The organism is Acinetobacter sp. WC-141 (genome assembly GCF_000313935.1).
Lineage (GTDB): Bacteria > Pseudomonadota > Gammaproteobacteria > Pseudomonadales > Moraxellaceae > Acinetobacter.
In genome coordinates this window covers 1-57671 of the sequence record NZ_AMSS01000086.1, presented here as the reverse complement: position 1 = coordinate 57671, position 57671 = coordinate 1, and the positions used below count along the sequence as shown (strand labels likewise).

The 57671-nt window shown below is 39.9% G+C and carries 51 protein-coding genes, 4 tRNA genes and 3 pseudogenes (1 of these 58 running past the window's edge); 15 read left to right on the top strand and 43 right to left on the bottom strand.

Annotated features, from left to right (window positions below):
• The 7 genes from nusA to tpiA all read right to left on the bottom strand — a co-directional run.
• On the bottom strand, positions 1-373 hold the 5' portion of the coding sequence (gene nusA / locus ACINWC141_RS16350) for a transcription termination factor NusA (protein WP_009393117.1). Its footprint begins 1112 nt before the window's first position; 373 of the gene's 1485 nt are visible here — the first part of the coding sequence; its start codon is at positions 371-373; its stop codon lies off the left edge, out of view.
• Between the two features lie 36 nt (positions 374-409).
• Positions 410-934: a ribosome maturation factor RimP gene (gene rimP / locus ACINWC141_RS16345; RefSeq protein ID WP_009392981.1), complete on the bottom strand. Its 525-nt coding sequence runs from the start codon at positions 932-934 to the stop codon at positions 410-412.
• A gap of 215 nt (positions 935-1149) precedes the next feature.
• Positions 1150-1226, bottom strand: a tRNA-Met gene (locus ACINWC141_RS16340).
• An 88-nt stretch (positions 1227-1314) separates the two neighbouring features.
• Positions 1315-1391, bottom strand: a tRNA-Met gene (locus tag ACINWC141_RS16335).
• Positions 1392-1429: 38 nt separating this feature from the next.
• Positions 1430-1514: transfer RNA gene (locus ACINWC141_RS16330), tRNA-Leu, on the bottom strand.
• A gap of 56 nt (positions 1515-1570) precedes the next feature.
• Positions 1571-1900 carry a preprotein translocase subunit SecG gene (secG, locus tag ACINWC141_RS16325; RefSeq protein ID WP_005037186.1) on the bottom strand — a complete coding sequence of 110 codons (330 nt, stop codon included), beginning with the start codon at positions 1898-1900 and terminating at the stop codon, positions 1571-1573.
• Positions 1901-1912: 12 nt separating this feature from the next.
• On the bottom strand, positions 1913-2707 hold the full coding sequence (gene tpiA / locus ACINWC141_RS16320; protein WP_009393253.1) for a triose-phosphate isomerase: 795 nt from the start codon (positions 2705-2707) through the stop codon (positions 1913-1915).
• A gap of 291 nt (positions 2708-2998) precedes the next feature.
• Between tpiA and pilB the strand changes: the two genes are divergently transcribed.
• From pilB to coaE, 4 genes are read left to right on the top strand one after another with little or no spacing between them, the layout of a single operon-like run.
• A complete protein-coding gene (gene pilB / locus ACINWC141_RS16315) occupies positions 2999-4711 on the top strand; it encodes a type IV-A pilus assembly ATPase PilB (protein WP_034678972.1) in 1713 nt (570 codons plus the stop codon).
• Between the two features lie 27 nt (positions 4712-4738).
• Entirely contained in the window at positions 4739-5965 is a 1227-nt protein-coding gene (locus tag ACINWC141_RS16310) for a type II secretion system F family protein (RefSeq protein ID WP_009393255.1), read from the top strand.
• On the top strand, positions 5965-6825 hold the full coding sequence (locus ACINWC141_RS20630) for a prepilin peptidase (protein ID WP_009393101.1): 861 nt from the start codon (positions 5965-5967) through the stop codon (positions 6823-6825). The genes ACINWC141_RS16310 and ACINWC141_RS20630 overlap by 1 nt, the downstream gene beginning before the upstream one ends.
• A gap of 1 nt (position 6826) precedes the next feature.
• Complete coding sequence (gene coaE / locus ACINWC141_RS16300) at positions 6827-7423, top strand: dephospho-CoA kinase (RefSeq protein ID WP_009393107.1); 597 nt, start codon at positions 6827-6829, stop codon at positions 7421-7423.
• Here the strand turns inward: coaE and ACINWC141_RS16295 are convergent.
• From ACINWC141_RS16295 to ACINWC141_RS16280, 4 genes are all read right to left on the bottom strand, one after another.
• Entirely contained in the window at positions 7420-8334 is a 915-nt protein-coding gene (locus tag ACINWC141_RS16295) for a DMT family transporter (protein WP_009393217.1), read from the bottom strand. The two genes, coaE and ACINWC141_RS16295, sit on opposite strands and share 4 nt — an antisense overlap.
• A gap of 32 nt (positions 8335-8366) precedes the next feature.
• Positions 8367-9116: a 23S rRNA (guanosine(2251)-2'-O)-methyltransferase RlmB gene (rlmB, locus tag ACINWC141_RS16290; protein ID WP_009393119.1), complete on the bottom strand. Its 750-nt coding sequence runs from the start codon at positions 9114-9116 to the stop codon at positions 8367-8369.
• Positions 9117-9217: 101 nt separating this feature from the next.
• On the bottom strand, positions 9218-9544 hold the full coding sequence (gene ppnP / locus ACINWC141_RS16285; RefSeq protein WP_009392983.1) for a pyrimidine/purine nucleoside phosphorylase: 327 nt from the start codon (positions 9542-9544) through the stop codon (positions 9218-9220).
• Between the two features lie 76 nt (positions 9545-9620).
• Complete coding sequence (locus ACINWC141_RS16280; RefSeq protein ID WP_009393259.1) at positions 9621-10931, bottom strand: tetratricopeptide repeat protein; 1311 nt, start codon at positions 10929-10931, stop codon at positions 9621-9623.
• A 114-nt stretch (positions 10932-11045) separates the two neighbouring features.
• On the opposite strand from ACINWC141_RS16280, the gene recN reads away from it, so the two are divergent.
• From recN to ruvX, 3 genes are all read left to right on the top strand, one after another.
• Positions 11046-12713 carry a DNA repair protein RecN gene (recN, locus tag ACINWC141_RS16275; RefSeq protein ID WP_009392954.1) on the top strand — a complete coding sequence of 556 codons (1668 nt, stop codon included), beginning with the start codon at positions 11046-11048 and terminating at the stop codon, positions 12711-12713.
• A gap of 125 nt (positions 12714-12838) precedes the next feature.
• Positions 12839-13393, top strand: coding sequence for a YqgE/AlgH family protein (locus ACINWC141_RS16270; RefSeq protein WP_009393099.1), 555 nt, complete (start codon positions 12839-12841; stop codon positions 13391-13393).
• Entirely contained in the window at positions 13393-13833 is a 441-nt protein-coding gene (gene ruvX / locus ACINWC141_RS16265) for a Holliday junction resolvase RuvX (protein ID WP_009393263.1), read from the top strand. The genes ACINWC141_RS16270 and ruvX overlap by 1 nt, the downstream gene beginning before the upstream one ends.
• Before the next feature lie 57 nt (positions 13834-13890).
• On the opposite strand, the gene ACINWC141_RS16260 is transcribed toward ruvX, so the two are convergent.
• From ACINWC141_RS16260 to ACINWC141_RS19890, 4 genes and pseudogenes are all read right to left on the bottom strand, one after another.
• Positions 13891-14892, bottom strand: coding sequence for an HlyD family secretion protein (locus tag ACINWC141_RS16260; RefSeq protein ID WP_009392986.1), 1002 nt, complete (start codon positions 14890-14892; stop codon positions 13891-13893).
• Between the two features lie 39 nt (positions 14893-14931).
• Positions 14932-15138, bottom strand: a complete 207-nt coding sequence (locus tag ACINWC141_RS16255) for a DUF1656 domain-containing protein (RefSeq protein ID WP_004795042.1) — start codon at positions 15136-15138, stop codon at positions 14932-14934.
• Positions 15131-17230 carry an FUSC family protein gene (locus tag ACINWC141_RS16250; RefSeq protein WP_009393211.1) on the bottom strand — a complete coding sequence of 700 codons (2100 nt, stop codon included), beginning with the start codon at positions 17228-17230 and terminating at the stop codon, positions 15131-15133. The genes ACINWC141_RS16255 and ACINWC141_RS16250 overlap by 8 nt, the downstream gene beginning before the upstream one ends.
• Positions 17221-17353: pseudogene (locus ACINWC141_RS19890) on the bottom strand (hypothetical protein). Before ACINWC141_RS19890 ends, ACINWC141_RS16250 begins: the two are co-directional and overlap by 10 nt.
• A gap of 367 nt (positions 17354-17720) precedes the next feature.
• Between ACINWC141_RS19890 and ACINWC141_RS16245 the strand changes: the two are divergent.
• A complete protein-coding gene (locus ACINWC141_RS16245; RefSeq protein WP_009393025.1) occupies positions 17721-18494 on the top strand; it encodes an IclR family transcriptional regulator in 774 nt (257 codons plus the stop codon).
• A 194-nt stretch (positions 18495-18688) separates the two neighbouring features.
• Here the strand turns inward: ACINWC141_RS16245 and ACINWC141_RS16240 are convergent, their stop codons facing one another.
• The 8 genes and pseudogenes from ACINWC141_RS16240 to ACINWC141_RS16205 all read right to left on the bottom strand — a co-directional run bounded on the left by ACINWC141_RS16240 (position 18689) and on the right by ACINWC141_RS16205 (position 26626).
• A complete protein-coding gene (locus tag ACINWC141_RS16240; RefSeq protein ID WP_009393241.1) occupies positions 18689-19300 on the bottom strand; it encodes an alpha-ketoglutarate-dependent dioxygenase AlkB family protein in 612 nt (203 codons plus the stop codon).
• Complete coding sequence (locus tag ACINWC141_RS16235) at positions 19297-20151, bottom strand: methylated-DNA--[protein]-cysteine S-methyltransferase (protein ID WP_009393041.1); 855 nt, start codon at positions 20149-20151, stop codon at positions 19297-19299. The genes ACINWC141_RS16240 and ACINWC141_RS16235 overlap by 4 nt, the downstream gene beginning before the upstream one ends.
• Positions 20152-20276: 125 nt before the next feature.
• Positions 20277-20864: a CDP-diacylglycerol--glycerol-3-phosphate 3-phosphatidyltransferase gene (pgsA, locus tag ACINWC141_RS16230; RefSeq protein WP_009393091.1), complete on the bottom strand. Its 588-nt coding sequence runs from the start codon at positions 20862-20864 to the stop codon at positions 20277-20279.
• A 118-nt stretch (positions 20865-20982) separates the two neighbouring features.
• A pseudogene (locus tag ACINWC141_RS16225) lies at positions 20983-21776 on the bottom strand (thioesterase family protein).
• Positions 21777-21896: 120 nt separating this feature from the next.
• Positions 21897-23696 carry an excinuclease ABC subunit UvrC gene (gene uvrC / locus ACINWC141_RS16220; protein WP_009392970.1) on the bottom strand — a complete coding sequence of 600 codons (1800 nt, stop codon included), beginning with the start codon at positions 23694-23696 and terminating at the stop codon, positions 21897-21899.
• Positions 23697-23829: 133 nt separating this feature from the next.
• Positions 23830-24360, bottom strand: a complete 531-nt coding sequence (locus tag ACINWC141_RS16215; RefSeq protein ID WP_009393133.1) for a CHAP domain-containing protein — start codon at positions 24358-24360, stop codon at positions 23830-23832.
• A 169-nt stretch (positions 24361-24529) separates the two neighbouring features.
• The gene (gene lpxO / locus ACINWC141_RS16210; RefSeq protein WP_009393265.1) at positions 24530-25444 is read right to left on the bottom strand and encodes a lipid A hydroxylase LpxO; all 915 of its coding nucleotides are present in this window, start codon (positions 25442-25444) and stop codon (positions 24530-24532) included.
• A 174-nt stretch (positions 25445-25618) separates the two neighbouring features.
• Entirely contained in the window at positions 25619-26626 is a 1008-nt protein-coding gene (locus tag ACINWC141_RS16205) for a hypothetical protein (RefSeq protein ID WP_009393037.1), read from the bottom strand.
• 389 nt (positions 26627-27015) lie between these two features.
• On the opposite strand from ACINWC141_RS16205, the gene fadB reads away from it, so the two are divergent.
• Positions 27016-29169, top strand: a complete 2154-nt coding sequence (fadB, locus tag ACINWC141_RS16200) for a fatty acid oxidation complex subunit alpha FadB (protein WP_009393257.1) — start codon at positions 27016-27018, stop codon at positions 29167-29169.
• 12 nt (positions 29170-29181) lie between these two features.
• Positions 29182-30354 (top strand): acetyl-CoA C-acyltransferase FadA, encoded by a 1173-nt coding sequence (gene fadA, locus ACINWC141_RS16195; protein WP_009393076.1) that lies wholly within the window; start codon positions 29182-29184, stop codon positions 30352-30354.
• 47 nt (positions 30355-30401) lie between these two features.
• Here fadA and ACINWC141_RS16190 read toward each other — a convergent pair whose 3' ends face one another.
• Entirely contained in the window at positions 30402-30893 is a 492-nt protein-coding gene (locus ACINWC141_RS16190) for a hypothetical protein (RefSeq protein ID WP_009393194.1), read from the bottom strand.
• Between the two features lie 246 nt (positions 30894-31139).
• The gene (locus ACINWC141_RS16185) at positions 31140-31787 is read right to left on the bottom strand and encodes an RBBP9/YdeN family alpha/beta hydrolase (protein WP_009393244.1); all 648 of its coding nucleotides are present in this window, start codon (positions 31785-31787) and stop codon (positions 31140-31142) included.
• A gap of 71 nt (positions 31788-31858) precedes the next feature.
• Here ACINWC141_RS16185 and ACINWC141_RS16180 point away from each other — a divergent pair, with 71 nt between their 5' ends.
• Positions 31859-32224, top strand: coding sequence for a MerR family transcriptional regulator (locus ACINWC141_RS16180; RefSeq protein ID WP_009393197.1), 366 nt, complete (start codon positions 31859-31861; stop codon positions 32222-32224).
• Between the two features lie 22 nt (positions 32225-32246).
• On the opposite strand, the gene ACINWC141_RS16175 is transcribed toward ACINWC141_RS16180, so the two are convergent.
• Complete coding sequence (locus ACINWC141_RS16175; RefSeq protein WP_009392969.1) at positions 32247-33005, bottom strand: hypothetical protein; 759 nt, start codon at positions 33003-33005, stop codon at positions 32247-32249.
• A gap of 177 nt (positions 33006-33182) precedes the next feature.
• On the opposite strand from ACINWC141_RS16175, the gene ACINWC141_RS16170 reads away from it, so the two are divergent.
• The 3 genes from ACINWC141_RS16170 (at position 33183) to ACINWC141_RS16160 (ending at position 36405) form a co-directional block, all read left to right on the top strand.
• Positions 33183-33884: a DsbA family oxidoreductase gene (locus ACINWC141_RS16170; protein WP_009392987.1), complete on the top strand. Its 702-nt coding sequence runs from the start codon at positions 33183-33185 to the stop codon at positions 33882-33884.
• A 359-nt stretch (positions 33885-34243) separates the two neighbouring features.
• The gene (locus ACINWC141_RS16165) at positions 34244-35386 is read left to right on the top strand and encodes a hypothetical protein (RefSeq protein ID WP_009393007.1); all 1143 of its coding nucleotides are present in this window, start codon (positions 34244-34246) and stop codon (positions 35384-35386) included.
• Between the two features lie 122 nt (positions 35387-35508).
• On the top strand, positions 35509-36405 hold the full coding sequence (locus ACINWC141_RS16160; RefSeq protein ID WP_009393088.1) for a hypothetical protein: 897 nt from the start codon (positions 35509-35511) through the stop codon (positions 36403-36405).
• 82 nt (positions 36406-36487) lie between these two features.
• Here the strand turns inward: ACINWC141_RS16160 and htpG are convergent, their stop codons facing one another.
• From htpG to ACINWC141_RS16135, 5 genes are all read right to left on the bottom strand, one after another.
• Positions 36488-38407, bottom strand: a complete 1920-nt coding sequence (htpG, locus tag ACINWC141_RS16155) for a molecular chaperone HtpG (protein WP_009393249.1) — start codon at positions 38405-38407, stop codon at positions 36488-36490.
• 101 nt (positions 38408-38508) lie between these two features.
• The gene (locus tag ACINWC141_RS16150; protein WP_009393082.1) at positions 38509-38862 is read right to left on the bottom strand and encodes a lysozyme inhibitor LprI family protein; all 354 of its coding nucleotides are present in this window, start codon (positions 38860-38862) and stop codon (positions 38509-38511) included.
• A gap of 186 nt (positions 38863-39048) precedes the next feature.
• Positions 39049-39639, bottom strand: a complete 591-nt coding sequence (locus tag ACINWC141_RS16145; RefSeq protein ID WP_009393246.1) for an OmpW/AlkL family protein — start codon at positions 39637-39639, stop codon at positions 39049-39051.
• 329 nt (positions 39640-39968) lie between these two features.
• Entirely contained in the window at positions 39969-41393 is a 1425-nt protein-coding gene (locus tag ACINWC141_RS16140; protein ID WP_009393044.1) for a Na+/H+ antiporter family protein, read from the bottom strand.
• Positions 41394-41494: 101 nt separating this feature from the next.
• The gene (locus tag ACINWC141_RS16135; RefSeq protein WP_081400194.1) at positions 41495-42373 is read right to left on the bottom strand and encodes an alpha/beta fold hydrolase; all 879 of its coding nucleotides are present in this window, start codon (positions 42371-42373) and stop codon (positions 41495-41497) included.
• A gap of 117 nt (positions 42374-42490) precedes the next feature.
• Here ACINWC141_RS16135 and ACINWC141_RS16130 point away from each other — a divergent pair, with 117 nt between their 5' ends.
• Positions 42491-42976 carry a DUF4442 domain-containing protein gene (locus ACINWC141_RS16130; protein WP_034678968.1) on the top strand — a complete coding sequence of 162 codons (486 nt, stop codon included), beginning with the start codon at positions 42491-42493 and terminating at the stop codon, positions 42974-42976.
• A gap of 46 nt (positions 42977-43022) precedes the next feature.
• On the opposite strand, the gene ACINWC141_RS16125 is transcribed toward ACINWC141_RS16130, so the two are convergent.
• From ACINWC141_RS16125 to tuf, 12 genes and pseudogenes are all read right to left on the bottom strand, one after another.
• Positions 43023-43379, bottom strand: a complete 357-nt coding sequence (locus ACINWC141_RS16125) for a hypothetical protein (RefSeq protein WP_034678966.1) — start codon at positions 43377-43379, stop codon at positions 43023-43025.
• A gap of 216 nt (positions 43380-43595) precedes the next feature.
• Positions 43596-43961: a hypothetical protein gene (locus ACINWC141_RS16120; RefSeq protein WP_005301737.1), complete on the bottom strand. Its 366-nt coding sequence runs from the start codon at positions 43959-43961 to the stop codon at positions 43596-43598.
• A 176-nt stretch (positions 43962-44137) separates the two neighbouring features.
• Entirely contained in the window at positions 44138-48331 is a 4194-nt protein-coding gene (gene rpoC / locus ACINWC141_RS16115) for a DNA-directed RNA polymerase subunit beta' (protein ID WP_009393136.1), read from the bottom strand.
• An 86-nt stretch (positions 48332-48417) separates the two neighbouring features.
• Positions 48418-52506: a DNA-directed RNA polymerase subunit beta gene (gene rpoB / locus ACINWC141_RS16110; RefSeq protein ID WP_009392999.1), complete on the bottom strand. Its 4089-nt coding sequence runs from the start codon at positions 52504-52506 to the stop codon at positions 48418-48420.
• Between the two features lie 305 nt (positions 52507-52811).
• Positions 52812-53180: a 50S ribosomal protein L7/L12 gene (gene rplL, locus ACINWC141_RS16105; protein WP_009393209.1), complete on the bottom strand. Its 369-nt coding sequence runs from the start codon at positions 53178-53180 to the stop codon at positions 52812-52814.
• A gap of 48 nt (positions 53181-53228) precedes the next feature.
• A complete protein-coding gene (gene rplJ, locus ACINWC141_RS16100; RefSeq protein WP_009393103.1) occupies positions 53229-53735 on the bottom strand; it encodes a 50S ribosomal protein L10 in 507 nt (168 codons plus the stop codon).
• A 314-nt stretch (positions 53736-54049) separates the two neighbouring features.
• Positions 54050-54745 (bottom strand): 50S ribosomal protein L1, encoded by a 696-nt coding sequence (gene rplA / locus ACINWC141_RS16095; RefSeq protein ID WP_004795104.1) that lies wholly within the window; start codon positions 54743-54745, stop codon positions 54050-54052.
• A 3-nt stretch (positions 54746-54748) separates the two neighbouring features.
• On the bottom strand, positions 54749-55177 hold the full coding sequence (gene rplK / locus ACINWC141_RS16090; protein ID WP_001074682.1) for a 50S ribosomal protein L11: 429 nt from the start codon (positions 55175-55177) through the stop codon (positions 54749-54751).
• 109 nt (positions 55178-55286) lie between these two features.
• Positions 55287-55820, bottom strand: coding sequence for a transcription termination/antitermination protein NusG (nusG, locus tag ACINWC141_RS16085; RefSeq protein ID WP_003654499.1), 534 nt, complete (start codon positions 55818-55820; stop codon positions 55287-55289).
• A 7-nt stretch (positions 55821-55827) separates the two neighbouring features.
• Complete coding sequence (gene secE, locus ACINWC141_RS16080) at positions 55828-56268, bottom strand: preprotein translocase subunit SecE (RefSeq protein ID WP_009393035.1); 441 nt, start codon at positions 56266-56268, stop codon at positions 55828-55830.
• Between the two features lie 76 nt (positions 56269-56344).
• Positions 56345-56420: transfer RNA gene (locus ACINWC141_RS16075), tRNA-Trp, on the bottom strand.
• 60 nt (positions 56421-56480) lie between these two features.
• Positions 56481-57670 (bottom strand): annotated as a pseudogene (tuf, locus tag ACINWC141_RS16070) (elongation factor Tu).
• Position 57671 lies beyond the last annotated feature (1 nt).

The following is a 57671-nucleotide window of genomic DNA, read 5'->3' as shown; positions in this document are numbered from 1 at the left end:
CACGAATTTTTTGTACAATAACTTGTTTTGCAATTTGTGCAGCGATACGACCGAACTCAATAGATTCCACTTCGAGTTCACGCACATCACCAATTGACCATTTAGATGGGTCAAGGTCAGAAATCGCATCTTGGCAAGCTGGCATTTCATGATCTTCATCTGCCACAACAGTCCATTGACGGAATGTGCGGTAATCACCAGTTTTGCGATCGATTTCTACACGAAGCTGAGCTTCTTCAGCATGCGTACCTTCGTAAAATCTTTTCTTCGTTGCAGCAACTAGAGCTTGTTCTAAAGCCTCGAAGATCGCTTCACGACTAACACCTTTTTCATTACTAACCGTTTCAACAACGGTAAGAATTTCGCGGCCCATAAGTCACCTACCGATTTCTTATAAAATTTAATAAATTTAATCTTGATAGATCAAGTTTGCTTTATCGATATTGTTGCTGTCGATCTCAAGCACGTGCTTCCCATCAACTTCAACCTGAATTTCTTCATTTTCAAGATCTACTGCGATAAGTTTTGCTTGAAATTTACGACGGTTTTCTACTGCTGCAATCAAACGTAAAGCTATTTGTTGTCCAATGTAGCCTTGTAACTGTTCTAGTTGAAAAAATGGACGATCCCAGCCCGGTGAAGAAACTTCTAATGAATACTCACCTGAAATTGGATCATGGACATCCAGCATTGCGCCAACTTGTTGTGTTACACGCACACAATCTTGTACACCAATACCACGGCCTTGTTCTACTTCGCCATCTTCATTAAGTACAGGCTCAGCATCTTCACTTACCGCTTTATCGATATAAATACGCAATAATGAACGTTTGCCTTGTGGGAGAAACTCGATTCCCCAAAGGTCGACACCACATGCTTGTACTGCAGGAACAATTAAGTCATGCAATGCTTGGGATTTATTTGATAATTTCATTTACTCTCGTCATTCTCGTGCGATTCAATCGGTTGTTTTAACCGACACAGACCTACTATAGTGAAGCATGACTATTTGACCAATTGATGTCGAAACTACACGATAGCGATACGATAACCAATAAAAAAGGGCGTTAATCGCCCCTATCTTGCACAGAAAACAATAGTCCACTGTGCAAAAAGGCCCACTTGTCTGTGAGCCTCTTTTAAGAAACTTGGTAGCGGGAGCTGGATTTGAACCAACGACCTTCGGGTTATGAGCCCGACGAGCTACCAGACTGCTCCATCCCGCATCAACGTGCAAAAATTATATACAAATATCAAATAAAGTCAATGTAAACTTTCTCGATACTGTCTGATTAAGTTGCACCTTAATCAATTTGGTAGCGGGAGCTGGATTTGAACCAACGACCTTCGGGTTATGAGCCCGACGAGCTACCAGACTGCTCCATCCCGCATCAAAAAACTGCTTGCACTCAACTTTCTGGTTCAAAGTTGGTGCGGAAGGGGGGACTTGAACCCCCACGCCCGAAGGCACTACCACCTCAAGGTAGCGTGTCTACCAATTCCACCACCACCGCAGCTTGTGGGACGCATTCTAGTGCTTCCAACTGCAAAAGGAAAGCCTTATTTCGAATTATTGACTCGTTTTTGGTGCATTTGGTGAAGTTTCAGGCGATGTTGTTTGAATTGGTGCTGTTGTTTGTACGGTTTTCAAACTATATGCCTCAGTAGTCTGTTTTTTCGCAAAAACAGCTAAGGTTAAACTCGTCACAAAAAACAGTGCTGTTAAAACAGCAGTAAGGCGAGTAAGGAAATTAGCTGAACCTGATGCACCAAATACAGTTGCTGCTCCGCCACCACCGAAAGAGGCACCAGCGTCCGCACCTTTACCGTGTTGCACTAGAATCAAGCCAATCATCAGTACCGCTAAAATAATATGTACGATCAGTACAAAAGAGTGCATACCCTATCCTCGTTATTTACTTTGTGCAAAGGCTTCTACGATTTGATAGAAAGAGGCTGCATTTAACGAAGCTCCTCCTACCAACGCGCCATTAATATCTGGACATGCTGCCAACTCGACTGCATTTTCAGCTTTTACACTACCGCCATATAAAATCGCAATGTCTGGACCCGCAGAGGTAATCTGACTTAAACCTTCACGGATTTTAGCATGCATTGCCTGTGCATCTTCTGGTGAAGCAGTTTTACCTGTACCAATTGCCCAGATTGGCTCATAAGCAATTACAATTTGCTTTTGCCACTGCTCTGCGGTCACTACAGGAGCTATATCACAGATTTGTTGCAATACAACCTGCTCTGCCGAACCTTGTTCACGCTGTTCGAGGCTTTCACCTACACAATAAATGACAGTTAAGCCTGCATTTAAAGAGTTTTGGAGTTTAGCCTTCAAAATTTCAACGTTATCACCTAATAAATCACGGCGTTCAGAATGACCCACCAATACAAAATTAATTTGGCTATCTTTTAATAATTCTGCACTGACTTCACCCGTATAGGCGCCCGTACCTGCTACACGAGAAACATCTTGTGCAACTGTATATACTGTTCTTGCAGCATCTTGCAATTGTGTTTGTACCATTGCAAGTGCAATAGAAACCGGAGCAACCCCGACATGACAGCTTTCATCTGTAATTTCGTTTTGTTGCAATAGTTGTTTAAATTCTTCTATAAGTTGTTTGGCATTGGCACGCATTGGGTTCATTTTCCAGTTGCCAACTACCCAAGGCGTAATCGTCGAACCCGACATACGGCTCACCTTTCATCAAAAATGCAGCACATTCTACACGCATTTCTACAAATTTCAGATACTTTTCTTTAACGGCTTTGCTCATATCTTTTCTACTATTTGAAAACAGTAATAAAACTTTATTGAACCAAAAGCCGCACCTTTTAAAAATTAATGAATAAAAACTTCGACTGGTTCAAGCTTTAACAATCGGATCAAGACGAGAGCATCATTTTCTCAGGTAGTAATTTTAGATAACAAAAGTATAATTTTTTATATACCAATTATAAACATATGAGCACAGGTAGGCAGATGTCAGTCATACATACATCTCCAAAATTTTCGGGGTTTTTTCGACGATTAGTCGAAGAAAAACATGTGTCGGCAGCGACCATGCAAACAGTATTAGATGCAGCAAAAAGAGCTAAACGGGATACGGTTGCGTACCTGATTGAAGAGATTCATCTATCTCCTTCTTTATTAGCTGAAACAATTTCTATTGAATTTGCTGAACCATATTTTGATCTGGACGTTTACGATCCCAGCCAAATTCCCAAAGATTTGGTCGACCAGAAACTGATTTTAAAACATCGGGTCTTACCTCTTATACAAAGAGGACAGATTTTATATGTTGCGACCAGTAATCCCAGTAATATTGAGGCTATTGATGCTATTCGCTTCAACAGCAAGCTAATGGTTGAGCCAGTTATTGTCGAGCATCATAAACTTGAGAAAATTCTGGCGCAGCAATTTACTGAAGAAAGCAATTTCGAGTTTAGTGATGAAGAATTTGATCTTGATGTAGATCTTGATAATTCAACTGCTCCAGAAGAGGATGAAGATACTCCGCAGGGCGATGAAGCACCTATTGTTAAATATATTAACAAGTTATTAATTGATGCGATTCGTATGGGAGCTTCTGATTTACATTTTGAACCCTATGAAAAATCGTATCGAGTCCGTTATCGGGTCGATGGCGTTTTGCGTCAAATTGCCAATCCGCCTTTGCAACTGGCTAATCGTTTAGCTTCACGTTTAAAAGTAATGTCTCAAATGGACATTTCCGAAAAGCGTGTCCCTCAAGATGGTCGTATCAAACTTAAGTTATCGAAATCTAAAGCAATTGATTTTCGTGTGAATTCACTTCCGACCTTATTTGGTGAAAAGCTAGTTCTGCGTATCCTCGACCCATCGAGTGCCATGCTGGGAATTGATGCTCTAGGATATGAAGAAGAGCAAAAAGCGCTCTTTATGGAAGCATTAGATAAGCCACAAGGTATGCTTTTAATCACAGGTCCGACGGGTTCCGGTAAAACAGTATCTTTATATACAGGGCTCAATATTTTAAACACTGAAAGTTCCAATATTTCGACTGCTGAAGATCCAGTCGAAATTAACCTTGAAGGTATTAATCAGGTGAACGTGAACTCTAAGGTAGGCCTTACTTTTTCGGCTGCGCTTAAATCATTTTTACGTCAGGATCCTGACATTATTATGGTTGGTGAGATTCGTGATTTAGAAACAGCTGAAATCGCGATTAAGGCGGCTCAGACGGGGCATATGGTCATGTCTACGCTCCATACCAACAGTGCCCCTGAAACACTTACTCGCCTACGTAATATGGGAGTTCCCTCTTTTAATATTGCGACATCGGTCAATCTGGTGATTGCTCAGCGTTTGGCGCGTCGATTATGTCCACAATGTAAAATAGCTGCGGATATTCCTAAACAGAGCCTATTAGAAATGGGTTTTACTGAACATGATCTCACACATCCCGATTTTCAAGTTTTTCAGCCAGTCGGTTGTCCAGAATGTCGGGAGGGTTACAAAGGTCGAGTTGGTATTTATGAAGTAATGAAAGTCACACCTGAGATTTCCAAGATTATTATGGAAGATGGCAACGCTTTAGAAATCGCTGCTGCTTCTGAAAAATTGGGGTTTAGTAATCTGCGTCGCTCAGGTTTAAAGAAAGTCATGCAAGGTGTTACTTCTTTACAAGAAGTCAATCGCGTGACCAGTGAATAAAAGACAATTTAAAATAAGGATAATGTCATGACTGTCAAAAAGGCACAATTGATGCCGACTTTTGCTTATGAAGGGGTTGACCGTAAAGGCGTAAAAATTAAGGGAGAACTTCCGGCTAAAAATATGGCTTTAGCCAAAGTCACTCTACGCAAACAAGGGGTAACTGTCCGTAATATTCGGGAAAAGCGTAAAAATATTCTTGAGGGTTTATTCAAGAAAAAAGTATCAACGCTCGATATCACGATTTTTACCCGACAACTTGCAACCATGATGAAAGCTGGTGTTCCATTGGTACAAGGCTTTGAAATTGTAGCGGAGGGTTTAGAAAACCCAGCTATGCGCGAGGTAGTGCTTGGTATTAAAGGTGAAGTTGAAGGTGGTAGTACTTTTGCCTCTGCTTTAAGAAAGTATCCTCAGCACTTCGATAAACTGTTTTGCTCGCTTGTAGAATCGGGCGAACAATCGGGTGCGCTTGAAACTATGTTGGACCGCGTGGCAATTTACAAAGAAAAAAGTGAATTACTCAAGCAGAAAATTAAGAAGGCCATGAAATACCCGGCCACAGTTGTTGTGGTAGCCATAATCGTTACTATTATTTTGATGGTTAAAGTCGTTCCCGTTTTCCAAGACTTGTTTTCTTCCTTTGGTGCAGATTTGCCTGCTTTTACACAAATGGTTGTCAACATGTCGAAATGGATGCAGGAATACTGGTTCATTATGATTATTGTGATTGGTGCAATTATTGCCGCATTTCTGGAAGCTAAAAAGCGCAGTAAAAAATTCCGTGATGGTTTAGATAAGCTCACTCTTAAATTACCCATCTTTGGTGATCTGGTTTACAAGGCAATTATTGCCCGCTACAGCCGTACTTTAGCCACCACGTTTGCCGCTGGTGTTCCGCTCATTGATGCGCTTGAATCAACGGCTGGTGCAACCAACAATGTTATTTATGAAAAAGCTGTAATGAAAATTCGTGAAGATGTTGCTACAGGTCAACAACTCCAATTTGCAATGCGTGTATCAAATCGTTTTCCATCTATGGCTATACAAATGGTCGCAATTGGTGAAGAATCTGGTGCACTAGACAGCATGCTCGATAAAGTTGCCACTTACTATGAAAATGAAGTTGATAATGCCGTCGATGGCTTAACTTCAATGATGGAACCTTTAATCATGGCAATTTTAGGGGTACTCGTAGGCGGTCTGGTTATTGCTATGTATCTTCCAATTTTCCAAATGGGCTCAGTCGTATAATGCAAGAAATGATTGCTTATTTTATTCAAAACTTAACTGCACTTTATATTGCAGTTGCATTATTGAGCCTGTGTATTGGTAGCTTTCTAAATGTGGTGATTTACCGCACCCCAAAAATGATGGAGCAAGATTGGCATCAAGAATGTCAAATGTTGCTCGATCCTGAGCAGCCCATTATTGACCATGGAAAACTGACATTAAGTAAACCTGCTTCCTCATGCCCAGCGTGTCACCAGCCCATTCGCTGGTACCAAAATATTCCTGTCATAAGCTGGTTGGTTTTAAAAGGAAAATGTGGGCATTGTCAGCACCCTATCAGTATGCGCTACCCAGCCATTGAACTACTCACCATGGCATGTTCACTGATTGTGGTCATGGTATTTGGCCCAACCATACAAATGCTTTTTGGATTAATCCTTACTTGGATTTTAATTGCTTTAACCTTTATTGATTTCGATACGCAGTTATTACCTGATCGCTTTACCCTGCCTTTGGCCGCACTTGGTTTAGGCATTAATACCTTTAGCATTTACACCAGCCCAACTTCAGCCATTTGGGGTTACTTAATCGGTTTTTTATGCCTGTGGATTGTGTATTACCTGTTTAAAGTCATTACAGGCAAAGAAGGCATGGGCTACGGCGACTTTAAATTGCTTGCCGCATTAGGCGCTTGGATGGGGCCATTGATGCTGCCATTAATTGTGCTATTGTCATCTTTACTAGGTGCAATTATTGGCATCATTTTACTAAAATTACGCAATGACAATCAGCCCTTTGCCTTTGGGCCCTACATTGCCATTGCAGGTTGGGTTGCCTTTTTATGGGGTGACCAGATTATGAAAATCTATTTGGGAGGTTAAGATGGCTTTTATTCTGGGAGTCACAGGTGGAATTGGTAGCGGAAAATCTGCTGCAACACAATGGTTTGAGTCCCAAGGAATACAAGTCGTCGATGCCGACATCGTTGCTCGCGAAGTGGTTGAAAAAGGCCAACCTGCCCTGCAAAAAATCCAACAAACTTTTGGAGATTGGGTGCTTCAACCTGATGGAAGCCTAGACCGTCGTGCTCTACGCGAGTATATATTTCAAAATCCTGAAGCAAGACAAACACTTGAGAAAATTACTCACCCTGCAATTCGTCAGTCTATTATTCAACAGCTACAAAACCCCAAAAGTCCATATGTGATTTTGGTTTCACCGCTACTTTTCGAAACCAACCAGCATGAATTGGTTAACCACACTTTATTAGTTGATGCGAGTGAACAAACTCAAATTCAGCGTGCCAGCCAGCGCGATGGACAAAACCAAGAACAAATTCAGAAAATTATTGCCGCACAAATGCCACGTGAGCGTAAACGCGAACTTGCTAATGACATTGTGTTTAATGACGGATTACTCGAGCATTTATATCAGCAATTAGAGCCCTTACATCAAAGCTATTTGAAGCGCATAAACTAATCTTGTTTATTTTGCTGCTGAATTTTTTGTGCCAAGCTGTCTTGTCGAAACCAGCGCCAAGGTTGTAAGGTACCGATTCCCATTCCAACCAAGCCCACAACAATCGATGGGCTTAATGTTTCACCAAGTAAAGGTACAGCTAAAATGGCAGCAATAAACGGCGCCAAAGTTACAATACTTCCTGTTTTAAAAGCACCAAGTCGCTGAATCGCTGCTACATAAGTCAGAGTCGCAATAATAACCACAAACACACCATGGAAAATGCCCTGTATCGCTAAATGGACAGGACTGACTTGCATGAAATGTTTAGGCAAAAATAAAAGATAAATGGGCAAATAAATAATTGCAGACCAAATCGCAACACTTGCCATAGAGTGCCATGCAGAAAGTTTCCACTGTTTAAGTAACACAGTAAAAATGCCCCACCAAATCGCACTAATAAAAAGGAGTAAATCACCTACTCCAAAAGCAGAAGCATTACTTTGCAGCATCAAAGCGCTCATAAGGGCCAAAGCGGCTATCATGATTGCGAGACTCACCCATGTATGTTTATCAAAGGGCTGCCTAAATAAAATGTATGCTGCAAACGCAGTACAAATTGGAATACAGCCATTTAAGAAAATTGCAGCGTGCGCCGCGGGAGCATAGAGAAAAGCAGTATAGACGGTAAGACAATAGATGACACCGCCAATGAGTGCCAAAATAACCGCATGCTTACTCCATAAAAAAGCGAGATCTTTCTTATAGATCAGAATAGGCATTAAAATCAGGAAGGCTAAAGCGAAGCGCAGTGCGGCAATGTCCCAAGCACTGATGTGCCACTGTGCATTTAAACGGGCAAAAAGTGTAAACCCGCCCCAAATGCACATGGTCACCAATACAAAGAAATAACCTTGCTTACGGGGAGACATATCAAGACTTAAAAACTAGAAAGGCAGCTAAATTATACCTCAGAACGCTGACGGCAAGCCTCATAAAGTGCCATACCAGTCGCTACACTGACATTTAGACTTTGTAGATTTCCAGACATCGGAATATAAACTTTATGATCACACTGTGCCTGTGTAATAGGGCGCAAACCTGTATCTTCGGCTCCCATCACAATCACAACTGGGCCAGAAAAATCACATTTTTGAAGTGGTAACGCGCTTTCATCAAGCATGGTACCAATCACACGTACATGCGTAGTTTCTTTAAGATGAGCTAATGTACGGGCTAAATTTGTGACTTGAATGAATTTAACTTTCTCGGCTCCACCAGCTGCAACTTTACGAGCAGTCGGGGTCAAACTTGCTGAGCGATCACGAGGTACGATGACTGCTTGCACGCCCATCGCAGCAGCGGTACGGATACAAGCCCCTAAGTTATGCGGGTCTGTCACCTGATCTAACGCCAACAACAAGGCATCTGGAGTTTCACTTAAGATTTTATCAAGATCTTGTTCATTTAAGACAGGATGCGGACGCACTGCTGCAACTACACCTTGATGAAATGGTAGACCTGCAAGTTTTTCAAGACTATCGCGGCTTGCTTTTTGTACACTGATTCCAAAAGGTTCTGCCAATTGCAAAATCTTTTGCAAACGCTGATCATCCCGTCCTTTTAAAGTAAACAGGGTTAGCACACGCTCCGGCTCAAGCTCTAACAATGACTCCACTGAATGAACGCCATAATAATATTCCTGTTTTGCCATGCATGACCTCTAACAACGTTTGAGCAAAAAAATAAAATCCTGCAAAGCCAACTTCGCAGGATTTCTTTGGGCATAGTGTACCCGATTTGAACAGGAATTTCTTAGCCTTCTAAATGGCACACGTAATCGAGCACTTCATCAGTTTCGATTTTGAAAACACTATTTCCAGGCACATAAAAAGATTGGCCTGCACGAAACAATTCGCTTTCATTACTGTCTGCAATTTTTACGCGGCATTCACCTGAAATAATTTCCATACGCTCAGGAACATGCGTTTCAAAAGTTAAAGGTTGCTCAGTCGGCAAAATAACACCTAGTGTTTTTTTCGTTCCATCTTCAAATTGCACAGTATGGCTGATACATGCTCCACCAAAATAAACGTTTGATTTTTTGATGACCGTTACATGATCAAATTGGTTTGTACTCATGCACACTCTCCAGATAATGCCGTATTTATATAAATTATGATGAATGTAGTTTAATTGTGCCTAAATAACTAATCAATCAGTTTTCATACGGATAGACTTGTAATTTCCACTGCTCGGCCTGAATTTTTTTGGCAAAAGCATGAGGTAAGTTAATCTCGATATTTCGACTATTCGACACAATTGCATCGTATCTGCAAACTTCGACCTGATTTTCATCGAGGAGCACCCAACACACTCTTTGAGCTGTTGGATGGGCAACTGCTGTAGCAATTACTGGTGAACCGTCATTCATTCCTACATGAAAATTTTCACTGTCGCTTTGCATTAACGCCAGATCATAAGCTGGAAAATCGATACTATCTGAATCAAATTGTTGGCTATCGTGTATAAGCACGCTCTGTTTTAAAGTCGGCCAAATACAATAACGCAGATAATGTTGATCCATCACCCGATTATCCAGATAACGTCCGGTGGCAACATAATCCCTGATATGTGCTTCAATATTATGAAAAATCCCCGTACATCCGCCCCACATTCCAGCCAGAATTAGCTCAGTATGAGAATAGTTATCTCGCATTAAGTGAAACCACTTATCACTTTTGAGCCATGCATCTACAGCAGCCTTTTCACGATGCGACACAATAGAGTCGGCATCACGTATCAGAAAACGCTTAATTGTCGGATCATCCATCACAAAAAAACGCCAAAATAGCCCTGATAATTGTTTTTGAGAGTCCGTCACTTGTACCACTTGCGCGCCCTTCTCTTTTAAGCGCTGTTGAATAGATACTGGCACGGTATCATCAACATAAAATCGGCATGTCCACTCTGGATAAATCTGTTTAGCTAACTCAGTATTTAAAATAGAGGTTTCACAATAACGTGGGTTTGCTCCAAACAATGAAAAAGCAATAATATTTTCTTGAGGGTTTGAACTAAACTCGGGTGGTGCATGATTTGGAATCGGCAAAACAGGCTCACTCTTAGCAAGTTCTTTTTTTGTTGTAATTGCCAAGCGTCCAAATTTGATTGTTTCTTCTTTTTTATTTAAATGATGACAAACTTCTGTAAGTCCATCATATAAATTTGTATTTACAGCAGGACCGCTGGCCTGAATCGCTTGTAAATAATGTTGATAAGCATCGTTATAACGGCCTAAGCGTAGTTCGGTATAAGCCAAGTCAGCTAAAGCTCCCGGATGTTTAGGAACTAAACTAACAGCTTGTTTAACATGTTGATAAGCTTTGGCATAATCGCCTTGTGCGGCAGCTTGTTTAAATGCATTAAAATGTTGATTTAAAATTTTATTCATTTCCGCAGGATTGTTTTTTTTGTGACGGTTGATCATCCCTATGGGCGGTTTCGGTAAGCTTAATGTTTTTTTCATTGTAAATATCCGCAATCTTGCTGTTCTATAATTTCAGTTAGAATAATAGATCACTTGTAGCAAATTCAAAACTTCTCTATCTTTAACCCATAATTTGGCGCGTTGGATGCGTTTATGCTCACACATTTAACTTTAATTAATTTTGCATTAGCTGATCATTTAGCTATTGATATAGAACAGGGATTTAATGTTCTAACAGGTGAAACAGGTGCCGGAAAATCATTATTACTGGATGCACTTTCTGCCTGTCTAGGGGAACGTACCGATACGAATTATGTCCGCTATGGTTCGGACAAAGCGGATATCACCGCCGTTTTTACCTATCAAAATAATAGCCCTGAAGCAAAATGGCTACAAGAACACGAGCTAGATGATGATTCTGGGGAAATTCATTTACGTCGTGTTATTTTTGCAACTGGCCGTAGTAAAGCATGGGTCAATGGCCGCCCGAGCAGTTTATCTGAACTTAAAGAGTTAGGTCGTTTGCTCGTTCAGCTCTATAGTCAGCACAGCCAGCAGCAACTTCTTGAACCGCCTTATCCAAAGCATTGGTTAGATCGTTATAACAATTTTTATGTTGAAGCGAATGATGTACGTGAAGCCTATAGCACATGGCAACGCACGATTCGTTTGCACCAAGCAGCTTTAGATGCGCAAGCAACCCGTTTACAACGCATTGGCACTTTAGAACATCAAATTGAAGAACTCGAAGAGGTCATTCAAACTGACTATAAAGAAATTGAGCAAGAGTTTGATCGTCTTAGTCATCATGAACATATCATGCAAGACTGTAGCTATAGCTTAAATGTTTTAGATGAAGCCGAGCAAAATATTACTCAAGAAATGTCTTCGATTATTCGCCGACTAGAGTCCCATGCGGGACGTAGCGAACACCTTTCTGAGATTTATAATTCTTTATTGAATGCTCAAAGTGAAATAGATGATGCAACAGCAAACTTGCGTCAATTTATTGATCGTCAAAGTTTTGATCCAGAGCGAATGGAAGAGCTCAACTCTAAACTTGAGGTTTTTCATCGTCTGGCACGCAAATATCGAACTCAACCAGAAACGCTCAAAGAGGAATATGAAGCTTGGCAACTTGAGCTTGAGCAGTTACATCAACTTGAAGACCCAGAAACTCTGGCAGAGCAAGTTGAAAAATCGCATGAGGAGTTTTTAGAAAAAGCTCAGCATTTAGACAATATACGTCGTGAAGCTGCCGCTCCGCTTGCTAAGCAACTAACGGAACAAGTGAAACCTTTAGCGCTACCAGAGGCACACTTCGAGTTTAAGTTCGAACCATTAGAGCAACCAGGTGCAGAGGGTTTAAGCTTTATCCAACTTTTATTTACTGCCAATAAAGGTATTCCTCCACAACCATTGGCACGTGTGGCTTCAGGTGGTGAGCTTTCTCGTATTGCACTCGTGATGCAAGTCATGAATGCAGAAAAAACTGAAGCCGAAGTATTAGTGTTTGATGAAATTGATGTCGGGATTAGTGGTGGCACTGCAGAAGTTGTAGGACGTTTACTTGCCGATTTAGCACAACATGTTCAGCTCTTATGTATTACTCACCAAGCACAAGTTGCTGCACAATCTGATCAGCATTTATTAGTGAAAAAACAACAAACTGACCCAGCCAGCAGTACAATTGTGGAACTTGATGAAAATCAAATCATTTTCGAGTTAGCTCGCATGTCAGGTGGTGTGGAAATTAATGAAACAACCTTGCAGCACGCAAAACAATTACGCCAACTTAAATTTCAGGCTTCTTCAAATTAATAAAGAAAATGAGAGAAAAAGATTGGCGAAATCCGATTAACTCTTGTATGTTGATAAAAAGAACCTATATAGATAAAAGGGTCGAGAGGCCCTCTAGTGACATTTTTTGAGGGAGAACCGCTTAGGTGACCAAACAATATCTGACTCACCGTTGTCTGATTGCCCCGCCAGAAATGGCAGATGACTTTTTCGCAAACACTGTAATTTATCTTGCCCGTCATGATGAAGAAGGTGCCCAAGGCATTATTATTAATCGTCCTTCTGGTATTCAAATTAAAGAATTACTCAATGATCTCGACATTGAAGCAGACAATGTAAATCCACATGCGGTTTTACAAGGTGGCCCTTTACGTCCTGAAGCTGGATTTGTTCTTCATACTGGGCAACCGACATGGCATTCATCTATTGCTGTGGGTGAAAATGTTTGTATTACCACCAGTAAAGATATTCTTGATGCGATTGCCCATAATGAAGGTGTAGGTCGATATCAGATTGCTCTAGGCTATGCGAGCTGGAGCAAAAATCAGTTAGAAGACGAAATTACGCGTGGTGACTGGCTCATTTGCGATGCCGATATGGACCTGATTTTTAACCTGCCTTATGACGACCGTTGGGATGCAGCTTATAAAAAAATCGGTGTAGATCGTGCGTGGTTAGCATCTGAAATCGGACACACTTAATGACCGATACACCATCAAAATCGATTATGGCTTTTGACTTTGGCACTCAAAAAATGGGAATGGCGATTGGCCAATCTTCAATTGAAAGTGCCAACCCTCTCCCTCTATTTATCATGAAAGACGGTATCCCGAACTGGGATCAGCTCTTAAAAATCGTGAAAGAATGGCAACCTGATTTATTTTTGGTTGGCCTACCATTAAATATGGACGATAGCGAGTCAGAACTTTCTACACGTGCTCGCAAATTTGCTAGACGTTTACGTCATCAAACCAACATAGAAACATTGATGGTGGATGAGCGTTTAACTACACGTGAAGCGAGAGAAGAGCTCGGTTTTTACCAAGAGCAAGGTCGAGCGAAAAAACTATCAGCAGATAGTTTTGCCGCGGCACTACTTATTCAAAGTTGGTACAGAAATCCTGTAGGTCTAACGCCATAAGACAAAAAAGCATGTAGTTTTAACTACATGCTTTTTTTAAATTAAATCACTTCGATTTTATTTTTCAACGATATGTACAGTCGCTGTTCGTCCAGAAACAAAAGCAAGCTGATTTTTCGGTGTTTCATCTAACACAATCTTCACAGGTACACGCTGCGCTAAACGAACCCAACTAAAAGTTGGATTTACATTAGCAAGAAGCTTAGAGCTACTTGAACGCTCACGGTCTTCAATACCCGATGCAATACCTTGTACATGGCCTTTAATTTTCTGGTTATCACCCATTAATTGCACAGTAGCCTGATCGCCTACATGAATACGGTTTAACTTCGTCTCTTCAAAATAGCCCACCACATAGAGCTGTTTACGATCAAGCAATGCTGCAACAGCCTGCCCCACTTGAACATAGTTGCCTGGACGCATATCAAAGTTAGATAAAGTCCCATCAGCGGGAGCAATGACTGCGGCACGATGCATATTAAGTTCGGCTAAATGTAAATTGCTTGTTGCAACCTCAATGAGAGCCTGTTGTTGCTTAACCGTTGCTTCAGCCTGCTGAATTGCTGCTTCTAGCTGCTCATGCTCTGCATGGGATTGATCACGTGTTGCAAACACTTGGTCTTGTTCTTGTTTAGAGATAGCCCCATCCATTAAGTTTGAATAACGACTGGCATTTTTCTCGGCCAATTTGATATTGCTGGCCGATTTAATTAAGTTTGCTTTTGCTTGAGCTAAGCCTGCTTCTGCTTGAGCAAATGCTGCTTTCGCTTTTGCTAAATCAGATTTTGCTTGCTCTACATCTAAAGCTCGGCGAGAAACATCAATTTTAAAGAGTACCTGACCTTTTTTCACAGTCTGGTTATCTTGCACTAATACTTCTGTGACAAGACCCGCTACATCTGAAGATACTTGAATCACGTCACCACGCACTCGTCCATCACGTGTCCACGGCGCTGCATTATAGTAGTTCCACAAATGCACAATGGTATAGACCGCGACCATTAATGCGACAATCAAAATTACTGGACGGATGACCTTTTTCAAATCCACCTGATTCATTTCACTCACCTAACTCAATCTTTAATTTCGCATTCATCTCTATGCACCCACCCCAACAAAAATTTGATGTATGACCAAAAGCAATAAAAGGTAAAAACACAAATTAAAAATACTAGGTAATGCAATCCAGCCTTGTGCAATCCACTTATTGGTCAAAGGACTTAACCCACGAAAACATATATATGCCAAGAGCGCTTGAACGAGCAAAGAAGGCACGTAAATACCATAAACATTAAACTCACCCATTTGCTGTGGCTCCTCTTAAGGTACTGTTTTCATTCATTTGATCTGATGAAACATGACACATGCTATAAGCAATATTGTTAAGTGAAATGAGTAATCTTTGTCGCATGGTCATATCTTCAATATTTGAAGCAAGCTGTTTTAATTCAAATAAAGCGCGATGGATTTGCTCGACCAAAGCCGCCGTATTCTCTACATCATTTTCTTTGGCTCTAAACAGTTCATCTAGATTTTGTTGCAGATTTCCGATGTGATGAGCCAGTTCTGAATTTTGAGGAGACTGATTTGCCAGTTCTTGTAATCTACTTAAATCGACAATACTGCTCGATTCAATCAATGCCTGATGAATTGAGGTTTTAATCTCGTTAGATTGCACCACCTTACTGTTAAGAATACCAATTCGGTCCAGCATGCTGCGTAAGTGAACTTTAAAATCAAGGCCATAAGGCAAATAGATCGCCTGTCTCATTGCACGATAATGCAAGGCCAAAATACGGCTCGCGCTCGTGTCCGGAGACATTGCCCGAACAACGTCAATAACAACCAACGACACTAAAACGCCCAAGATCATGGCAAAAGAACCATCAAGATAAGACACTGCATCCATGCTATAAGCATTATGTAGATTTAGGCCCATCATGGTGTTAATCCCCAAAACCATACCCACTGGCATCAGCATCTGGTTGGCCATCATGGACACTGCAAACAGGAACATCGGTAATAAAACCAGTCCAAGTTCCCAGAATGTGGTGACATGAGGAAAAATACCAAATGCATAAACGAAGACTAAAACTGCTGAAGCAATACTGCCCCAGATAAAAATACGCAAAACTGGAACAGGGTTATCTAAGGCCGTTAAAATACAGGCAGTTACTGCACCCATTTGCGCCATCATAAATCCAGCTTTCCACCCCGAAATAATCCAGCCGCCAGTCACAATAAATGTAATGAGGACTGCACTAATACCACCTCGTATAGCTACCCCATGGTCACGGTGTAAACTTGGATATTTGGTGGTCATCGGAGTAATGTTGTCAGGGATTTCTTTATTACCTTGCTGAATTCGTTGCCACAAAACTTTAACTGCTAAAACATTACTAATAAAATGCCGCACGTCCATTTTCATGGCTGCCACCAAAACTTGCTGATGTGTAGAAGCAGATTCCATTAAACTCAAGAAATCACTTTCAAACTCATCTGGTAACTGCAAAATATTTTCATCAATAATCAGATCTTTTTGCTCCAGAAAATGTACAACATGCGCTGAAAGCTGTTGCAGTTTTTCTGAATGAGTTTCGATAAACCGAAGTTCTTGAAGCTGCTTAATACGCTCAGATAAAGCGACCAGATTCGCAACGACCATTGAAATTTGATGAAGCATTTCCTGCAAAGGTTTGGTCATGCCATGTAACTCACCCTTTTCATAACTCAAATGTACTGCCAAAGCATGAATATCGGTGGTGTCGCGAGTAATGGTCGCTAAAAGTTGAGTATTGTTCTGCTGCGGATCAGCAGTTAATAAATTAGCAAACAGATTCTCTGTATCTTTAAGCGTTTTGATGACGCGCTGTTTAATCGCAGAACCAATATGCATTGGAAGAACGGTGGCAGAAACCACAGCGCTTGAAATCACCCCAATCGAAATCTCAATGACCCGAGCTAAAGCAATATCAAAAATATTGTATTGATCAATATACGTAATCGCATTGAAGACAATCATGGCTGTCGAGTAACCCGCCAGCATAAAAGCATAACTACGTGGAGTCCGGTCGAGTAAAGACACATAAAGTGCAAAACCCACCCACAACGACAACACCACGGTAAATAACCAAGGTGTATTAATGAGATGTGGCGTTAGCGTTAAGGCAACCACTGCCCCCCCCATCGTTCCTATAACACGATAGACACACTTAGAGGACACCATTCCTGAATAAGGGTTGGCAATAATCAGGACTGTACCAATCGACCACATTGGATTAATCAGATCTAATTCAAATGAAACAAATAACGCCAGCATTCCGGCAATAAATGTTTTGATTGCAAAGATCAGATCAAGCCTACTCGGGCGAAACGCCAGTATTTGCTTTAATAACATGAACTCATCTCAAATACAGATTTGAACTGATGAGCATGCTCGTCAATGTTAAATTGTCTTTTCTAAAGACAACAAAACTTTGTCATTTGCCTAAAAGCAAATGAGATGAGGAGCATCCTTCAATACAATGATTTTTCCACATCCTGCCTGATTGGCCCAGATGATTTCAGTTGGGACGTTATTTAAACGGCCAAACTTTGGAAAGAAGAGGTATCAAGAAATTCGCCTAGAACCGACTAATTTCTCAATTAGATATTTTGTTTGGCAATTTTTTCAAAATAAAGCGATTTAGTCAACTAAAATATCTCTATTTGATAATTTGATATGTTTTTTAATAATCGTATATGATGTATGAGCCAAGAGAAGTTTTCTCTTTGTCAGAGTAAAATACTCAAATCAGGCATTTATTTTAGAATTGAGACAAATTTTCTTTTTTTCTGTTATAAAAACTCAAAGATGACTCGTTGTTAAAGGATACGAACAAGACACTATGGCAATTTCAAGTTTTGGCAAAATTTTAACCGTACTGGACCTATTTTCAGTTTCGCGTCCAGTGATTAATGTCGATATTATTTGCGAAGAACTTGGCTTGTCTAAACCAACCAGTTACCGTTATTTAAAAGAACTGGTGTCTACCGACCTATTAAAACGCATTAATGGGACCTCTGGCGATTATACCTTAGGCTCAAAAATTGCAGTTCTTGACTATGTATCAAGAACAACAGACCCATTGGTTCAGATCAGCACACCATTTATGCGCAATATTGTAGAGCGTACTGAACTGTGTTGCTTGCTCACCTATTTAAATGATGACTATTGCATTGACATTCATCATGAAATATTTAAAGACACCGAATTACTTTCATATGGCCGAGGCTGCCCAAGACCTATTTACGTTGGCTCATCTCCAAAAACGATGGTTTCGCATTTAAGTAAACAACGGATGCAGGACTACTATCATCGTTACCAGCAAGAATTAAAACAATCTGGTTTTGCAGAAGATGAACCGAGCTTTATTCAGCGTATGCGTAAAATTAAAAAACAAGGATTCTATTTCTCACAAGGTGAGATTGATCCGAATGTTTCTGGCCTTGCCGTTCCAGTTCGTTTTTCGAACAAAGAGGTGCCTTTAGCTTTAACTTTAGTGGCTTCTAAAAATCGGTTTGATTTTTTAAATATTGAAAAGCTCATCGAAATTTTACAAGAAAATGCAGCACTTATTGAACAACGTTTTATGGAGTTATCTGAAAAAGGTGAAATCTAAAACCCTACCTTATGATAATTTAAACTTTTCTTACACTTTAAAACATTGAATATCTCACAATATTCTCATATTATGATTTTAGCTCCTATTGATGATTCTTTTCATCAGCAGCTCATCAATAGAAGCATCCCCCTCAGAGGAATAAGCTCATGTTGCCACCATGGGCTTTTTTCTTGCCCAATTTTTAATAAAACTCATGAAAACTGAAACTGCCTGAAAGTAAGATTGATACGCGGCTGTAAAATCTTGGTTGAGCGATTTAAATGATGTTGCCAATGTTGTTGCGTCTCGCCGCGCATCACGATAAGTTGACCTGGTTGTAGCCATAATTCAACTTTCTCTTTACTCCGAATGTGTCTAAAAGAAAATTTACGAGTAGCTCCAAAACTTAAAGATGCAATCGTTGTGGTTTTTGCTAAAGACACATCTGAGTCGCTATGCCAACCCATACCTTGAGTCCCATCTTCATAAAGGTTTGCCAAGCAAGAATTAAATTTTTCTGAAAGTATTTGCTCTACTTGTTGTTTTAGTTGGGCAAGTGCTTTATCCCAAGGCAAAGAATCACGTGCGACACCAGAATATTTATATTGATAATAATTATCTCCATACCATGCAACTTTTCTGGGGGTAATAAAGTGCTTGCCATATAACTTAGCCTCGTCATGTTTCCATGCGAGGTGCTGGTAAAGATAGTGAAAATATTGTTCAGCTTCTTCAGGGCTTAAAATACAACCATAGTCCTGAACTTCACCATCGTAGGGTAATAAATTCTCACAAGGTTCTGGAGAAAATAAATCCAAAGTCATACGGTCTCTCCATGTTGCTTTGACATCTCCCAAGCTAACAATGCCAATTTACGCCCCTTTTGCCAATGATATTCTCCGACCATTCCTGTTGCGCGGATCACTCGATGGCAGGGAATCAAATATGCAATCGGATTTTGTCCAATTGCGGTAGCAACAGCTCGAACAGCTTTAGGTTTGCCAATTTGCTCAGCAATATCTTGATAGGTCCGCAATTGCCCTTCTGGAATGGTGAGCAAGGCTTCCCATACTTGCAGTTGAAATGGGGTTCCAGCCAAATTAAGAGGAAGTTTTTGCTGTAAGTGTTCTGAAAAGTCTTGTTCGAACCACTCTGCAACTTGTTGATGCCAAATCGGCGAGTGATTTATCAATTGAGCCTTTGGAAAATACTGCTTAATTAAATCTTCAATATTCTCACGAGTCTCGACAAAACGAATCGAACATATGCCCTTTTCACTACTTACAACCAAGAGCTCACCAAATGGGCTTGTCTCAACTGAATAATTAAGTGTGACCCCATCGCCTTGCTGTTTATATTCACCAGGCGTCATCCCTTCGAGCTGAATAAACAGATCATGTAAACGGCCAGTACCCGACAAACCCGTGTTTAAAGCAGTTTCTAATAAGCTTCGCTTTTGCAACAGATAATATTTAGCCTGTTGCAAACTCATATATTGAACAAATTTTTTCGGGCTAATACCCACCCATTCTTGAAACTGACGTTGGATATAACCTGAACTTAAATTCATATGACTTGCTACATCGTCCAGACTGGGTTGCTGGTCAAGATGTTCATATAAATATTCAATTACATTGGCAATTACAGCAAATTGCCGAGAAGAAAGCATTTGCATGTGTCACCTCCTTAGCACTTATATCTTACATTAAAGTAGCCAAAGCTCGGTGACGACCCGATTCTTGCACTTTTGAAAATAAAAAAGCCTTTCATGATAGAAAGGCTTAATCATTCAATATGTGCTTAAGGTTGCTTTAAATAAGGCCAAGCTGCTTTTAGGTAAATAAACATAGACCATAAAGTTAAAATGACGGCGGTATACAACAACGCATAAGCCAACATTTCTAAAGGCTGCCAATTGAGTAAAAACACACTAATGGCAATCATTTGAAAAGCTGTTTTATATTTGCCTACTGTCGATACAGCCACACTGGTTCTTGCGCCAAGTTCTGCCATCCACTCACGTAAAGCAGAAACTGTAATTTCTCGTGAAATGATAACAATAGCCGCAAAAGCCATGGATATTGTTGGATTCCATTGCACTAAAACAATAAGTGCTGCCGCCACCATGAGCTTATCTGCAACTGGATCTAAAAAACGGCCAAATGCTGAAGTCTGGTTTAAAGTTCGTGCCAAATAGCCATCAAACCAATCGGTAATAGCAGCCAACACAAAAATAGCAGTCAAGATAATATGACGACTCATATTTCCTGCTTGCTCACCAATACCCATTGCAGGCGGCCAATACACAATCACCAAAAATACAGGAATAAGCGCGATACGCGCCAATGTTAGGATATTTGGGATATTCAGGATTCGCCCTGTGGTCATAAACACCGCCAATTTAGTCTTCATGCATCTTGTAACAGACAAAAATACATTCTTCAATATTGTATCTATCTGTAACAGCCACTTTATACGAAATATATGAATCGAGGAAGTAGACTGCTTAGGTAAATACCGTAACAGTTTGCCGTAAAATTGCAATTAAATGATCATTTTGGTCCCAAAGATGGGCATATTCTGTGGAATAACCTTCACCGGCATATTCAGTCACCACTTTATATTTAAACCAGTCACACAATTGATGTCGAAACGGGTGAACATAGGTAATGTGCCACGTTAAAGAACTTGCAGGAGCAACTTGTTTAAACATCGGCAATACACCAGGCGGCCAAATATCCATCAAAACAATTAAATCTGGCAATGTCATTTGACGATTTTCATGCTTCTCTGGAGAGAACCTTGCTCATCCTCCAAAGTCAGCATACTGACTTCCTGTAACAGGATAATGACCTTCTGCCAGCATACATCAAAATGTTGATAGCATTCTGGCATTTGTCTAGCAAAAGGAATCGGCTGTAAATCTTCAGGTGGTGCATAAACTGGCACAATAGGTTCTTGCCGTACTTCAATATTCGACGCACGAGGTACACCAAAGCTTGCGACCAAAATAGTTTGTACCGCACCATCTTGCCATAAACGGGTTTCAAGTGTAGTGACCGACTTCCCTTCCCTTAAAATTTCAACAGTCAATTGAGCAGGCCCCTGCTGTACAGGTCCCACAAAAGTAACACTACAACTTAATAATCTCTTATTGGCGTCTTGAATATTGCAGCACGCTTTTTGCATCAGCAATCCCGCAACAAGACCGCCAAACACTGTCCGTCCTTGCAACCACCCTTCAGGTATTTCAATCCATTCCTTTTGTTTTATTTCTTCAAACAATTGCAGCAAAGACATTCCTTTCCCTAAAACAAAAGTGTTATTAGGGACGATCTTTCATCATTTTGTTTTGAAAGTGAATGGTCAATCCTTTAGTAATTGGCGAGCTATTTTGTCACTCCGCCTTTAAAATGATGCTTATTCATGCAGAATTTTATAAATCGTTCTTGCCATCATTTCACCAAAACCAGGCACAAGCGTGAGCTCTTTTTCAGATGCCTTCAAGACACCTTGAATCCCACCAAAATGGGTTAATAAATCTCGACGGCGCTTTGGACCCAATCCTGGAATCGCTTCTAAAACTGAGGTACTACGGCGTTTATCACGTTTAGCTCGGTGTTTAGTAATAGCGAAGCGATGGGCTTCATCACGCACCTGTTGAATTAAGTGCAATGCTTTATTGTCTTCTGGTAATTGAATTTTTGTGCCATCTGTAAAATGGAGTGTTTCAAGACCCGGTTTACGACCTTCACCTTTAGATACACCCACCATAAAAGCATCGAGACCAAGTTCTTGCATGACTTCCATCGCCATGTGAAGCTGACCTTTACCACCATCAATCAACAATAAATCAGGCAATATGGCTTTTTTATAACGTCGTGTTAAGGCTTGGCGCATAGCAGCGTAATCATCACCACCAGTAATATCTTGAATGGCAAATTGGCGGTAGTCACGCTTACGAGCACCACCTTGGTCAAACACCACGCATGACGCAATTGGAGCTTCACCCATGGTGTGACTAATATCAAAACATTCGATACGATCGACGGGTCTTCCAATCACTTGTTCTAACTGATGGAAACGCTCATTGAGTTCTAAATGGTTACTCAACTGCCCTTTAATCGCATGTTGAACATTCATTTCGGCGAGCTCTAGCCACTCGGCACGAGTTTCTCGCACACTACTCTTAATTTGAACTTTCTTACCAAACTGCTGTACCAATGCTTCTTCTAATTCTTTACGGTCAGGCAATGCAATATTCACGATGAGTTCATTTGGTACTTCATCGGCAACCTGAAAGTAAAAGTTAGCCATAAAGTCACTAAGCATTTGACCAAGATCATCACCAAGCATGTCTGGGAAATAACTTTTGCCACCTAACATTCGTCCATTGCGAACATACATAATCTGCACGCATGTCACGCCTGCTTGATATGCAATTGCCAGAATATCAGCTTCACCTTTGACTTTAAAAACAGCTTGTTGCGCTTGAACTTCACGAAGTAAAGATAATCGGTCACGGTAAAAAACAGCTTTTTCAAATTCTAGTTCAGCTGCCGCTTGCTCCATTTTGGCAATTAACTCTTGATTGAGTTCCTTCGTATCACCTTGTAGGAAACGGATACTGTTATTCACGTCTTCTTTATAATCTTCGGGTGAAATCAGGCCGACACAAGGTGCAGAACAACGCTTAATCTGATATTGCAAACACGGACGCTTGCGCTGTGCGAAGTAGCTATTTTCGCACTGCCGTACATTAAAAAGTTTTTGCAGAACCAGTAAAGTATCACGAGCACTATAGGCGCTTGGATAAGGACCAAAGAACTTTCCAATTTGATGCTTCCCTTTACCACGACCACTAGCAAGCCGAGGATAAGGTTTATCTGCTGAAATAAAAATATAGACATATGACTTATCGTCCCGCAGCATGATGTTATAAGGCGGACGATGTTGTTTAATTAAGTTTTGCTCGAGGAGTAGTGCTTCAGTTTCTGAACGAGTGACTAACGTTTCAATATTATAAATTCGTGCAACTAAAGCCTGAGTTTTAGGATGTTCAATCGTTTTAGCAAAATAACTCGTTACCCGATTTTTTAGGTTTTTTGCTTTGCCCACATATAACAATTCACCCTCTTTACCTAGCATTTTATAAACGCCTGGAAGTTGGGTCATGTTGGCTAAAATTTTTTCAATATGGGGACGAGCGTTTTGATTCACTATTGGCATACATGGCTTAATACTGAATACCTAATGTGATGTTTTCAACCCTACTTTTCAAGTGCGTTACTGTGCCAGAACCTAAATTTGGACAGAGATTTTGACAGGCTCCGACAAACTATGTCGTACTCGCTTAAGAATCGAGACGATAATAGCTATATTTCACGTCTTTGTCTTTATACACCGCATAGGTTTTTTGGCGAAAATCTGAGAACCATCCATTCCCTGTATATCCCGCAATATGACCATATGTGTGACCACTTGTCCGCTCAATAATATAAATATCGCCTTCTTGAGGACGATTAAAAGCAGGTTTAATTTTCTTATAGCCATTCTTCTCAAGCGTATGCCCCCAGTCTGAGGCAGCGACTGGATGCTTAGACACATCGGCGCCTGCGGCTTGTAAAGCAATGCGAATATTTTTGGCGCATTTCTCTTTACTATGGTTGGCAGATATACTTTCAAGTTTACTTGAGAACTTATGCAAATTAATATTTTGATCTTCAGATTGATGTTTTTTCGCATCGGATTTTTTATGTTTTTCAGGCGTCGAAGCTGCTTGTCTTAACATCACTTTCATTTTTAAATCATCTTGAGAGCTTTCTTCTTTTCTCTCTTCGATATGATGAACATGTGCATGAACTGTGTGATGAGCATGAGCCATTTTAAAACCTACTTCCGCTAACCAGTCTTCGAAAAAACCGCGCCATTGTAGAATCAAAATTGCTTATTGGTTTTTAATAGTTGTAACAAATTGCCAGCACTGTGAAGTGAGTCACAAAATCTATTAAGTACTGTATAGCATAAAAAAAACGCCCTTTCGGGCGCTTTAATTAAAATACGTATGGTCGAATAAAAATCAGGAAGAAAATTCCCAACATCAGGAACCATTTTAAGAAGTAATATAATTTACGGTTTTTAGCTTTTAAAGCTTTAGCTTTAATGCGAATTTGATAAACATAACCAAACGCTTTATTTAAACCACCTGTTTGATCACCTGTTTCATTCGGTGAACTTGCAGCAGTCATGACACTACGTCCAAACCAATGATTGAAACGTTCCATCCATTTCACTTTCATTGGACGTTCAACGTCTGCAAAGAAAATGATACGGTTTTGATCAGTCTTATTTTCAGCATAGTGAATATACGTTTCATCAAACACGACACTTTGACCATCTCGCCACGAGTATCTTTCACCATCGACATCAATAAAACAACGGTCATCATTTGGTGTAATCAAACCCAAGTGATAACGGAGTGATCCTGCATATGGGTCACGGTGTCTAACTAAACGGCTGTCAGGTGCAAGTTCAGTAAACATTGCTGCCTTAATCGTCGGCAATGTTTTAAGAAGTGCAGTAGTTTTCGGACAAAGCTCAGCAGCCGATGGATGGCTTGACTCGTACCATTTTAAATAAAAACGCTTCCAACCTGTTTTAAAGAATGAGTTAAAACCTAAGTCATTATAAGTACTCGAGGCTTTAATCCCACCTTGGTCATATAATGCCTTCGCTTCATCACGAATCATTTCCCAATTTTCATCCAACACTTTTAAATCTTTAAAATGCTGCGTGTCGATATAAGGTTGATTTGGCACCTTTGAAAAGATGTACATTAAAAAGTTAATCGGTGCGAGCAAGGTTGAATGGTCAAAAAATTGACGATAAAACGAGTGACGCACTTTGCCGCGATGCTGGATATACAATGCTGATATCACAAAAATCGCTAATATGATCCACTTAATCATATAGTTACTCGCATTTAAGCATCTTTAAAGATACTTCGAAGGAATTTGAAATTGAGGGAATAATAACAAAGTCTCAAAGAAAATTCAGACCTAGATCAGCAAGTATTATTTTTTGACTAAATTGAAATCTCAAAAATAACCATTTTTGAGATTTCTCAAACTCAATATTCAAAGTTAGTCTTGATATGGTTTCCAATCTAATCCAGACAGAGAAACGAGTGCTTTTGCAGCGGTTTCATTATAGGCATAACAACCAGATTTCAATTGAGCAATTGTTAATTGGGCAAAACGGAGCTCTTCAGGATCATCTGTATTTTTTAAATATATTTCCCAATGCTTAATCTCTTGATCAGCAGTCCAAGCAATGTTACTCGTATAATTTGCTGTATAGAGCTTATCTTGATATTGCACGGCAACACCATCACCAATAGCAAAACCTAAAGTAGTATCATAAATCGTTGTCCATAGAACATTTTGCCATGATCCCTTAACTGCTTTATAAGTGAAACCAAATGGGTTTGTTTGATTCAAATAATTAAGATATGGACCATTTTCAGCATCAAAATCATCAAAACTTTTATTAATTTCATAATTTTGATCAATATTAAATGCAAATGTTTCTTGATTAGATTTTTTTGAAACTAAACGATAACAGCTACTCCCTTGAGGGAATTTATTTTGTCCATAGGTAGTAAGAAATAGACGCCCATTAGTCGTACTTTCATCACTCACTGAAAAGCCTAATGCTCGATACCCTGGTAAAACGGTATCAAACATATTCTTATCAGATAAATCAACTCTTTGAAATTTCCAATCCTCTTTAACATCTCCAATGATGTCTAATCTCCAATCTGTCATTGAATTAAAATTCATGACATTGAGTGCTTTATCAGTAGGGAAATAGAGTTTTTTCTCTGTTAGCAAATACTCATTTAAAGCTTGATTAGAGGAGCCATCTATTGATTTTTTATTAAAAATTTCAAAATAAGCATTATTTAGCTCATCTGTTTTTTCATTAGTATTATAATCCATAAAATAATAACGCGTACCATCCGCAATAGAATCTTGTGATGTACCACTTTGGTTGTTATTTGCAGAATTATTATCACTAGAACCACCGCCTCCACATGCACTCAACATAAAAGGAAGGATAGCCAAAATCATAAATTTATTTTTTAACATAATAGATACTTTATTGAACATTTTTATAACACAAAGTTTATCCAAAGATAAAAAAATAGACAATACTGTCTGTCTAATAATTCACACAAAATATTAATTTTTATTACTAGACCAAAAATAATTTATTAATTGTCTACTACATTTCCTAGCTTTATCTTACCCCCTCTTAACAAGAAGCTTTTACAATTAAAAATATATTTTTCATAAATATAGATTAAAAAAATTATTTAAAAATAATTGATGACCCTTGCGTCACGGCTTGATACAACTTGTCAGGTTTTTTTTAGATATAGTTATCGTAAGATTAGCGAAGCATAAATGTGTACCAAAGCTGTGCACACGCTTCATAACATCAACTTAGAAGTCCTCCAAAACCAAGGAGATCAGGCATGATCCACGCTGGCAATGCCATTACCGTCCAAATGCTTTCGGACGGAATTGCAGAATTCCGCTTTGACTTACAAGGTGAGTCGGTCAATAAATTTAACCGTGCAACAATTGAAGATTTCCAAGCTGCTATTGCTGCGGTAAAAGCAAATAATGATATTAAAGGCTTAGTGGTTACCTCTGGCAAATCGACATTTATTGTTGGGGCAGACATTACCGAATTTGGTGAAAACTTCGCTCAAGGTGAAAAAGCGATTGTTGACTGGCTTATGCCTGTTCACGAAATCTTCAATAGCTTTGAAGATTTAGAAATTCCAAAAGTTGTTGCTATTAACGGTATGGCGTTAGGCGGCGGTTTTGAAATGTGTTTAGTGTGTGACTATCGTGTGATGTCAGAAGCTGCACAAGTGGGCTTACCAGAAATTAAACTTGGTATTTACCCAGGTTTTGGCGGTAGCGTACGTTTAAGCCGTGTTATCGGTATCGACAACGCGGTTGAATGGATGGCGATGGCTGCTCCGAAAAAACCAGCTGCTGCACTAAAAGATGGTGCTGTAGATGCGGTTGTAGCTGCTGATAAATTACTTGAAGCTGCAACTGACTTAGTTAAGCAAGCAATTTCTGGTCGTTTGAACTGGAAAGCTAAACGCCAAGAAAAACTTGATGCTGTAAAATTGAACCCACTTGAACAAATGATGGCGTTCAACACAGCAAAAGGTGCCGTACTTGCTAAAGCAAATCCTGCTCAATACCCTGCTCCAAAATTATTACTTGATTCATTACAAGCGGGTGCAAGCCTTGCGCGTGACGAAGCATTAAAAGCTGAAGCTGAAGGCTTTGCAAAAGCTGCGATTACTCCACAAGCTGGTGCATTGATTGGTTTATTCCTCAATGACCAAGTTGTTAAGAAAACTGCTAAAAAACATGAAAAAGGTGCTCATCCTGTAAACCAAGCAGCAGTACTTGGCGCTGGTATCATGGGTGGTGGTATTGCTTACCAAGCAGCAAGCAAAGGCACTCCAATCATCATGAAAGATATTGGTAACCCACAACTTGCACTAGGTATGTCAGAAGCGAACAGCTTGTTAACTAAACAAGTTGAACGTAAGAAAATGAAACCTGCGCAAATGGGTGAAACCCTTGCACGTATCCGTCCTACTTTAAGCTACGATGAGTTTAAAGAAGTTGATATCGTGATCGAAGCGGTTACAGAAAATCCAAAAGTTAAAGAAATCGTTCTTGCAGATACTGAAAAGCATGTTCGTGAAAACACGATTATTGCGTCTAACACGTCTACAATTTCAATTACGCGTTTAGCGAAAGCATTACAGCGTCCTGAAAACTTTGTAGGTATGCACTTCTTCAACCCAGTTCACATGATGCCGCTTGTAGAAGTCATTCGTGGTGAAAAGACTTCTGAAGAAGCGATTGCAACTACTGTTGTTCTTGCTCAAAAAATGGGTAAAACACCAATCGTTGTAAATGACTGCCCAGGGTTCTTGGTTAACCGTGTATTGTTCCCTTACTTTGGTGCGTTTGACCTTCTTGTAAAAGACGGTGCAGACTTCCAGCAAGTTGACAATGTAATGTCTAAGTTTGGCTGGCCAATGGGTCCTGCTTATCTCATCGACGTTGTTGGTATCGACACGGGTGTTCATGGCGCAGAAGTTATGGCTGAAGGTTTCCCAGACCGCATGAAGCCAGACTACAAAGGTTCAATCCAAGCAATGTACGAAGCTAAACGTCTTGGTCAAAAGAATGACGTTGGTTTCTACAAATACGAACTCGATAAGAAAGGCAAAAAAGCAAAAACTGTTGATCCAACAGCGTATGAAATCATTGCTCCTTTCGTAACGGGTGAAAAACGCGAGTTTGATAACCAAGAAATCATTGACCGCATGATGCTTGCTTTCTGTAACGAAACAGTTCGTTGCTTAGAAGACAACATCGTTGCAACTGCTGCTGAAGCAGACATGGCAATGATTATGGGTGTAGGTTTCCCTCCATTCCGTGGTGGTCCATGTCGTTATATCGACCAAACAGGTGTTGCTGAATATGTTGCACTTTGCGACAAATATGCACACTTAGGTAAGGCTTATGAAGCGCCGCAAATGTTGCGTGACATGGCTGCTAACAACAAAAAATTCTACGGTTAAGGAGCAACGTGAATGGCTACTTTAAATCCACGTGACGTTGTCATCGTTGATGGCGTACGTTCTGCAATGGGTAAAACCAAAAACGGTATGTTCCGCAATGTACGTGCTGACAGCTTATCTGCTGAATTGGTTCGTGCACTCGTTGCTCGTAACCAGTTTGATGTAAACGAAGTTGAAGACCTGATCTGGGGCTGTGTAAACCAGACTCTAGAACAAGGTATGAACATTGGCCGTAACATTGGCTTATTGGCTGACTTACCAAAAACTGTTGCTGGTCAAACGGTAAACCGTCTTTGCGGTTCATCTATGCAAGCGCTTCATACTGCTGCTGCACAGATTGCAACCAACCAAGGTGATATCTTCATTATTGGTGGTGTAGAGCACATGGGCCACGTAGGTATGATGCACGGCATCGACTTAAACCCAGAAGCATCTAAGCACTATGCAAAAGCATCTAACATGATGGGCTTAACTGCTGAAATGTTAGGTCGCATGAATGGCATTAGCCGTGAAGAGCAAGACGCTTTTGGTGTTGAATCTCACCGCCGTGCTTGGGCTGCAACTCAAGAAGGTCGTTTCAAAAATGAGATCGTTGGTGTTGAAGGCCATGATGCAAATGGCTTTAAAATCCTTTGCGACATCGATGAAGTCATTCGTCCAGATGCAAACCTTGAGTCGTTCAAAGCATTACGTCCTGTATTCGATCCGAAAGGCGGTACGGTAACTGCGGCTACATCGTCAGCTTTATCTGATGGTGCTTCTGCAATGTTGCTTATGTCTGCTGAGCGTGCACAAGCGTTAGGTTTAAGACCACGCGCTGTAATTCGCTCTATGGCTGTTGCAGGTTGTGATGCTGCAATCATGGGTTACGGTCCAGTTCCAGCAACTCAAAAAGCACTTAAACGTGCTGGTTTAACGATGGCAGATATTCAAACTATCGAGTTAAACGAAGCATTTGCTGCTCAAGGCTTATCAGTAATGAAAGGCTTAGGTATTTATGACAAGCAAGACATCATTAACTTAAATGGTGGTGCGATTGCTTTGGGTCACCCACTAGGCTGTTCTGGTGCACGTATCACCACTACGTTGTTGAACGTAATGGAACAACAAGATACTCAAATCGGTCTTGCGACCATGTGTATCGGCCTTGGTCAAGGTATTGCAACAGTGATCGAACGTGTTTAATTAACACCAAGATAAAAAAATCCCCGCTCAATGCGGGGATTTTTATTTTATCGGCCTTTTAAGCCATCTTGAATTTGCTGCTGTAAATTTATAAGGTCAGTAATATTCACTTTCATCGTACCTTCACGATAAGCGTCAACATTACTTCGGTTAATGTTCAATGGTCTTAACATTTCAAAAATACCGTTGGTTGGATCAGAAGACTGTATTCCACCTGCTACTGCTAAAATGTATTGTTGTAAGAATGGAGAAAGTTGAGACAAATCAGGTTGTGCCATAACAGGCTGATAATCTACCGTAGTCATGCCTTCAGGGACTAAAGCATTCTGAATATCGTTATGAATTTTATATTCACGATGTTGCAGAGCCTGACGCACTTTTTTATCTTCTTGAAAAGGCACAAATCCCACCTCTTCACGTAGCTCAGATTCAGCCATCACGCGAATTGTTGGTAAAGTCGCTACTTCCTCTGCGTGAACAGTCGGTAAACCCATAAAAGCAAATGCAGCAATCAAGGCTGATTGTTTTAGAAAGTTCATAACTTGCTCCAAAAATCAGTCACCCTATTTCAATTAAAAGGTGATGATTAAATTAAAGGTATCTATAAATAGGCTACAACAAAGTCGAATTTGATTCAGTAAGGCTCAGATAAACGGTAAATATAATTAAATTTTTTAATGTAATAGTACGGCTCTTTTATTTATTAAAACCTGCAAGCTATATAAAGCACTCTATAAATTAGGCAAAAGTATCTAGTTTATAGAGTGCTATTCATCTTATAAATTTTATTCGCTTTCTAGCATTTCTTTTAAAGAATCGACCAATTGAGGAAATGTCGTATAACCTTCTCGTCCTAAAAAGTGCCCACCATTAGGTACTGTAATGTACGGCGCATCAATTTCTTTCGCCAATTCAATCGTCAGTTTTGGCGGAACCAAATCATCATTATCAGACAAATACACTAGCTTTTTCTTTATACCCTTAAAGTAATTCGTATCGACTTTACTCTTTGTTATATAACTATTAAGAACAGAAGAATCTGAAATGAAACCAGAAAATCCGGATACTAAAATCATTCCTCCAATATTTTGATAATCATGTCTTTGCAAAAAGTGCAGTAACGTAATCACCCCTAAACTGTGTGCAATAAAATAAGTATTTTCATCCACATTCGGGATCTGTAGATCTAAAACCTTCTGCCATGCATCTACATCCGGATTCTCAGAATCTGGAAATGGAATGAGGGTAACAGAAGTGTGTTCATCTTCTATTTGATGCTTTAAATCTTGAAACCAGTGATCATTTATAGAAGCAGAATAACCGTGAAGCACAAATATTTGACGCATGTTGTTCTCCTGAAGTTGTAGTGTTTTGGCATTTGCAACAGATGTCATTAAACCGAATAACACCAATAAAATGAGTTTTCTGATCATTGAACAAGTATCATTTTGAAAGATAAAAACATGCTAAACTATGACACCACTGTTAAGGTCAACCCCATTTTATGAACTTAGCTAAAGTTGCCGAACTCACAAAAGTAAGCCCTCGCATGCTACGTTATTACGAAAGTTTAGGCCTTATACAGCCTCATCGGGCAAGCAATAACTATCGAAGCTATACACAAAAAGATATTGAAAATATTAAGAAAATTAAAATATTAAATGATGCAGGAATGAACCTAAAAGATATTCAGGTTTTGCTGCCTTGTTTTGATTTAGATGAACGTGTATTTACGCTGTGTCCAGTGGTTCAAGAAAAGTTGCAAACCGAGCTCATGCAGGTGTCCCAGCAGTTAATCAAACTACAATCTTCTCAAAATTTATTACAATCTTTTTTAACCAAAGGAAAAGCTGAGAGCACCAAACCATAATTTTTTGATGCTCACGTAAAATTCATTCTTTTAACTCTCCTTCTAATGAAGCTACATTCTTTTTCTTAATTTTTTCAATTTTTGCATTCAGCTTTAAAACCTCTTGATACAGCCCATTAAATTTTTTGACCTGAGCATTTTCATGAAAAAGAATCATCTGATCTTTCTTCTGCCATTCATAATTTTTTAGAAGTTTAAACATTTCTTCTGCTTTATCTAAAATTTGTAGCTCAATCATAAAAATTGCATGATCTTGATCAGCTTTTTGTTGAGTTCCTAATTTCATTTCAAGCAGTTGCCTCATTTCTGCATCAACAGATAATTCTTGAACCTTTGCTAAGAAAGTTTTATGAATTTTTTCATATTCAGTTTGATATTTATCTGAAGCCGTACGAACATCGGCTAACATCTTTTCTGTTTCTACATACTTTTGTTTTTTATCAAGATCTAAACGGTCAACATTTAAAAAAGTATCCCATTTTGCCGCCTTTAATTCTCTTAAATATTCATTACGTGCATTTATATTTTGAATCCAATAACTTAAAAGAAATTCTGAAATTTGCTTATAGTGTCCTGCTAAACGCTTATCATGAATATCAAGCTGGACGGGTTTAGACCAGTCTTGTGCTTGTTCATAAAGCTGGTTCATTTTTTCAGTCATGACCACATCAAACATTTGACTACTGTCTTTAGCCTGTTGCTGTTTAATATGTTGATAGCTGAAAAAAACAATGCTTGTGATAACAATCAGACTTGCAATCGCAATCAAAACTCGGCGCATACACACCTCCTATTTCCATTCTTATAGTTTTGCTCTTTATAGTTATAAAATAGAGCTTATTCTTCTTTATATGTCATTTATTTCACAATACGCAACACTGTATTCGCTACTCAAAGCTTTAAATCCTGATCCATCATCCCTATTATGATGGGTAATTAAAATTTATGAGATTCTCCCATGCGTGTTGATGTCTGGTCTGATGTAGTTTGCCCTTTCTGTTATATCGGCAAAAAACGCCTTGAACATGTAGCTGCTGAAGCAGGTATTGAGCTTGAAATTCACTGGCATAGTTTTGAATTAGATCCTGATGCGCCAGCAAAACATGACACATCAAATACAGAACGTTTGGCTAAAAAATATGGCCGTACCTATGAAGAGATGGAAGAAATGGAGCGCAATATTGCTGCCATGGCTGCCTCTGAAGGTATTGATTTCCAATGGCAAAAGGCGAATTCTGGCAATAGTTTCAATGCACACCGTATTATCCACCTTGCGCAAAGCAAAGGTTTAGGCAATCAAGCAAAAGAAGCTTTTTTCCATGCTTATATGACCGAAGGTCTGGCAATTGGTGAACGTGAAGTTGTAGAAGAAATTGCTTCGCGTATTGGTCTTGATAATGCAGAAGTTGAATTTGTATTAGATACCAATGAGCTATCTGACTTTGTTCGTCATGACGAAAAGATTGCTAAAGAGCAGTTAAATGTTACGGGTGTGCCATTCTTTGTATTTGATCAAAGAATTGCACTCGCTGGTGCCCAACCACGTGAAGTCTTTTTAAAAGTTTTAGAGCAAGCACAACTTAAAGCAAATGCTGAAGCAGTTGAGCAAGAGGATGCAGCTGTTTGTAATGATGAATCATGTCATATTCCACAGAAATAAATCAACACAATTAAAAGTGTGATTAAATCGTATGTTTTATCACCATTTTAGCAATAGAGCGTTCTAAAAAAAGAACTATCCAATTGTTTAAAATCAGTTTATTATTGCCGCTTAGAATATTCGCGCTGTAATGTTCTGTTTTTTATGTGTTTAATGATCGGAATTTGAAGTTTCCTTGATCTATCATCCCCCGTAACTGGGGGATTTTTTTTGTTAAAAATAAACGCTACTAGCTTAAACTTTTTAATTTATTTCAAATATGTAAGAAAAGTTAAATTTAATTAACTTTTGTGTCGCCCTCTTGATTTTATTAGAAAAATCAACAAAAGTGGAAACAACAACAAAACATAAAGATAGATATGAAAACATTTCACGTAATGCCTTATCGGCAGCTTTTTGCACTTTTAACTATTGGATTCGGTTCAGTATGCATCGCTCATGCAGAAACCACCTCATCCTCTCAAAACCAGCAAGTGAAAGGTTTGTCTTCTGGAGTCCAAACTGAAGCCCCCACAGATGAAAATCTTCTTGATCAGATTCCACGTTGGGTAGATGCGACCCCTACTATTTTTCCAGAGCAATCTAATCAACCTATTGTTCCTCCTACCGAACAAACAGAAGATCAAACTTGGGTTGACCGTAAACAAAAGAAAATTCGGAATTGGGCCGATCGTACTTCTGAAAAAATTGATAACTGGTTTGGTGAAGTCGATCCACAAAAACCTGCTACAGCAACCATCCGCGTAATGGTCGATAACTATTGGAATGAATACGATAACTTTGAAATTAAGCCCAGAATTCGGGGTAAGATTAAGCTACCCACTCTAGAAAAACGTCTAAGCGTGGTCTTTGGTGATGACTCTCTAGATAACGAATTTAATAATAGTCCAGCTAATATCAATCAGAACCCAAATCAAAATTCAAATAAGAAGTTAGATGGTAAACAAACTCGAGATGACAACAGCTCCATTGCTTTACGCTGGTCAAATTTCTCGAAAAAATTGCCTTTTGAAACCGATGCTGACTTAGGTATTCGTTCTGGGGACGATATTTATGTTCGTTTAAAAGCATCTAGAGATTGGCAACTCCGTAATGATTTTAAATTTTATGCTGAGCAAATTTATCGTTACGGTATAGACAGTGAAAACTACTTACGTACCAATCTTGAACTTACCCATGCCAGACCAAATCAACCGATTTTATCAAATCAGTTCAGCTTAACTTATGCCGATGATCAAGATGATGATCTAAGTTGGGAAAATAGGGTTTTTCGTGAACATAGTTTCTTTGCAAACAACCGTTTTAACTATGGTATTTATACAAGCGGTTATTACAACGACAATGACTTACGTTTAAATAGTTGGGGGCCATTCGTTTCATGGCGCCAACCTGTTTTACGTGAATGGTTCTTTGTTCAAGGAGATGTAAACTACTTTAATGACCACCGTGAAGATCGCAACCATTTTGTCAGTACATTCTTGCGCTTAGAAGCTCTTTTTTAAGCTGCTGAACATCACCTTGGAACCCATCCAAGGTGATGAATAATAAAATACTTTTAAATAAAAATTTAAGCTTAGCTTCTTAAAATATTATTCTAATTTTTGATTCTTTATTACTTTGAACGATGAATCAATTCTCTCCTTTTTCATTTCAATACAAATCGACTGTTTTAGTTTGCATTTATAGTTTGGGCATATTGGCTTTAATTCCGCATACTCAATTTTTTTATAATTCTTTAAAGCACCAACGGTCAAGGCGTTACCCCTATTCTTCTACGAGTTTCGCTAAAGGAAAAAGACAATCACTTTCACTCTCTCCTTGTGAAATAGAGACAAATGATGTTTTACCCAATGCAGCTTTAATTCAAGAACTTATGGCTGTGTTCGGAAATGATACGTTATGGAAGCGTGCCACCCAGTCTGAACATTCTTATAAAGCTTTTGGCAAAAGAAAAAAGAAGAACTCTTCAGCTCAGGTTTCGACAACTAATCCACTGAGTGCAAGCTGGGCTACCATTTCAACTTGGATACCTTTTGAAAATAATCTTGATTTAGGTTCAAACTCAGAAAACGATGTCTATGTACAATTTTTGGCAAAGAAAAAATGGAACTTAAGACATAACATTAGCATAGATACAGAGCAGGTATTTCGTTATGGTTCAACCAGCCGGAACTACACCGAAACGACGCTAAACTTAACGCAGAAAATGCAAGATAACACTCTTTTCGCTAATAAATTTAATGTGAATAAGAGTGAAAATGAAGATTATAGCTGGGGGAATTGGACTTTCCAGCAATATCAATTTTTAAAAGATAATCATCTTACTTACGGTGTCTATAGCGGTGGCGTATATACCAAAAATGACATTCGGCTAAATAGTTGGGGACCTTATATTTCATGGCGCCAGCCTGTGTGGCGAAATTGGCTTTTTATGCAAAATGACCTTAATTTTTTTAACCATGTTGATGATGATTCGAAACATCAACTCAGCGTTCAAATGAATCTCGAAGCTAATTTTTAATCAGAAATCACCAAATTGTGGATAACTCTTTCTTTATCCACAAAAAAGCCTCTGAAGGATCAGAGGCTTTTTTTACACTGAATTATTTCAGCAATAAGCTATTAATACGTTTTACATAAGCTGCTGGGTCTTCTGGTAAACCACCTTCAGCAATCACAGCCTGATCGAAAATTACGTTAGCCAAGTCATCAAACTGCTCTGAACCTTCAAGTTTTTTCACTAAAGGATGTTCAGGGTTAATTTCTAAAATCGGTTTGATTTCTGGCACTGCTTGTCCAGCTTGTTTTAGCATACGAATAAGTTGAGGTGATAATTCACCTTCACTTGTCACTAAACATGCAGGAGAATCAACTAAACGCGTGGTTACACGTACTTCTTTAGTTTTAGCTTTCAATGAGTCACTTAGCTTATCAACCACAGGTTTGAAATGTTCAGCTGCTTGCTCAAGTGCCTTTTTCTCTTCAGCATCTTGTAAGTCACCTAGATCAACCGCACCTTTAGAGACATTCTTTAATGGCGTACCGTCAAATTCTTGGACAAAATTCATTGCCCATTCGTCAACACGCTCTGCCATTAATAATACTTCAATGCCTTTTTTCTTAAACAACTCTAACTGTGGCGAGTTTTTCGCTGCTGCCAAGCTGTCAGCAGTCACATAATAGATAGCTTTTTGGCCCTCTTTCATGCGCGCTTTATAGTCAGCAAAAGAAGTCGTTACTTCATCGTTAGTTGAAGTGGCATATCGTAATAATTTTAAAATACGTTCGCGATTACCAAAGTCTTCACCCAAGCCTTCTTTAAGTACTGAGCCAAACTCACTATAGAATGTCTTAAATTTTTCTTGGTCTTTTTCATCTTCTGATTTAGCCAAACCATCAAGTACGGTTAATACACGGCGTGCATTACCTTCACGAATTGTTTTGACATCACGGCTTTCTTGCAACAACTCACGGCTGACATTCAGTGGTAAGTCAGCACTATCCACTACACCTTGAACAAAGCGTAAATAATTTGGAATTAAATTATCTGCATCATCCATGATGAACACGCGTTTTACATAGAGCTTAATACCGGCTTTTGCTTCACGTGTAAAAATGTCATGTGGCGCTTTACTTGGAATATAAAGTAGTTGGGTATATTCAGTACTACCTTCAACACGGTTATGCGCCCAAGCTAATGGTGCTTCAAAGTCATGCGTTAAGTTTTTATAGAACTCAACATATTGCTCTTCAGTCACTTCGCTTTTGTTACGCGTCCATAAAGCACTTGCTGAGTTGATCGCTTCCCACTCGTCAGTCTTGACCATTTGGCCGCCTTTAGGTTCTTCACCTTCGGCAACCTCTTCTTCTTGCCAAACTTCTTTTTGCATTTCAATTGGCAAGCTAATGTGATCAGAGTATTTATTAACAATTTGCTTAACTTTATAAGATTCTAAGTAATCAAGCGCGTCATCACGCAAGTGAAGAATAATGTCAGTACCACGTGACGCCTTATCAATTTGCTGAACTTCAAACTCGCCTGTACCACCACTAATCCAACGCACCCCTTCAGATGCCTCTAGACCAGCACGACGTGATTCAACCGTAATTTTATCGGCAACAATAAAGCCAGAGTAGAAACCCACACCAAATTGACCAATCAACTGAGCATCTGCTTTTTGATCGCCAGTCAATTTTGACATGAAATCTTTAGTACCTGATTTCGCAATTGTACCTAAGTTATCAATCGCTTCTTGTTGGCTTAAACCAATACCGTTATCAGAGATGGTTAAGGTTTTATCTTCTTTATTTAAGCTGATTCGTACATGTAAATCTGGATCATTTTCATAATATTCAGGATGATTAATTCCTTCAAAACGTAACTTATCACATGCATCTGAAGCATTAGAGATAAGCTCACGTAAGAAAATCTCAGGGTTAGAATAGAGAGAATGCGTCACTAAATGTAAAAGCTGGGCAACTTCCGCTTGGAAACTATAATTTTGTGATGCTTGTTCACTCATAAATCACTCCTTAAATTTTGAAGCTGTTTGTTCTCGAATGCTTTATGAATGGAGTACTTCTAGAATTTTTCAATCCTGAATATTAAAAATTTTTACTCTAATTAAAATGGGCCGTGGCTTAACACCCTATCTTGCAATATCGTATCTAACTGCTTTTGACGTTGCTGATAAGCTTTGCTAATACAACTTACACCAGCAGCACAAGCATTTCTTTTTTTCAACCATTGCTGCTGAGCATCTTTTTGGTTATCCCGTCCGCCCATTGGTAAAGCATGCAAAACGATTTGATAGGTCGTCGCCATTTTGACATCGGCATCGTTTAAAGAGCGGTTTTTACAAATACTTTTTTCTGTTTTCGTCTTTGCAGCATCACACGAGAAACTTGCAGCTTGCGAGGTCTGTGTAAAAGCGATACCACTAAAAAGAGCCAAACAGATTGCTAATTTTTTGTTCATGATTTTATTTCCATGTTTGTAATGAATAAAATTAGTTTAGAAAAAAATTTGCATAAGATATGTATAAAACTGTCTGTTTTATGATTTTTTTAGTGCAAATAAAATTCATAAAAAAACCTCACATAAACTATATGTGAGGTGCCTGAGTCTAGGTTTATTATTATATTGTTCTATTTATTATTATGCTTAAAATTTATAGCTATAACCTAAAGTGTAAACAAACGGATTAATATCTAGATCAAATTTATAGTCAGCAATTGACGGATCAATTGTAACTTCAGGACTAATATCTGCATAACGAACATCTACAAATACTCCCCAGTTTTTAGCATCAGCAGGTTGGAAATTAAAACCAACTTGTCCTGCCACACCAAAATCTTCTTTAACTTTTACTGCTGCCCCTTCCTCATCCCAAGGAATAAATGCTGTTGCACCTATACCAATATATGGTGTGAAACGAGTCGAGTTTTTAAAATGATATTTTGCTGTAATTGTTGGTGGTAACTGTTTAATACGCGCAGCTTTTTTACCATCTAGTAGTACATCGTGATTAATAGGTGTTGCTAATAATAATTCTGCCGAAAATGGAGATTGGCCAAAAAAGTATTCTACTGATGGTGTAAATGCATATTCATGGTCTGCCTTTACTACACCCAAAGGAGTCGTTGTATCTTCTGATGGCGCGATAACACTGCCACCAAATTTCACTTGCCAATTACCAGCAAATGTAAATGAAGACATCCCCATTAATGCAATAACCAAAGCCTTTTTGAACACTTTAATATCTCCAACCTTATTTATATTTATAATAAACATTTATTTTAAAATCATGCAATACACATTATAAAATTAATTTATCATTTATTTTTAAATATTTGTTTTAAATAAAATTATATATTAACCAACTATTTTAATTGGTTTTAAAACCAACCATATTAATCAAGATTATTTTATATTACCAACCATTTTAATATACTTTATAATTCTGAGTATTTTAATATAATTTATTTTAAATACATGTTTTACTTAGGCAATAAAAAACCTTCTTAATTTAAACCTAAAGATTATTATTAAGAAGGTTAATCATTTAATATTTTATAAAAAACTTATAAAACCATTGCAGCAATCCAGCCAAAAATTAATAGCGGAATATTAAAGTGAATAAAGGTAGGTACAACCGTATCCCAAATATGATCATGTTGACCATCTACACCTAAACCAGCTGTTGGCCCTAAGGTTGAGTCAGAAGCTGGTGAGCCTGCATCACCTAATGCTGCTGCAGTCCCAATAAGGGCAATCGTCGCTAAGGGTGAGAAACCAAACTGCACACATAAAGGCACATAAATAACAGCAAGTACAGGCACACTTGAGAAAGACGAACCAATACCAATCGTGACAAATAAACCAATACAAAGCATTAAGAAAGCTGCAAGTGCACGATTGTCTCCAATAATCTCGACTACACCCTTCACTAGCTGATTAATATCTCCTGTATGCGTCATTACCGATGCGAAGCCCGCAGCAGAAATCATAATGAAACCTACTAAGGCCATCATCCGCATGCCTTGTACAAAGACATCATCTGCATCTTGCCACTTAAAAATTCCGGCGGTAGATAGAACAGCAAAACCGACTAAACCACCCAAAATCATTGAACCAGAATAGAGCTGTGCAGCGAGTGTCAAGCCAATTGCAAGCAATGCCATATAGATCGTTTTCTTTGCAATCACGGGCGCTTGCTCTGCCTCATGCTTTAACTCTTCAGCATCTGCTTTTAAGTCAGCTGTTTCAACTTGAGTAGTGGCGCGAAGGGGTTTATCCAAATCAATCGTTGTAGTTGGTGTAATAGCGCGATCGGCATAAATTCTTGGTTTACGGTAGCTAATAAATACAGCAACCAAAGTACCTAAAACCATTCCTAAAACTGGAATAGCCATGCCAATTGACATCATGCCACGTTCTACATGCAAGCCGTACGCTGCGCCAACTTTGTTGATATTTCCCATCAAAATCTGTTCAAGGAAAATTGCACCAAACCCAACCGGAAGAAAAATATAAGTTCCGACCAAACCTAGCGTAAGCACACACGCTGCTGCGCGACGGTCTAACTTTAAATGGTTCATTACCCGTAATAATGGCGGAACAAGTACAGGAATAAAGGCAATATGAACTGGAATAAGATTCTGAGAGAAAATAGCAGCAATCAGTAAAATACCTAATAGTAGATATTTCACTTTAGTTTCGCGGCTTTTCCCCGCTTCCATTCCCAACAAACCAATCAGTTTATGAGCAAGTAAATCAGGTAAACCAGATTTTGAAAGTGCCAAGGCAAACGCTCCTAACACAGCATAGGCAAGTGCAACTTCAGCACCATCGCCAAGACCAGCGTTAAAGGCATCAACGGTTTGAGAAAGGCTTAAACCTGCTACGAGGCCGCCTACAATGGCAGAAACCACTAAAGTCAGTACGACAGAAACGCGAGCCAGTGATAATAGAAACATCACTGCAATCGCAATAACGACAGCATTCATGAATAAATTCAGAGCAAAACAAAAGGCGACATTCTATCAGATTCAGATCTATGAAGCCGAAAATATCGCCGAATTAACTATTTTATGCAGTCACTCAATGATTAAGCTTGAGCCTTAATAAACTGATGAATATGATCTGCAATTTTCGCGGGCTCACTTAGAATTGCCCAGTGATTTGCTTCAAGCTCTACATATTCAAATTTTTCTGCCCACTTTGGCAGAGCCTCAGTAATATATTCAGGGCTCACAAAAGTATCATATTTTAAAATAACTGCTTTGACTGGGCACTGTGCATAACGTTGACGTGGGCCAGTTAAGCGAGGAATAAAATTCGCCCGATATAAATTAATGCCATATTTACCATCTGCATTAATATTATTATTTAAGGGTAAATTATTTTTTCTCTCTAACTGAGTCAGGACTTTCCCCCATTTTTCAGGGCTAAAAAGAGACCAAACTGTTGGGGCTAGTAATGGAAGATGGAATGCACCGATATACCAAGACTTCGTTAATATTTTTAAAACATGGCTTGGTGCAGATTTAAATTTGTCACGTAAAAATAAAGCAGCATGATCAAGACAGGGTCCTGAAATTGTTGTATAGGATAATAATCGCCCTTTAAACTTAGGTTCTGTTGCCGACTCCCAAGATTGTATTGAACCCCAATCGTGTGCAGCCATGTGAAATTGACGATTTGGTAATAATTCATCAACGACTTCTTGTAAGTCTAGAGATAAACGTTCTAAACGGTAATCACGTATACGTTTTGGTATAGACGACAAACCCGCCCCTCGTACATCATAAGTGACAATGTAAAAGTCATTGATTAAATATTCAATGATTGATTCCCATACTTCCTGATTATCAGGATAACCATGTACTAAAACCAACGGTGTATTTTTTTCGTCGCCCCATGTCTTGGCACAAAGTGTTTGTTGGTCACTTGTTGTTACTGTATGAACTTTTGGCTGCATAATCATTTCCTATCTTGTTTTTCAATCGATCATGTCGTTAGTCGGATAGAGCATTGCCATCAATATAAAAAAGATGATACTTATCTAGTATGAATACTGTTTCAATAAAAAAAATTGACTATTATGGCTATTTTCAGAAGACTTCAGAACAATCCTACGATTTCAAAATTCCTATTTAATCACTACCCACCTTATCGAGGAGCAGGGATTTATATTGAAATCATGAATTTAGAACTTTGTCATGTACGTGTAAAAATGCCTTTGACTTGGAAAAACCAAAATTTGGTCGGAACGCATTTTGGGGGCAGCCTTTATTCAATGGTTGATCCATTTTACATGATGATTTTGCTGCATCATCTCGGATCAAAATATATTGTTTGGGATAAAGCTGCTGAAATTAATTTTCTTTCCCCTGGTCGAAGTACTGTGCATGCAGATATTCGAGTAGATTTAGCTGAGATTGAGCAAATACGTGAGCTTGCCGAAAACTACGAACCTGTTTTAAGAACATATCATCTAAACATTTTTGATGAATCGGGGGTGAGAATTGCCGAAGTTAAAAAAACACTTTATATCAGACGTAAAAAAGCCAAACCTTTCCCCCAATAAAAATAAGCGCTGAAAAAGCGCTTATTTTTATTCAAACTATAAATTTTTATTTCTTCTCTTCAATAGCAGCGCCAGCGCCACCACCAATCGCACCGCCAATTGCAGCACCAGAGTCACCACCCAATATTGCTTTACCTACTACAGAACCGATACCAGCTCCGATCGCACTTTTCGTAGTGGTTTGCTTACTACCACCTTGGGTATTTGAACCAACACCAGCACCTACTGCTGCACCTAAGCCTGCGCCAACACCACCACCTACATGGTTACCTAGTCCGCCACCAAGTGCTCCACCCGCTGCTGCTGCCCCAATACGCTGGTCAGATGGGCTCATATTTTGACAGCCTGTAAACATAAGGGTAGACAACATTAAAGCAGAAACTAATCCAATTGTTTTTTTCATGACCGTACTCACTACTACCTGTCCTAATAAAAAGAATAATCCTCTTTTATGAGGAATTTGATCAGATTGTGTTATTCATCTGTCCTAATCGATAGATATTTTGTAAAGCTCTTCTATTTATTATAATTAAGCAAAATTTCAAAGATAAAAGCGGTCAAAAAAGAAGTCTTTACTAAGATAAAGACTTCTATGAATTAAATATGGCTAAGGGTAATTTTAGTACTTCCCTTTCTTCTCTTCATAAGCTGCGCCCGCACTACCACCAAGTGCTCCACCTGTAGCAGCACCAGCGTCGCCACCAATGATTGCGCCACCTAACACCGCACCAACCCCAGCACCAATTGCACTATTACGCACTGTTTTACTACTAGATCCTTTTGCATTGGCTGCAACACCAGCACCAAGTGCCGCTCCTAAACCTGCACCGATATTACCACCCACATGTTTCCCTACAGCACCACCTGCACCACCACCAATCGCAGCTGAACCAATACGTTTACTTTCTGGGCTTGCATTCTGGCAACCAACAAATAAAGTTGTTGACATCAGGCCAACACTTACAATCATCATCATTTTTTTCATTAGATTTACTCCAGTCCTCAGAAGTTTGTAGCCTAATCTGTTTTTGTGGAGTGTTTATCCCGCTTAAGTAATAAAATAATGGCTCTTTAATATATTTATGTAATTACCACTTTTAATTGTTATTGGTACATATAAAAAAAGGCACCCTGAGGTGCCTTTTTAGTGCCAGTCTAAACTTAGAACTGTTCTGAGTTTAACGCTTGGCTGAATGCTTGGTCTACTTCACTGAAGTCATTATGAAGTTCATGCTCAGCAGCTTCTGCTTCTTGACGACGACGTTCTAAGTGGTATGCAAGACCAGTACCAGCTGGAATCAAACGACCCACTACAACGTTTTCTTTCAAGCCACGTAAATCATCTTCTTTACCTGTTACAGCCGCTTCAGTTAACACACGAGTTGTTTCCTGGAACGATGCAGCAGAGATGAACGAGTCAGTAGAAAGCGATGCTTTCGTAATACCCATTAATTGACGTTCAAACTTCGCAGGGAACTTGTTCTGAGCCAAGACAGCTTGGTTCTCTTGAACAACGCGGATGTAATCCACTTGCTCGCCTTTAATAAAGCTTGTATCGCCACCATCAGTGATATCAACTTTACGCAACATTTGACGTACGATAACTTCAATATGTTTGTCGTTGATTTTTACACCTTGGAGACGGTATACGTCTTGAACTTCGTTCACGATGTAGTTAGTTAATGCAACTTCACCTTTCAAACGTAAGATGTCATGCGGGTTCTGTGGACCATCAGAAATAGTCTCACCACGGTTCACATGCTCGCCTTCGAACACGTTGATTTGACGCCATTTTGGAATCAACTCTTCGTAAATCTCAGAACCATCATCAGGAGTAATCACTAAACGGTTTTTACCTTTAGTCTCTTTACCGAAGCTTACAACACCTGAAACTTCTGCAAGAATCGCATGCTCTTTCGGTTTACGTGCTTCGAACAAGTCAGCTACACGCGGTAGACCACCGGTAATATCACGAGTACGTGATGTTTCTTGTGGTACACGACCAATAACGTCACCCACACCAATCGTTTCGCCATCGCGAACAGTTACGATTGTGTTTTGTGGCAAGAAGTAGAACTGTTCGCCGCCATCTGTTGTATCCAACACGATTGCAGGACGTAAATCTTTACCAGAAGCAGGACGAGCTGTTACAGGTAAGATTTCAACGGTAGTCATACCAGTTGCATCATCAGTTTTTGATGTTGCAGTTACGCCATCAGCAATTTGGCTGAAACGTGCTTTACCAGCAACTTCTGTAACAAGTGGATGTGTATGCGGATCCCAAGTCGCCACAATACCGCCAGCTTCTACAGATTCACCATCTTTCAACAAGATGCTTGCACCGTAAGGAAGTTTATAGCGCTCGCGTTCACGACCTAAATCATCGGCAATACCAATTTCACCTGAACGAGAAACTGAAACCAAGTGACCTTTTGCATGTTGTACAGTTTTCACGTTATGGAAACGTACAGTACCTTTGTTACGTACTTGAACACTGTTTGCAGCAGAAGTTCGGCTCGCAGCACCACCCACGTGGAACGTACGCATTGTTAACTGTGTACCTGGTTCACCAATAGACTGTGCAGCCATTACACCAACTGACTCACCTGGGTTCACCAAGTGACCACGTGCAAGGTCACGGCCATAACATCTAGCACATACACCAAAAGCAGATTCACAAGCAATTACTGAACGTACTTTGACTTCATCGACACCCGCCTCTTCAAGATGAGCTGCGATTTTTTCGTCAATTAACGTACCACGAGGTAATACAACTTCATCATCTGATGCACGACGTACATCTTCAGCTGTTACACGACCCAATACACGGTCACGTAATGGCTCGATAACATCGCCACCTTGAATGAATGGAGTCATTACCAAACCACCCGCTGTACCACAGTCAGGCTCGGTAATTACTAAATCTTGCGCTACGTCTACAAGACGACGTGTCAAGTAACCAGAGTTCGCAGTTTTTAATGCTGTATCGGCCAAACCTTTACGCGCACCGTGTGTTGAAATGAAGTACTGAAGTACTGTCAAACCTTCACGGAAGTTCGCTTTAATCGGTGTTTCGATAATCGAACCATCCGGTTTTGCCATCAAGCCACGCATACCAGCAAGCTGACGAATCTGTGCCGCACTACCACGGGCACCAGAGTCAGACATCATATAGATGCTGTTAAATGATTTTTGCTTCTCGTCTTCACCTTGTTTGTTTTTCACAAGTGTATAAGACAAGTTATCCATCATCGCTTTAGCAACTTGGTCGTTTGTACGCGCCCAGATATCGACAACTTTGTTATAACGCTCACCAGCAGTTACGAAACCTTGTTCGAACTGTTGTTCGATTTCACGAACTTCTGTTTCTGCTTTATCAATAATTGTGTGCTTAGTAGGTGGAATGAGCATGTCTTCCATACCTACAGATACACCTGAACGAGTCGCTTGACGGAAGCCCAAGTACATTAATTGGTCAGCAAAGATAACGGTATCTTTCAAACCAAGTTTACGGTAGCAAGAGTTGATTAACTTCGAGATATTCTTTTTAGTCATCTCAAGGTTGATCATGTCAAAGCTTAAGCCTTGTGGAACAACTTCCCAAAGCAAACAACGACCTGGTGTCGTATCAACAATAATAGTTCCGTGTTCACGTTCACCATTTTCATTGATAACAGTTTGATGTACACGTACTTTAACACGAGCATGAATCGCAACTTGACCAGTTGCAAGTGCACGGTTTACTTCGTGAGTATCAGCAAACACCATGCCTTCGCCTTTAGCATTTACTGCATCACGCGTGATGTAGTAAAGACCCAAGACAACGTCCTGAGAAGGAACGATGATCGGCTCACCATTCGCTGGTGACAAGATGTTGTTTGTTGACATCATCAATGCACGAGCTTCTAACTGTGCTTCAAGTGTCAATGGAACGTGTACCGCCATTTGGTCACCATCGAAGTCGGCGTTAAACGCAGCACAAACGAGTGGGTGAAGACGGATTGCCTTACCTTCAATAAGAATAGGTTCAAATGCTTGAAGACCTAAACGGTGAAGTGTTGGCGCACGGTTCAACATTACTGGATGTTGACGAATTACAGAAGCAAGAACGTCCCAAACTTCTGGAGTCTCGCGCTCAACCATTTTCTTCGCAGCTTTAATGGTTGTTGCTTGACCTGAAGCTTGTAGTTTCGCAAAAATAAATGGTTTGAATAATTCAAGTGCCATTTTTTTCGGAAGACCACATTGGTGAAGACGTAAAGTAGGACCTACAGTAATTACCGAACGACCAGAATAGTCAACACGCTTACCAAGTAAGTTCTGACGGAAACGACCTTGTTTACCTTTGATCATATCTGCCAAAGATTTTAATGGACGCTTGTTAGAACCGGTAATTGCACGACCACGACGACCGTTATCAAGCAATGCATCTACAGACTCTTGTAACATACGTTTTTCGTTACGTACGATAATGTCTGGTGCTGCAAGATCAAGAAGACGCTTCAAACGGTTGTTACGGTTAATGACACGACGATATAAATCGTTCAAGTCAGAAGTCGCGAAACGACCACCTTCAAGTGGAACTAATGGACGTAAATCAGGTGGAAGTACAGGAAGTACATTCATCACCATCCATTCTGGCTTGTTGTTTGAATCGTTGAATGCTTCCATCAATTTCAAGCGCTTAGACGCTTTTTTCAACTTCGTTTCAGAAGTTGTTTGAGGAATTTCTTCACGTAAACGTGCGATTTCAGCTTCAAGATCGATATCTTTTAATAAGTCCTGAATCGCTTCTGCACCCATTTTCGCAGTGAATTCATCACCGTGCTCTTCAAGTGCATTGAAGTATTCTTCGTCTGTTAAAAGTTGATACTTTTCAAACGGAGTCATACCAGGATCAGTTACAACGTATGATTCGAAATACAATACGCGTTCGATATCACGAAGTGTCATATCAAGTAATAAACCGATACGAGATGGTAACGATTTTAAGAACCAGATATGTGCAACTGGAGAAGCGAGTTCAATGTGACCCATACGTTCACGACGAACTTTCGCTGTAGTTACTTCAACGCCACATTTTTCACAAATGACGCCTTTGTATTTCATACGCTTGTATTTACCACACAAGCATTCGTAATCTTTTACTGGACCAAAAATTTTGGCACAGAACAAACCATCACGTTCTGGTTTAAACGTACGGTAGTTAATTGTCTCAGGTTTTTTAACTTCACCATGAGACCATGACTTAATCATTTCTGGTGACGCAAGACCAATACGGATACGGTCAAACTCAATTGGTGCATGACCATCTGAGTCCGTTTTCTTACGCATGATATCGAGCAAGTCTTTCAATTTTTTTCTCCGTGTGTCGGGAAGCAACGCTTACCCGACTGGGTCACAAATATTGTTTTTTCCTAAAAAATCGTGAGTCTTACGACTTAGTCACCATTTTTCAGTTCAATGTTGATACCTAAAGAACGGATCTCTTTGGTCAATACGTTGAACGATTCAGGCATACCCGGATCCATATAATGGTTACCATCTACAATATTCTTATAGATGCGTGTACGACCTTCAACGTCATCCGACTTAACAGTTAACATCTCTTGAAGAGTATATGCTGCGCCGTAAGCTTCGAGTGCCCAGACCTCCATCTCACCGAAACGCTGACCACCGAACTGTGCTTTACCACCAAGCGGTTGCTGTGTAACAAGTGAGTAAGAACCAGTTGAACGCGCATGCATTTTGTCATCAACCAAGTGGTTCAATTTGAGCATGTACATGTAACCTACAGTTACAGGACGATCAAACTGTTCACCCGTACGACCATCAAACAATACTGTTTGACCAGTACGTGAAATGTCAGCTAATTCAAGTAAGTCTTTAATTTGGCTTTCTTCAGCACCATCAAATACAGGAGTAGCTAAAGGCACACCAGCACGTAAGTTGCCAGAAAGAGCTAAAACTTCAGCATCAGTTAAGCTATCAAGATCTTCTTGCTCGCCACCGACTTTGTTATAAATCTTGTCTAAGAATTCGCGAAGTTCTAAAACTGTACGCTGTTCTTTCAACATTTTTTCGATTTTATCGCCAAGCCCTTTAGCCGCCATACCCAAGTGAGTCTCAAGAATCTGACCCACGTTCATACGAGATGGTACACCCAATGGGTTCAATACGATATCTACTGGTACACCGTTCGCATCGTGTGGCATATCTTCAACAGGTAAAATGTTAGATACAACACCTTTGTTACCGTGACGACCAGCCATTTTATCACCAGGCTGAATGCGACGTTTAACTGCTAGATAAACTTTAACAACTTTAAGAACGCCTGTTGTTAATTCATCACCAGTCGAAAGCTTACGTTTCTTCTCTGCAAACTTCTCATCAATTTCAGCGCTCTTCTCTTTCAAGAACACTTGAATTTGAGATAAACGTTCAGCAATTGCTTCGTCTGTAGGTTGGATTTCAAGTAAGTCAACAAGCTCTAAACCAGATAGCATATCTTCAACGAGCTTGTCGCCACGTTTAGTCGAACCACCACCGTTAGACTCTTGGCCTTTAAGCAAACGAATTACACGCTCTCGAGCTGCTTCTTCAAAGATCTTGTATTCTTCTTTCAAGTCTTTACGGTAAGAGTCAAGTTGTGCTTTTTCAATTGCTAACGCACGGTCATCTTTCTCTAAGCCATCACGAGTGAAGACTTGAACATCGATAACTGTACCTTTAGTACCAGATGGAACACGTAAAGATGAGTCTTTAACGTCAGCTGCTTTCTCACCGAAGATTGCACGAAGCAATTTTTCTTCAGGAGTTAACTGAGTTTCACCTTTAGGCGTTACTTTACCAACAAGAATGTCACCCGCTGTAACTTCAGCACCGATATAAACGATACCCGATTCATCAAGTTTAGAAAGTGCAGCTTCACCTACGTTAGGAATATCCGCAGTAATTTCTTCTGCACCCAACTTAGTATCACGCGCTACACATGATAATTCTTGAATATGAATAGAAGTTAAACGGTCTTCTTGAAGTACGCGCTCAGATAACAAGATCGAGTCTTCGTAGTTGTAACCATTCCACGTCATGAACGCTACACGCATGTTTTGACCAAGCGCAAGCTCACCCATATCTGTTGATGGACCGTCTGCCAAAATGTCACCGCGAGCAACTTTGTCGCCCAAATTCACGATAATATTTTGGTTAATACAAGTGTTTTGGTTAGAACGTGTATATTTAATGAGGTTGTAAATATCTACACCAGCCTCACCTGCAATCATTTCATCTTCGTTTACACGAATAACGATACGAGAAGCATCTACATATTCAATCGCACCACCACGGTTTGCGATCACACATACACCCGAGTCACGAGCAACGTTCGCTTCCATACCTGTACCTACAAGCGGTTTATCCGCACGTAGAGTAGGAACTGCCTGACGTTGCATGTTTGAACCCATTAATGCACGGTTCGCATCATCGTGTTCAAGGAATGGAATAAGCGAAGCAGCTACAGATACAACCTGCTGTGCAGATACATCCATATGCGTCACTTTTTCAGGTGGCATACGTACAAATTCACCTTGATGACGAACAGAAACAAAATCTTCTGTTAAGTTACCATCTTTATCTACAGCAGAATCGGCCTGTGCAATAACAGTACCTACTTCTTCAATAGCAGAAAGGTATTCAACTTCATCAGTTACTCGGCCATCTACCACTTTACGGTAAGGTGTTTCCAAGAAACCAAAATCATTTGCTTTTGCATAAACAGAAAGCGAGTTGATCAAACCAATGTTTGGACCTTCCGGTGTTTCAATTGGACATACACGACCATAGTGAGTTTGATGTACGTCACGTACTTCAAAGCCCGCACGTTCACGCGTTAAACCACCCGGGCCAAGCGCTGAAACACGACGTTTATGTGTAATCTCAGATAATGGGTTGTTTTGATCCATGAACTGAGACAATTGGCTTGAACCAAAGAATTCTTTGATCGCAGCTGCAACTGGTTTCGCGTTAATGAGATCTTGCGGAGATAAATTATCTGTTTCTGCTTGGCTTAAACGTTCTTTAACAGCACGTTCAACACGAACCAAACCAACACGGAATTGGTTTTCAGTCATTTCACCAACAGAACGTACACGACGGTTACCCAAGTGATCGATATCATCGACTTCACCTTTACCGTTACGGATTTCAACTAATGTACGTAATACATCGATGATATCTTCGTGCGATAAAATACCTTCTACTTCACGTGACTTCTGGTCAGTACCAACTTCGTATGGACGACCCAAACGACGGTTGAATTTCATACGACCTACTGGAGATAAGTCATAACGTTCAGAAGAGAAGAATAAGTTATTAAATAAGTTTTCAGCAGCTTCTTTTGTTGGCGGCTCGCCTGGACGCATTACTTTATAGATTTCAACTAATGCTTCTTCACGACCAGATGTTGTGTCAGCACGTAATGAGTCAGCAACAAATGAACCACGGTCAATATCGTTCGTAAACAAGATATTGAACTGTTTAACACCACCTTCTGCCAGTTTCACCATAACTTCATGGCTTAACAATGTATTTGCAGGAATCACGTCACCATTACGTAAAGTAATATCTTCGGCAGTGATACGCTCATACAGGTACTCATCAGGAACTGATAGCTTAGCTAAACCAGAAGCTTCCATTTGACGTACGTGACGTGCATTAATACGTTTACCTTGCTCAACAATAATTTTACCGTCATTGTCAGCAATATCAAATTGCGCCATTTCGCCACGCAGACGATCTGGAACGAGGTCAATTTGATAGCTACCCATATCAAGATATACAGGAACTTTCTCATAGAACAAATTCAAGATTTGTTCATTGTTATAACCCAATGCACGCAACACAACAGTTGCTAATAATTTACGACGACGGTCGATACGTACATAAACTAAATCTTTTGCATCAAATTCAAAATCTAACCATGAACCACGGTAAGGAATAATACGTGCAGAATAAAGTACTTTACCACTTGAATGTGTTTTGCCTTTATCGTGATCGAAGAACACACCAGGTGAACGGTGTAATTGAGATACAATTACACGCTCAGTACCATTGATTACAAAGGTACCATTGTCAGTCATGAGTGGCATTTCACCCATGTAGACTTCTTGTTCACGTACGTCTTTAATAGATTTAGTTTCGCGATCTTTAATAATCAAACGAATTTTTACGCGCATTGGTGCCGCATAAGTCGAACCACGTAAAATACATTCACGCACATCAAACTCAGGCTTACCAAGGCTATACTCAACAAATTCTAAAGCAGCATTGCCAGAATAACTTTCTATAGGAAAAACTGAACGAAATGCGGCTTGGAGACCGATATCTTCGCGGTTTTTTGGGGATTTGCCACCTTGCAAGAACGTTCTATACGAGTCGACCTGAATCGAAAGTAAGTACGGTGCTTCCATTACTTGGGGCAATTTACCAAAATTCTTACGGATCCGTTTCTTTTCGGTATATGAGTATGCCATCTGGAGTCCTCGGAAAGTAAACCAAGCCCGCCTGCAGAACGGGCTCAGAAGGAATTACACAGGCCGATATGGCCACCACTGTTTACAAATGCTGCAATTTTTAGTGGTATTAAAACGCTTAACAATATTTTTTAAAAAGAAAAATATTGGTAAACATTTGAAATTACTTCAATTATTCTGAAATATAACAGTTATTGTACAGAACAAACAAAAATCGAGCCGATTATTGTAACGCAAAAAGGCTGATGACCCAAGAGCCATCAGCCATTTTATGGAGCCGATTTAAAAACCGACTCCTTTTACAATTACTTAAGTGTAACTGTAGCACCAGCTTCTTCAAGTTTCTTCTTAAGTTCTTCGCCTTCTTCTTTAGAAATGCCTTCTTTAAGAACTTGTGGAGCACCTTCAACTAGGTCTTTAGCTTCTTTAAGACCAAGGCCAGTTGCTTCACGAACTGCTTTAATTACAGCTACTTTGTTAGCACCAAAAGAAGTCAACTCAACGTTGAATTCAGTTTGTTCTTCAGCAGCAGCAGCGCCAGCAGCAGGAGCAGCTACAGCTACAGCAGCAGCAGATACGTTGAATTTCTCTTCAAAAGCAGAAATAAGTTCAACAAGTTCAAGAACAGTTTTTTCAGCAACTGCGTTTAGGATTTCTTCGTTTGTTAAAGCCATGAGATTAACTCCAAATGGGTATTGAATGGTGTGGAAGTAGATTTAAGCTTAAGCAGCTTCTGACTCGTTTTTCTCTTGAAGCGCTGTAAGTAAGCGACCCAATTTCGAAATAGGAGCTTGAAGAACAGATGCGAGCATAGTAAGCGCTTTTTCTTGGTTTGGAAGATTTGCGATAACGCTAACTTCAGCACCTTGATAAAGTTTGCCGTCAAATGCAGCAGCTTTTAATTCAAATGCTTTGTTAGTTTTAGCAAATTCTTCAAACAAGCGTGCAGCTGCACCCATATCGTCTTCAGAAGTTGAGAATGCTAAGATTGTTGGGCCAACAAGGTTGTCATTCAAGATTGCAAATTGCGTATCTTGAAGAGCACGTTTAGCCAAAGTGTTACGTACAACGCGTGTAGAAACACCTAGTTTACGAGCTTCAACACGAAGAGTAGTTAATTGCTCAACGGTTAAACCTTGATAGTCAGCAACAACGGCAGCGAACGCTGTAGAAGCAGTTTGAGCTACTTCAGCAACGATCTGTTTTTTGCTTTCAATAAGAAGAGCCATTGTAAAACCTCCTAACGGTGATTTATGTACTCAAAAAAGTACACTCCCAATTCGCAAGTCAATAAGGATTTGACTTGCACGCGGAGGAGGAATAAATCACACCACCGCGTCTACGCAGGCTGGGTTATTAAGAAGATATTCAAAAGAAGTCTCTTCGCCTGTGGTCTTTGACGCTGATAAATTTACATTTATCAATTCAAAGTCCGCCTGATGAGTGAGGAAACAAAGCAATACTTTGAATGAGTATAAAAAACCTATGATTTTTATACTCTGCCCTCAATCAGGACTTTAAAATTCTTGACCAAGTTTTAAACTTAGTTAGAAACGTTGCTTACATCAACAGTAAGACCAGGACCCATAGTTGAGCTCAAAGTGATCTTTTTGATGTATACACCTTTAGAAGTTGCAGGTTTTAACTTTTTCAAGTCAGCAACTAAAGTTTCAACGTTTTGACGGATAGCAGCAGCTTCAAAGCCTAATTGACCGATCGCAGCATGGATAATACCCGCTTTGTCTACACGGTAACGAGCCTGACCAGATTTAGCGTTTTTAACAGCATTCGCTACATCAGGAGTTACAGTACCAACTTTAGGGTTTGGCATTAAACCACGTGGACCAAGAATTGTACCGAGCTTACCAACAACACGCATAGCGTCAGGAGCAGCGATTACAACATCAAAGTCAAGGTTTCCGCCTTGAATGCTTTCAGCAAGGTCATCAAAACCTACGATGTCTGCACCAGCTTCTTTAGCAGCTTCTGCTTGCGCACCTTGAGCAAACACAGCTACACGTACAGTTTTACCAGTACCAGCAGGTAATGTAGTCGCACCACGAACAACCTGATCAGATTTACGTGGGTCTACACCAAGATTTACAGCTACATCCAAAGATTCTTTGAATTTCGCAGCAGGTAGGCTGTTAAGAACTTGCACTGCTTCTTCCAAAGTGTAAACTTTGTTTGCTTCAACAGCAGCAGCAATGGCTTTTTGACGTTTAGTTAACTTTGCCATGTCTTATAGCTCCACTTCCAAGCCCATAGAACGCGCAGAACCAGCAATGGTACGTACACGTGCGTCTAAATCAGCACCAGTTAAATCTGGTTCTTTAGTAGTCGCAATTTCTTCTAACTGAGCACGAGTCAACTTACCAACTTTAGTTTTGTTTGGTACAGATGAACCCTTTTGGATACCAGCAGCTTTCTTAAGAAGAATAGAAGCTGGAGGAGTTTTCATGATGAATGTGAACGACTTGTCGTTGTACACAGTAATCACTACAGGAATTGGAAGACCTGGTTCAACTTTTTGTGTAGCAGCATTGAATTCTTTACAGAATGCCATGATGTTTACACCACGTTGACCTAATGCAGGACCAATTGGTGGAGATGGATTTGCTTTACCAGCTGGAACTTGCAGCTTGATATAGCCGTCAATCTTCTTAGCCATTTTAAAATACCTCTGGGTACAAACGCCGCTAGGCTCCCCAATCTTTACGCAACACTACTGTTACAACAACAATGCCCGATAAAATCGGGCGCTTTTCAACCAATTAAGATTAAATCGTTTTTTCGACTTGGCGAAATTCGAGTTCAACCTGAGTTGGTCGATTAAATACATTAATCGTCAACGTTAAACGTGACTTTTCGTATTGAACTTCTTCCACCACACCTTTAAAGTCTGTGAATGGACCGTCAATAACAAGTAATTCTTCACCAGGTTCAAACATCGTCTTAGGACGTGGTGCTTCACCTGTATTACGTACACGCGCAAGAATCGCATCTGCTTCACGCTGAGTGATTGGCGCTGGTTTTTCAGGTGTACCACCGATAAAACCTAGAACCTTTGGACATTCTTTAACGATATGCCAAGTATCATCATTCATTTCCATTTCGACTAATACATAGCCAGGAAAGAATTTACGTTCAGATTTACGTTTCTTACCATCCTTCATTTCTACCACTTCTTCGGTAGGAACAAGGACATCACCAAAGCTATCAGCAACAGCGCTACGCTGGATTCGTTCTGTAAGCGAACGCAACACTTGTTTTTCATAGCCAGAGTAGGCATGAATAATGTACCAACGTTTCATAGCTCTTTTACCCGATAATCAACTTAATTAACCAACCCAAACCATAGTCAAAGCACCATAAAACCAATGATGCAACAACTACAACCAATAGAACCTGCCACGATGTCGTGACTGTTTCTTGTTTTGTTGGCCAAGTTACTCGACGCAATTCGACTCGTGCATCTTTTAGCAAACGAACGAAGCCTTTACCTTGATGGGTGGCGTATAATAAACCTAAAGCCACAACGATACAAGCAAAAATTGCCCCAACGCGCACCCAAATATTATTTGCAGGCGCCCAATACGCTGGTAAATACTGATTCACCATAATGGCTAAAAACAATAATGCAATTGCAACCACCCATAGAACAATATCTAGAGGCGAACCAGAACGAACAACTTCAGCAGAATTATTTCTTTGAGGAATTGGCGCGTCGCTCAATGCGTCACGCGATTTATCATTCGACATTTTTGTACTCGTCGTAGAACTCGCGACTTATTATATGAACAACTAAGCCAGCATCAAGCTTTTTATTTGAAAAATATGGCAGGCCAGGAGGGACTCGAACCCCCAACATTCGGTTTTGGAGACCGACGCTCTACCAATTGAACTACTGACCTATAATGCAAGTTGAGAGCCAAAGCCCTCAACCTGAGACGTAATCCGTCACTATATTATGCTTATGCAGTTACTTTCGCAACAACACCAGCACCTACAGTACGACCACCTTCACGGATCGCAAAACGTAGACCTGGGTCCATTGCGATTGGGTGGATTAATTCTACTGACATTTCAACGTTGTCGCCTGGCATAACCATTTCAACGCCGTCTTGTAATTGGATTGCGCCAGTTACGTCAGTTGTACGGAAGTAGAACTGTGGACGGTAGCCGTTAAGGAATGGAGTATGACGACCACCTTCTTCTTTAGAAAGTACGTATACTTCTGCATCGAATTTAGTGTGCGGCTTGATTGTACCTGGTTTAGCAAGTACTTTACCACGTTGTACGTCTTCACGCTTAGTACCACGAAGTAATACACCACAGTTCTCGCCTGCACGACCTTCGTCAAGAAGCTTACGGAACATTTCTACGCCAGTTACAGTTGTTTTAACTGTATCTTTAATACCAACGATCTCTACTTCTTCACCAACTTTAACGATACCAGCTTCTACACGACCAGTTACTACTGTACCACGGCCTGAGATAGAGAATACGTCTTCGATTGGCATTAAGAATGCTTTGTCGATAGCACGTTCTGGTTCTGGAATGTAAGAGTCAAGCGCTTCAACAAGAGCAAGAACTGAAGACTCACCATATTGACCAGCATCGCCTTCCAATGCTTTAAGCGCAGAACCACGGATAACTGGAGTGTCATCACCTGGGAAGTCATAAGTAGAAAGAAGTTCACGAACTTCCATTTCTACTAATTCAAGTAATTCTTCATCATCAACAAGGTCACACTTGTTCAAGAATACGATGATGTAAGGTACACCAACCTGACGAGAAAGAAGGATGTGTTCACGGTTTGTGGCATTGGACCGTCAGTCGCAGCACACACAAGGATCGCGCCGTCCATCTGAGCAGCACCAGTAATCATGTTTTTAACGTAATCGGCGTGACCTGGGCAGTCTACGTGCGCGTAGTGACGGATTGGAGAATCGTATTCTACGTGTGAAGTATTAATTGTAATACCACGTGCTTTTTCTTCAGGTGCTGAGTCGATTTGTGAGTAATCTTTCGCTTCACCGCCGTAAGTTTTTGCACAAATAGTTGCAATCGCAGCAGTTAAAGTTGTTTTACCATGGTCAACGTGACCGATTGTGCCCACGTTTACGTGTGGCTTATTACGTTCAAACTTAGCCTTAGCCATG

Excerpts from the sequence above, each read along its gene's own strand:
- ACINWC141_RS16170 (WP_009392987.1), top strand. The coding sequence starts at position 33,183 with ATGCGTGTTGATGTCTGGTCTGATGTAGTTTGCCCTTTCTGTTATATC.
- ACINWC141_RS16175 (WP_009392969.1), bottom strand. The coding sequence starts at position 33,005 with ATGCGCCGAGTTTTGATTGCGATTGCAAGTCTGATTGTTATCACAAGC.
- ACINWC141_RS16160 (WP_009393088.1), top strand. The coding sequence starts at position 35,509 with ATGAATCAATTCTCTCCTTTTTCATTTCAATACAAATCGACTGTTTTA.
- secG (WP_005037186.1), bottom strand. The coding sequence starts at position 1,900 with ATGCACTCTTTTGTACTGATCGTACATATTATTTTAGCGGTACTGATG.
- rlmB (WP_009393119.1), bottom strand. The coding sequence starts at position 9,116 with ATGGCAAAACAGGAATATTATTATGGCGTTCATTCAGTGGAGTCATTG.
- ACINWC141_RS16205 (WP_009393037.1), bottom strand. The coding sequence starts at position 26,626 with ATGTTAAAAAATAAATTTATGATTTTGGCTATCCTTCCTTTTATGTTG.
- ACINWC141_RS16240 (WP_009393241.1), bottom strand. The coding sequence starts at position 19,300 with ATGACTTTGGATTTATTTTCTCCAGAACCTTGTGAGAATTTATTACCC.
- ACINWC141_RS16255 (WP_004795042.1), bottom strand. The coding sequence starts at position 15,138 with ATGGGTGAGTTTAATGTTTATGGTATTTACGTGCCTTCTTTGCTCGTT.
- ACINWC141_RS16235 (WP_009393041.1), bottom strand. The coding sequence starts at position 20,151 with ATGCAAATGCTTTCTTCTCGGCAATTTGCTGTAATTGCCAATGTAATT.
- ACINWC141_RS16140 (WP_009393044.1), bottom strand. The coding sequence starts at position 41,393 with ATGAATGCTGTCGTTATTGCGATTGCAGTGATGTTTCTATTATCACTG.
- ppnP (WP_009392983.1), bottom strand. The coding sequence starts at position 9,544 with ATGAGTACAAACCAATTTGATCATGTAACGGTCATCAAAAAATCAAAC.
- ACINWC141_RS16180 (WP_009393197.1), top strand. The coding sequence starts at position 31,859 with ATGAACTTAGCTAAAGTTGCCGAACTCACAAAAGTAAGCCCTCGCATG.
- ACINWC141_RS16135 (WP_081400194.1), bottom strand. The coding sequence starts at position 42,373 with ATGATTATGCAGCCAAAAGTTCATACAGTAACAACAAGTGACCAACAA.
- ACINWC141_RS16150 (WP_009393082.1), bottom strand. The coding sequence starts at position 38,862 with ATGAACAAAAAATTAGCAATCTGTTTGGCTCTTTTTAGTGGTATCGCT.
- lpxO (WP_009393265.1), bottom strand. The coding sequence starts at position 25,444 with ATGATTAAGTGGATCATATTAGCGATTTTTGTGATATCAGCATTGTAT.
- ACINWC141_RS16245 (WP_009393025.1), top strand. The coding sequence starts at position 17,721 with ATGGCAATTTCAAGTTTTGGCAAAATTTTAACCGTACTGGACCTATTT.
- ruvX (WP_009393263.1), top strand. The coding sequence starts at position 13,393 with ATGACCGATACACCATCAAAATCGATTATGGCTTTTGACTTTGGCACT.
- fadA (WP_009393076.1), top strand. The coding sequence starts at position 29,182 with ATGGCTACTTTAAATCCACGTGACGTTGTCATCGTTGATGGCGTACGT.
- ACINWC141_RS20630 (WP_009393101.1), top strand. The coding sequence starts at position 5,965 with ATGCAAGAAATGATTGCTTATTTTATTCAAAACTTAACTGCACTTTAT.
- ACINWC141_RS16260 (WP_009392986.1), bottom strand. The coding sequence starts at position 14,892 with ATGAATCAGGTGGATTTGAAAAAGGTCATCCGTCCAGTAATTTTGATT.
- ACINWC141_RS16215 (WP_009393133.1), bottom strand. The coding sequence starts at position 24,360 with ATGGCTCATGCTCATCACACAGTTCATGCACATGTTCATCATATCGAA.
- ACINWC141_RS16165 (WP_009393007.1), top strand. The coding sequence starts at position 34,244 with ATGAAAACATTTCACGTAATGCCTTATCGGCAGCTTTTTGCACTTTTA.
- ACINWC141_RS16280 (WP_009393259.1), bottom strand. The coding sequence starts at position 10,931 with ATGAAAAAAACATTAAGCTTACCGAAACCGCCCATAGGGATGATCAAC.
- rimP (WP_009392981.1), bottom strand. The coding sequence starts at position 934 with ATGAAATTATCAAATAAATCCCAAGCATTGCATGACTTAATTGTTCCT.
- ACINWC141_RS16120 (WP_005301737.1), bottom strand. The coding sequence starts at position 43,961 with ATGAAAAAAATGATGATGATTGTAAGTGTTGGCCTGATGTCAACAACT.
- nusG (WP_003654499.1), bottom strand. The coding sequence starts at position 55,820 with ATGAAACGTTGGTACATTATTCATGCCTACTCTGGCTATGAAAAACAA.
- pgsA (WP_009393091.1), bottom strand. The coding sequence starts at position 20,864 with ATGACCACAGGGCGAATCCTGAATATCCCAAATATCCTAACATTGGCG.
- ACINWC141_RS16295 (WP_009393217.1), bottom strand. The coding sequence starts at position 8,334 with ATGTCTCCCCGTAAGCAAGGTTATTTCTTTGTATTGGTGACCATGTGC.
- secE (WP_009393035.1), bottom strand. The coding sequence starts at position 56,268 with ATGTCGAATGATAAATCGCGTGACGCATTGAGCGACGCGCCAATTCCT.
- ACINWC141_RS16185 (WP_009393244.1), bottom strand. The coding sequence starts at position 31,787 with ATGATCAGAAAACTCATTTTATTGGTGTTATTCGGTTTAATGACATCT.
- ACINWC141_RS16250 (WP_009393211.1), bottom strand. The coding sequence starts at position 17,230 with ATGTTATTAAAGCAAATACTGGCGTTTCGCCCGAGTAGGCTTGATCTG.
- pilB (WP_034678972.1), top strand. The coding sequence starts at position 2,999 with ATGTCAGTCATACATACATCTCCAAAATTTTCGGGGTTTTTTCGACGA.
- rplA (WP_004795104.1), bottom strand. The coding sequence starts at position 54,745 with ATGGCAAAGTTAACTAAACGTCAAAAAGCCATTGCTGCTGCTGTTGAA.
- coaE (WP_009393107.1), top strand. The coding sequence starts at position 6,827 with ATGGCTTTTATTCTGGGAGTCACAGGTGGAATTGGTAGCGGAAAATCT.
- ACINWC141_RS16130 (WP_034678968.1), top strand. The coding sequence starts at position 42,491 with ATGGCTATTTTCAGAAGACTTCAGAACAATCCTACGATTTCAAAATTC.
- tpiA (WP_009393253.1), bottom strand. The coding sequence starts at position 2,707 with ATGTCGGGTTCGACGATTACGCCTTGGGTAGTTGGCAACTGGAAAATG.
- rplK (WP_001074682.1), bottom strand. The coding sequence starts at position 55,177 with ATGGCTAAGAAGATTGACGGCTATATCAAGCTGCAAGTTCCAGCTGGT.
- fadB (WP_009393257.1), top strand. The coding sequence starts at position 27,016 with ATGATCCACGCTGGCAATGCCATTACCGTCCAAATGCTTTCGGACGGA.
- rplL (WP_009393209.1), bottom strand. The coding sequence starts at position 53,180 with ATGGCTTTAACAAACGAAGAAATCCTAAACGCAGTTGCTGAAAAAACT.
- recN (WP_009392954.1), top strand. The coding sequence starts at position 11,046 with ATGCTCACACATTTAACTTTAATTAATTTTGCATTAGCTGATCATTTA.
- rpoB (WP_009392999.1), bottom strand. The coding sequence starts at position 52,506 with ATGGCATACTCATATACCGAAAAGAAACGGATCCGTAAGAATTTTGGT.
- ACINWC141_RS16125 (WP_034678966.1), bottom strand. The coding sequence starts at position 43,379 with ATGAAAAAAACAATTGGATTAGTTTCTGCTTTAATGTTGTCTACCCTT.
- ACINWC141_RS16310 (WP_009393255.1), top strand. The coding sequence starts at position 4,739 with ATGACTGTCAAAAAGGCACAATTGATGCCGACTTTTGCTTATGAAGGG.
- htpG (WP_009393249.1), bottom strand. The coding sequence starts at position 38,407 with ATGAGTGAACAAGCATCACAAAATTATAGTTTCCAAGCGGAAGTTGCC.
- rplJ (WP_009393103.1), bottom strand. The coding sequence starts at position 53,735 with ATGGCTCTTCTTATTGAAAGCAAAAAACAGATCGTTGCTGAAGTAGCT.
- ACINWC141_RS16190 (WP_009393194.1), bottom strand. The coding sequence starts at position 30,893 with ATGAACTTTCTAAAACAATCAGCCTTGATTGCTGCATTTGCTTTTATG.